Origin of the sequence: Methylomonas koyamae (assembly GCF_001644025.1) — a bacterium.
Classification (GTDB): Bacteria; Pseudomonadota; Gammaproteobacteria; order Methylococcales; family Methylomonadaceae; genus Methylomonas; species Methylomonas koyamae_A.
In genome coordinates, this window is record NZ_LUUK01000202.1 from 1 (window position 1) to 57231 (window position 57231).

Below are 57231 nucleotides of genomic sequence, written 5' to 3' on the forward strand. Positions count from 1 at the left end.
ACCACCATCGCGGTCTACGACTTGGGTGGCGGTACCTTCGATATTTCCATCATCGAAATCGCTGAAATCGAAGGCGAGCACCAGTTCGAAGTATTGGCCACCAACGGCGACACCTTCCTGGGCGGTGAAGACTTCGACTTGCGCATCATTGATTTCCTGGCCGGGGAATTTAAAAAAGACACCGGCATCGATTTGCACAACGATCCATTGGCGCTGCAACGTCTAAAAGAATCTGCGGAGAAAGCGAAAATCGAGTTGTCTTCCGCCGAGCAAACCGACATCAACCTGCCGTATATCACGGCCGACGCGTCCGGTCCGAAGCACTTGAACGTCAAACTGACCCGCGCCAAACTGGAATCGCTGGTTGACGAACTGATCGAGCGCACCAAAGGTCCTTGCTTGCAAGCGATTAAAGATGCCGGCATTTCGACTTCTAAAATCAACGACGTGATTTTGGTGGGCGGTCAAACTCGGATGCCGAAAGTGCAGGCCTTCGTTAAAGAATTGTTCGGCAAAGAGCCGCGCAAAGACGTCAACCCTGACGAAGCGGTAGCGCTGGGTGCGGCGATTCAAGCCGGCGTATTGGGCGGCGACGTCAAGGACGTGTTGCTGCTGGACGTCACGCCATTGTCGTTGGGTATCGAAACCCTGGGCGGGGTGATGACCAAACTGATCGAGAAAAACACCACGATCCCAACCAATGCTTCGCAAGTATTCTCGACCGCCGAAGACAGTCAAACCGCGGTCACCGTGCATGTGTTGCAGGGCGAGCGGGAAATGGCGTCAGGCAACAAATCGCTGGGCCGTTTCGATTTGCAGGACATTCCGCCCGCGCCGCGCGGTATTCCGCAAATCGAAGTGTCGTTCGACATCGACGCCAACGGTATCCTGAACGTGTCGGCCAAGGATAAAGCCACTGGCAAGAAGCAATCCATTGTGATCAAGGCGTCCAGCGGCTTGTCGGATGCCGAAGTCGAGCGCATGATCAAGGACGCCGAAGCGCACGCCGACGAAGACCGCAAGCTGAAAGAACTGGTTTCGGCGCGTAACTCGGCGGAAGGCATGATCCACGCGACCGAAAAGTCGTTGAAGGAATTGGGCGACCAAGTTACCGGCGACGAAAAATCGGCGATCGAAGCGGCCATCAGCGACTTGCAGGGCGTGTTGAAAGGCGACGACAAGGACGCTATCGAAGCCAAAACCGCCGCGCTGACCGAGCTTTCGGGTAAACTGGCCGAACGGGTTTACGCCCAAAAAGGCGGAGCGGACGCCGCTGCCGGCGAAGCCCATGCGGCTAGCGGCCAGCAAGCCGAAGACCACAATGTGGTCGATGCCGAGTTCGAGGAAGTGAAGGACGACAAAAAATAATCCTCACCGGGGAGCCTCTCGCCGTTAACGGAGAGAGTCAGGGTGAAAGGTGTTAATCACCCTCATCGTTCCATTCATTCAACACACTAAATAACCGCTGGTAAACGCCGGCGGTTTTCTACGTTATGGCAAAAGAAGATTTTTACAAACTGTTGGAAGTCGATCGTAACGCCAGCGAAGCCGAGATCAAAAAGAGCTATCGCAAAATGGCGATGAAGTATCATCCCGACCGCAACAAGGACAATCCGGAAGACGCCGAGAAGAAATTCAAGCAAATCAAGGAGGCCTACGAGATATTGTCCGATTCGAAAAAACGGGCGGCCTACGATCAGTTTGGTCATGCCGGCGTCGATCCGTCGATGGGCGGCGGCCGCGGCGGTTTCAGCGGGGCGGAAAGCTTTAGCGATATTTTCGGCGATGTGTTTGGCGACATTTTCGGCGGCGGTGGCGGACGGCAGCGCAGCAGCGTCCAGCGCGGCGCGGATTTGCGTTATAACCTGGAGTTGACGCTGGAAGAAGCTGTCGGCGGTACCGAAGCGACCGTCAAGGTGCCGGTGCTGGTCGCCTGCGGCGAATGTAACGGCAGCGGCGCCAAGAAGGGCAGCAGCCCGGTCACCTGTTCGACTTGCCACGGTCATGGCCAAGTGCGGATGCAACAAGGCTTTTTCTCGGTGCAGCAAACCTGTCCGACCTGTCACGGTACCGGCAAGCAAATCAAGGACCCTTGTCCGAAATGCTACGGGCAAGGCCGTATTCAGGAAACCAAAACGCTGTCGGTCAAGGTGCCGGCCGGCGTCGATACCGGCGACCGGATTCGCTTGGCCGGCGAGGGCGAAGCCGGTATCAACGGCGGTCCGTCCGGCGATTTGTACGTTCAGGTTCAGGTTAAGGAGCATCCGATCTTTACCCGCGACGGTGCGAATCTCTATTGCGAAGTGCCCATCAGCTTTCCGACCGCGTGCTTGGGCGGCGAGTTGGAAGTGCCGACCCTGGACGGCAAGGTGATGCTGAAAATCCCGCCGGAAACCCAGACCGGCAAGATGTTTCGATTGCGCGGCAAGGGCGTCAAGCCGGTGCGCGGCGGCTCGGTCGGCGATTTGCTGTGCCGGGTACAGATCGAAACGCCGGTGCGCTTGACCAAGGATCAGCAGGCTCTGATCGAGCAACTGCAAGTCTCCCTCAGTGGTGGCGGTAAACAACATAGTCCGCAGGAACATAGCTGGATGGACGGCGTGAAAAGCTTTTTCGACAAGTTGACGGGATGATGACGATGCGTATCGGCGTGGTGGGTGCTTCCGGGCGCATGGGTGTGTGTTTGTTGAAAGCGGCGTTAGCCGCGCCGCAAGCCGAATTGACGGTCGCGATATCGCGTCCGGACAGTTTGGCGATAGGCAAGGATGCCGGCGATTTGGCCGGCGTTTCGCCGGCCGGCGTGCCGGTCGGCGACGATTTGGCGGCGGTCGTGGATTGTTTCGACGCGCTGATCGATTTTACCCGGCCGGATGCGACGATGGCCTATCTGGACGTCTGCCGGCAAGCCGGGAAAAAACTCGTCATCGGTACCACCGGGTTCAGCGAGAGCCAAAAAGCGGCAATCGCAGAGGCCGCGCGGGACATCGCAATCGTGATGGCGCCCAATTTCAGTGTCGGCGTCAATCTGTCGTTGAAGTTGCTGGAAACGACCGCGAAAGTGATGGGCGATTACACCGACATCGAAGTCATCGAAGCCCACCACCGGCACAAGATCGATGCTCCGTCCGGCACCGCATTACGGATGGGCGAAGTCGTCGCGGCGGCGCTGGGCCGGGACTTAAAGGACTGCGCCGTTTACGGACGGGAAGGCGAGACCGGTGCCCGCGATCGTAAAACCATTGGATTTTCGACGATACGGGCCGGCGATATCGTCGGCGAGCACACCGTGATGTTTGCCGACGAAGGTGAACGCGTCGAAATCACCCACAAAGCCAGCAGCCGGATGACCTTCGCCAACGGCGCGGTGCGCGCCGCTATTTGGCTGGCCGACAAATCCAGCGGTCTTTACGATATGCAGGACGTACTGGGTTTGAAAAACTGAGTTTTCTCGAACGCGCCCTGCGGGCCACGCACTCGAATCAGCGTCCACTTATATTCTTAGCGGCGCTATTTCTCCGGTCAGTTTATAATGACGGTAGTCGGCTATGACCAATGCGTGATCGAAGGCCAAAACCGGCGGCAAATTGTCAAAGGTAAACAAACCGCAATTCTTGGCGTCGTCGGCCGCTGTTGGCGAGCCGTGAGCTTCCGCGATGTAAACCGCCGTCGCGGTGTGGTTGCGCGGATCGCGCTGCGGATTGGAATAAATGCCCAGCAATGCAGTCAGACGAACGTCAAGACCGGTTTCCTCCGCTGCTTCCCTAACCGCGGCATGTTCAACCGTTTCACCGACATCGACAAAGCCACCCGGCACAGCCCAGCCGTAAGGCGGGTATTTGCGTTCGATCAACACGAAGGGGCGCTGCGGGTGGTCGATCAGTTCGATCAGAATATCGGCTGCAATCAAAGGCGTAATCGGTTTGGGCATCACAGTGTCCTGTTTTCGAGTGAGGGGGAGCTTGTTGGGCGGATTTAACCATGTTTTCCCCATTTTTCGGAAGCCGACGGAGTCGTTGGATCGATACCGATACCGGACGTAAAGTGGAAAGACCAGAGGCTATCGGCGATGGTCGTACGGTCGGCATAACAGACAGACAACTAAATCAATGAACGAATTTATTCCCGGCCAACGCTGGATTAGCAACACCGAATCTGAGCTCGGCTTAGGCATGGTATTGGAAGCCGAATACAATCGCGTCACGGTGCTTTTCCTGGCGACCGGCGATCGGCGGGTTTACGCGCGCGATAACGCTCCGCTGACGCGGGTCAGGTTCGCGGAAGGCGATACCGTCGAATCGGTGGAATACGTCAAGATCAGCGTACAGCAAGTGGACGAGCACGCCGGGCTGTTGACCTATATCGGTGTCGACGAAGACGGCGGATTGCAGCAAATTGACGAGATGGAACTCAACCACCATATTCAATTCAACAAGCCGCAAGATCGATTGTTCACCGGCCAGTTCGACCCGACCTCCTGGTATTTGCTGCGCTACGAAACCTGGCGGCGCCAGCAACGCCATCAACAGTCGGCGGTCAAGGGGCTGCAAGGCGCGCGCGCCGCGCTGATTCCCCATCAATTGTATATCGCGCATCAGGCCGCTAACCGCGCCGCGCCGCGCATTATGCTGGCGGATGAAGTCGGTTTAGGGAAAACCATAGAAGCCGGCTTGATCATTCAACACCGTCTGATTAACGGTTTGAGCGAACGAGTTTTGATTTTGGTACCCGAAAGCCTGATGTACCAATGGTTGGTTGAAATGTTGCGGCGCTTCAATCTGCGTTTCAGCCTGTTCGACGAAACCCGTTGCATGTCGTTCAACGACGACGGCAATCCGTTTCAAAACGAGCAATTGATACTGTGCAGCCAACAGTTTTTCGCTGACTTTCCCGATCGCCAGCCACAAGCGTTGGCGGCCGGCTGGGATATGGTCGTCGTCGACGAGGCCCATCATTTGGAATGGAGCGAGACCGCCCCCAGCGTCGAGTACCGTTTCGTCGAGCAGTTGGCGCAAGCGGTGCCGGGCTTGGTGTTGTTGACCGCCACGCCGGAGCAATTGGGCAAGGAGAGCCATTTCGCCCGCTTGAGATTGCTCGATCCCGATCGCTTCTACAGCTTTGCGCAATATCTGCAAGACGAAAAGCAATTCGAGCCGGTGGCGCAGTTGGCGAATCGGCTGATTTCCGGTGAGCCGTTAAACGAGGCAGAGCAAGTCGAGTTAGGCGAGTTGTTGAAACACGACAATGCCGAAGCATGGCTGAAGCAAGTCAACGACAGTAATGTCGGCGCGCGCGAGGAATTGATCAAGTTGCTGTTGGATCACCACGGCACGGGTCGGATCTTGTTCAGAAACTCCCGGCATACGGTCAAAGGTTTTCCGGACCGGGAACGCCATGGTTATCCGATTCTCGGCGAGGACACCGCCGAACTCGCCGACAGTCCCTATCTGTTTTGGCTGATTGACACCTTGAAGACCCTCGGCGACGAGAAGGCGTTGCTGATTTGCCGGCGAGCCGACACCGTGATCCAGCTGGAGCAAATACTGCGACATCACGTGGGACATACCGCGGCGGTATTTCACGAGGGCATGAGTATCGTTGAGCGGGACCGAGCGGCGGCATTCTTTGCCGATGAAGACAGTCGGGCGCAGGTTCTGTTGTGTTCGGAGATCGGCAGCGAGGGGCGCAACTTTCAATTCGTGCGGCATCTGTTTCTGTTCGATTTGCCGGAAAACCCCGATTTGCTGCAACAGCGTATCGGCCGACTGGATAGGATCGGCCAAAAGCATGTGATACAGATTCACATTCCCTACGTGGTCGGCAGTCCGCGCGAGGTGTTGTTTCGCTGGTACGACGAAGGTCTGGACGCGTTTCGACATAACGTTTCGGCGGCGTCGCAGGTGGCCAAAGCCTTGAGCGGGCCATTGTCGGCGGCGTTGGCCAGTCGCGAGCGAGCGGCGGTTGACGCATTGATAGAAGAAACTCGCCAGCTGAATGCGCGCCTCGAAGCGGAATTGCAGAAGGGCCGCGATTTGTTGCTGGAACTGAACTCCTGCCGTCCGGAGCCTGCTCGGCAATTGGTCGAAGCCATTCACGCCAGCGAATCCGATGGCAGTTTGTGGCCTTATCTGGAGGATATTTTCGATTGCTACGGCGTCGACGTCGAGTACCACTCCAAGGCTTGCCATATCCTGCGGCCCAGCGAAAATCTGCGCATTTCGCATTTTCCGATGTTGCAGGACGACGGCTTGACCGTAACGGTGGCTCGGGATATTGCGTTGGCGCGCGAGGACATGTTGTTTCTGACCGCCGAACATCCGATGGTTTTGGCGGCGATGGATTTGGTGTTGTCCAGCGAGACGGGCAATGCCGCGGTCAGCGTGGTCAGGCATGCGCAATTGAAGGCCGGCCAATTTTTGTTGGAATTGCTGTTCGTACTCGAGTGTAGTGCGCCGGCCGAACTGCAAATTGGCCGGTTTTTGCCGCATACGCCGATTCGGGTGTTGATAGACCAAAACAAGATGGATCTAACGGCATCGGTCAGCCATGACAGTCTGATCGAAACCGGCGATAAGTTCGAGAAGGCCCAAATCAGTCAGTTTTTGAATAGCCAACGCCAGCATATTCAGGAGATGATCAAAGTAGCGGAACAAGCCGCTGGCGGCAAGGCCCAGCAATTGATTGGCGAAGCCACCAATCGAATGGTGGCGGCTTTGACCGGTGAAATCAAGCGGATGGTCAGGCTGAAAAAAGTCAATCCGGCGATCAAGGATGCCGAGATCGAACAACTCAAGGAAATGACGATGTTATCGCACGAGAGCATACAGGACGCGCAATTGCGTCTGGATGCGGTTCGTTTCGTGATTACCGCTTGAGCCGGATCGCGCCGGACGGTGTTTTAATTGGTTTTGATCAACACGGTACTTTCGTCAAGTTCGACGCACTCGAACATCAGATCGTCTATCGACCCCTCGACGTGGTCGATGTAATGCAGGCCGCATTCGGATTCGCTGTGCTGATGCTTGATAACGCCGTGCACGCTGAACGGCGTGCCGGATTCCGGCAATATCATCGTGATCTTGATTTTGCCGACTATGTCGTCCGCCAGCGGCTTGCGAAGCCGGACGCGAATGCCGCTGTAGCTAATATCGAGGATATCGGCCTCGAACGCCAGCTCCTTGGCTGTCGTGGGGTTGAAAACGATACCTGCCTGCAGGCCTCTAGGTCTTATTCTAAGGTGATTGCGCTTCTCGGGTTTCATCGTTTGGCTCCTGCGGAATGATGAAGGGCGTCCTTCCTCGGGTCATAAAATTTCAGAATAAATATAGCCGTATTTTGGACACGGTTGTCATGTCCCGAATTTTTTCCAAATTTTCCCGAATTATATGACGGAAACAACATAAGGTTAATCCATGCTATTTTCAGAACTCGGTCTTTCCGAGCAAATTCTTAGAGCCGTTGCCGAACAAGGTTACGAAACGCCTACTCCGATTCAGGAGCAAGCGATCCCGGTGATATTGCAGGGGCGGGACGTGCTGGCCGGTGCTCAGACCGGCACCGGCAAAACCGCGGGCTTTACACTGCCTTTGTTGCAATTGCTGCAACAAGCGCCTGTGAGGAAAAAGCCCCGACCTATTCGGGTGTTGATCCTAACGCCGACCCGCGAACTGGCGCTGCAGGTCTACGAGAGCGTTTGCTCTTACGGTAAGCATCTGCCGTTTTTTGCGGAAGCGATTTTCGGGGGCGTCAGCAGCAAGCCGCAAATCCAAAAATTGCAGCGCGGAACCGATATCGTGGTTGCGACTCCCGGCCGCTTGTTGGATTTGATCCAGCAAGGCTATGCGGACCTGTCGCAAATCGAGTATTTCGTGCTCGACGAAGCCGACCGGATGCTGGATATGGGGTTTATCCGCGACATCCGCAAAATTATCCAATTATTGCCGGCACGGCGCCAGAATCTGTTGTTTTCGGCAACGTATTCGCCGGAGATCAGCACGCTGGCCGAACAATTGTTGAGCGACCCGGTCGAGATTGCCGTTGCCAAACGCAATTCGGCGGCGGAAACCGTGTCGCAGTTGGTCTACGGTATCAAGCGCGAGTCCAAGCGCGAATTGCTGGCGCATCTGATCGGCGACGGCCGGTGGCAGCAGGTGCTGGTTTTCGTGCGTACTAAGCACGGCGCGGATCGCTTGTGCAAGCAGCTGATCAAGGATGGCATACGCTGCGCGGCCTTGCACGGCGACAAGAGCCAGGGAGCCAGGACCCGCGCGCTGGACGATTTTAAAAGCGGTGCGATCACGGCACTGGTGGCGACCGACATCGCCGCACGCGGGCTTGATATCGACCAGTTGCCGCATGTTGTCAATTACGATCTACCGCAAGTCGCCGAGGACTATGTGCATCGCATCGGACGCACCGGCCGGGCCGGCGCGGAAGGGCAGGCAATCTCGTTGGTCGATGCTGAAGAAGCGCAATTGTTGGCGGCAATCGAAAAACTCCTGAAAAAGTCGATTCCGCGGGTTGCCGATACAGGCTACGAAAAAGTGTCGCTGGAACCGGTTTCCGCCAAGTCTCAGCCCAAGGCCAAGCCTAAGGCAGCGGCTAAACCTCGGTCGCAAGCTCGGCCCGGCGACCGTCCGGGCGAACGTGCTCGGGGCGGCCGGCCGCCTCGAGCCGCTGCCGGTGGCGCGCGCGGGCGATGAGTGGGCCCGTCGCTTAGTGGATAGGCTACAACAGATGTATTGGATTTAGTTGTGCTTAGGCCTGAATGATTCGATCGGTTACTTGCTTGATTTCGACGGCGCTATTTGCGATAGCGTGGTGGAAACCGTGGGCTGTGGGCGCGGTTTCAAGCAAGTGATAGTGATCCGGACCTACGCTAATCACGCGTTGGTATGACTGAGTTTGAAGTTCGCGCAGATAAGCGATCGAATGGGTCTTGATCAAGCAATAAACCGTATCGCCTTCCTGTAGAGCCATATCGCGGGCCGCGCCGTGGGTAATTTCGGCCAGCAACGCGCCGCCGCAATCGATTTGCACAATTAAGCTCTCTCCGCTGGGAATAAGCGCGCAGATGCGGCCCTTGATCTGGTTCTGGATCGAAATGCCGCTTAAGTATCCGCGCGACAGCGCGATGTCGTTGGCGCGGATCGATACCTGGGTCCCGCTGCCCGGAGCCAATTGCGGCCTCAGCGGCAGCGCCAACGGCAAGCCGAAACTGTCTGCCTGGGTGTGGCCGGCGGAATGGTCGTGATGACGTATGGTGACCGGCAGCAAGTTGTCTATCTGACGCATGCCCAGATAGCGAAGCATGCCTTGTCCCTTGGCGATTTCCGGTAATGAGCCGCTACGCGTCACCTTCCCCTGATCCAGCACGATCAATTGGTCGGTCAAGTCGAGGATTTCCCCTAAGGATTGACTGGCGTAGAGTGCGGGTAGGTTGAGTTCGATTTGAGCGCGCTTGAGCAGCGCCAATAGCAGCGGCCGGTAGTCGTGGCCTATCGTCGCAAAGGTGTCGTCCAGCAGGAGCAAGCGCGGCGACTTCACCAGCGACCGGGCCAAGGCCACCCGTTGCCTTTCCCCGGCTGAAAGCAGCGGTAAGGGTTGGTCGAGCAGACTGCCCAATTCGAGTAACTCGATCAAGAACGGTAGCTTGAAGTTTCTCCGATGCCTCAGCGTGCGCTCGCGGGTGGCGTTCAAGTTTTCGCGGACGGTTTCGGACGGATCGGCGCAATCCAGTTGTAGTACGGCGCCTACCGGACGTTGTTCGCGCGGCATGACGATACCCTTGCGACTGTCGAACAAGATCTTGCCGTCGACCAGAATGTAGCCGCTATGCGGCTGAATGGCGCCTGCGATCAAGCCCAGCAAGGTGCTTTTGCCGGCGCCGGATTTCCCGAGCAGGCCCATGCTGTTGTCATTGATCGCCAGCGATGTGGTCAGGTCGAAATGGCCTCTGCGCAATTTGACGTTCATTTCTAACAACATGATGGCCTCGCTAGTTTGGTGGGTGATCGTTGCTCTCGAAGAGCCAGGGTTAACCGGCGAACGCTATCGTCAACGCCCCGACTTAAAGATCGCGCTTGTCGGCAGGTTTTCTTTGACAGCTTGGCCGGAACAGGTGTTTCAGTAACAAACGAAGCGGATATTCGGTATATCATATTATATATATCGAAAGACGTGATTGTTCGTGAAACGGTTCGGGACTAACGCTGATCGAGTGCGATAGTGGCGATTTGACTGAAAGTTGTCGCACTTTGCTTGATGGGCATAATCCACGTATTTACAAGCAGTTTTTGGGCCATGGCTCTGGCCGTGGACGAGCGCGGTAGGGCATTAGCGAATTGGGGTAGTGTGTTTGGCGAGGTAGTTCGTTAATTATATTTGAGTATATCGATTCGGTAGGGGCGCTGCAAAATAGTGTTAAAGCCTACAACGGCGAACCGAAAAATCGCGTGGAATTTGTAGTGTTTGCGACATTGTTGGCGGTCGCTGTCGGCAAATCGGGGTTTTCCGATAAGCCGGAATGACCCCAATTCGTGAATAGCCCCAGTTGCGATAAGGGTATGCTTGGCTGGCAAGGCTCTTGCTTAATTAAATTGAACCGAATTTTTTATCTATTAGGAGATGTTTCCGATGTTACTCGACAGTTACAACAGCCAAGGCCTATTGACCATTTCTACGGTATTGGGCAAAACCAGCACTGCGGGTCTGACTGCTTGGCGCGGCGACTTAGTGCTGATCGAAGGTGCCATGCGCGAAGGCGCGACCAATCCCAACGACCGTAACCCGCCCAAATTATTGATCCAGCAAGCGGCGATGCTGGCCGATAGCGACAAGATCTTGTTTTTAAACGGTATGGTCTATCAGTTGGAGTCCCTTGCACTATTCGTCGAGAAATATAAAGCCGGTTTGACCGCCGATACCTTGGCTTTGATTTACGTCGAAAACATCGCCGCTCCAATGGTTGTCGAATTGGAAGGTTATACATTCAAATTGTTGCCGTACAGTGAGGGCATGGTCTGGAACGAAACGATGGAATTTCTGTACATCGAGAAAGCGGACCTGAAAGGCCAGTCCGCCGAAGACAAAGTCATCACCGTGTACGAAGCGGCAAAAGGCTTTAAATTTAAAGGCGAGACGTTGAGCTACGAAGCGGCGTTGACTAAAACCATCGAAGTTAAACGCGAAGCGAGCTACGGTCCGGTGTAACGGGTCGGCGAAGCGAAACGGGGGTGAGGACTTATGAAAAACTTTAAGACGCTTACGGTGGCCGAATCCGAAGCCTTGATCGCCGAACAGCAGCCGATGATCTTGGATTGCCGGGACCTTAAGGACTATAAGGCAGGACATATCGACAATGCGATGCACGTACACGAACAGTTGCGCGACACCTTGATCAGAAAAGCCGATAAGTCCAAGCCCATGCTGATTTATTGCTATTACGGCCATGCCAGCGAGCATATGGCGGAAATGTTCGGAGATTTCGGTTTTCAGCAGGTATACAGCATGGCCGGCGGTTACGCCGACTGGAAAGAACAGCACAAACTTTAGGGGTAACGCTATGGAATTATCAAGAGATATCGCGCTCCGCATTGCGTTGGCGTCAAGAGTGTTGCCCGGCGTGGATGTGGCGTCGCTGATTGGAATTCTGCACGAAAAAGTCGGTTCGCCGTTGACCGACGAACGCCTGAAAACCATTACCGTCACCAATTTGAAAACCGGGATTGGCAGCCACGATGGCGAGGAAGATGGTGAGGATATCGACATTGGATTGGCCAACATCAAATTGGCAGTGCGTTATCTATGGGGCGAGGAAGACGGTGACGAGGGCTTGCCGGAAATCCTCCCCTACAAGGAAGGCGACATGCCGGAATCGATCCGGGTCGCGATCGCATCCAACAGCGGGCAGTCGCTGAACGGGCATTTCGGCTCGTGCATCCGGTTTTTGGTGTATCAATTGTCCAAGGACGCCATGCGATTGGTGGATATCCGCTCTACGGTGGAAGCCGATACCGCCGACGATAAAAACCTGTTCCGGGCCGAGTTGATCAAGGACTGCCATGTGTTATTCGTGCAGTCTATCGGTGGACCGGCCGCCGCGAAAGTGATTCGAGCCGATATTTATCCGATCAAGATCCCGGACGTGATCGAAGCTGAAGCACAGTTGCGCGAGTTTCAGAAAGTGTTTGACGCGCCGCCGCCGTGGATGGCCAAGGCATTGGGTAAGAGTGCCGAGGAGCGCAAGCGCTTCGCTCACCAAGATTGAATGAGGGCCGGAGTACACAATTTCGGTGTGCTCCGGTTGTTCGGTCTAACCGGACTTAGTCCGGAGTCTTCAAGACTTTTCCATGGTCGCGATAAAGCTATCCGCTTCGTTGATCGATTTTTCCATTTCAAGGACTAGCGCGGAAACATCCGATTTCACGCTATCGAGCTGGCCTTTTAGCGAAGCGATGGCCTGAGCATTTAAATTGTGCTTTAGAAACAAGACTTGGTCCTTGAAGACTTTCAGTACCGGCTCCAGTTTGGACTCCGCTTTGCGCATTGCTGCCAGCAATTGCCGGTATTGGGTTTTTGTTACCGCCAGCTTTTTGCTACTGGTTTGTCTGAGCGAGGCGTTGGTGTATTCCCTAAGTTCGGCTTCCCATTCAGTAAATAAGGCTTCCGAAACGTCTTCGATATCGGCGATGCGTTTGTGAATTTCATCCGCCTTCCGCACGCTGGCATCATACTCGTCGTTTAGTTTCCCGTAGGTTGATTCCAGGTCGCCACCCTGAAAATTGGTCAATACGGTGAACTGTTCCAGTGCCGATTTGAATTGTTGCTTGGTTTCCTCCTGGGTCTCGCGGGCTTTTTCGACCCGATGTACCATGACTTCCCGCTTAGGAATGCCCAGTTTTTCCAGGCTACCGTAATAGGCTTTCGAGCAAGCGGTAGCGGTCAGTGCAATCAGTACAAGGGCGCAATGTAAGCGACTTTTCATTGGGTCACCAGGAGAGGTTAAGGGGAAAATTGCCGCAGTGTAAAGCCAGTTTCCGGCTAAGGCTAGCCCGGAAATCGGCTTCGACAATACTGGCGGATTGCCAACCAGTCGCGAATTTTTCGACAAAGAGTGCGATATTCCTCCAATAGTCGGTCACTGAGGTTGGCATTTGATCAAGAACTGGCTTTTACTTAGTCCCGACGCCGCCAAGTCGAATAGCGATGACTTTGGTGGGTGGATTTATTAAAGCTGTTTCTTATCAAATGTCGCGGAGGTTGTCATGAACGAATTTAAAAAAGATTTAATGATAGGGGTTATTTCATTTACCGGTATTGTCGGATTTATTTCCGGCGAGTTTATTCTTTCGACTTTAATGTTCGGTGTAGCGGCTTTAATGAGTAATATCGCGGCCGAACCCACTTATCCGGTTAAGCAGTCTGTCTGATTCTCCATTGGCGGAGATTCGCAAACGAAGCATCCATCGTTCGTTTGTTTCCACGGCCTCGCAATCCCCAGGGTTGCGAGGCTTTTTTTTACGCCTTCGAAATTTGATCTCATCAGGTTTTTTTGGCCGGTAAGCCGCGCAGAAAGTTTAGCTTTTCTTTAATTTTACTCTCCAATCCGCGTTCGACCGGAAAGTAATAACGGCGGTTTTGTAAGGCGTCGGGGAAATAATTTTCGCCAGCGGCGAATGCTTGATCTTCGTCGTGTGCGTAGCGATATTCGGCGCCATAGCCTAAATCCCGCATCAGACCGGTCGGTGCGTTTCGTAGATGCATTGGAACTTCCAGCGAGCCGCTTTTTTTGGCATCGATCATTGCCGCCTTGTAGGCCGTGTAGACGGCGTTGCTTTTCGGTGCGCACGCAAGATAGGTTACCGCTTGCGCCAAAGCTAGCTCGCCTTCAGGGCTGCCTAGTCTTTCGTAGGCCTCGGTGGCGTTTAGCGCGAGTTGTAAGCCGCGCGGATCTGCGTTGCCGATGTCTTCGGCGGCCATTCGAATCACGCGCCGGGCAATGTAAAGCGGGTCGCAACCACCGTCCAGCATCCGGGCAAACCAATACAATGCCGCATCAGGATCGGTGCCGCGCACTGATTTGTGCAAAGCGGAGATTTGATCGTAAAAAATATCGCCGCGCTTGTCGAAGCGGTTTGCGTGGCCTTGCAGGACTTCGTCGATCATTCCAGGTTTAACGACTTCTCGTCCATCCACGGTCTCGGCTAGGTCGGCGGCAATTTGCAGAATATTCAAACTTCGTCGGGCGTCACCATCGGCGGCCTTGGCGATCATCGTCAGAGTTTCGCGGTCTATCTCGATCGGCCGCAGGCCCAAGCCGCGCTGTTTATCTCTTAGCGCACACTCCAGCAGTTCGATCAGCGCGTCGGTATCGAGGCTGCGCATTACGTAGACTCGCAAGCGCGACAGCAGCGCGTTGTTCAGCTCGAACGACGGATTCTCGGTGGTGGCGCCGAACAGCACGATTGCGCCACTTTCGATGGGCGCCAGCAACGAGTCCTGCTGACTCTTCGAAAAACGGTGAATTTCGTCGATGAATACGATGGTATTCAAGCCCTGTCGAGCCTTGATTTCTTCAGCCTCGCCCACGGCGGCGCGAATCTCCTTGACACCGGCCATCACCGCCGACAACTCGATGATGTGGCTATGGGTCATGCCACCGATGATCTTGGCCAGCGTGGTTTTGCCGACTCCCGGCGGTCCCCAAAATACCAGCGAATGCAACGCGCCGTTGTCGATAGCTGCCCTTAGCGATTTGCCTTTTGCCAGCAGGTGTTGTTGGCCGATAAATTCTTCAAGGCTGCTTGGTCGCATTTTGGCGGCTAGCGGCATATAGGCGTCGCGAGGACCGGAGTATTTGCTATTCATGAATGACATAAGCGTGACGGTGACCATAGGGGAGCGGTCGCACGCTAAGCGAAACCGCGGCCGAAATAGATAGGCAATATCGGCTTTTTTTAATAGAATTGCCGGCCATTTTAGAGATTCCGCTCCCGAAAGCCATGGATTTAAAATTTCTTGATTTTGAACAGCCGATTGCCGAACTGCAAGCCAAGATTGAAGAGCTGCGCAAAGTCGAGCTAGACAACAACTTCGATATTTCCGAGACGCTGAAGCAGTTGGAGCAGAAATGCGAGAGCCTGACCGAGAGTATTTTCAGCGACTTGTCCGACTGGCAGATTTCCCAATTGTCGCGCCATCCGGGACGGCCTTACACGCTGGATTATATCTCGTTAATTTTCACCGAATTCCATGAGTTGCATGGCGATCGCGCATTCGCGGACGACCCGGCCATCGTTTGCGGCTTAGCGCGCTTGGAGGGTCGGCCGGTCGTCGTGATCGGTCATCAAAAAGGTCGAGACACTAAGGAAAAAATTTACAGAAACTTCGGAATGCCGCGGCCGGAAGGTTATCGGAAGGCCTTGCGCGTCATGAAAATGGCCGAGCGCTTTCAGTTGCCGGTCATTTGTCTGATCGATACTCCCGGCGCCTATCCTGGCATTGGCGCGGAAGAGCGCGGTCAGAGCGAAGCGATTGCTCGTAACTTGTTCGAAATGTCCAAATTGCGGACACCGATTATCTGTACCGTGATCGGTGAAGGGGGCTCCGGTGGCGCGTTGGCTATTGGGGTGGGCGACCGTTTGCTAATGTTGGAATACAGTACTTACGCGGTAATTTCGCCGGAAGGTTGTGCGTCTATTTTATGGAAAAGCGCCGACAAGGCCCAGTTGGCTGCCGAGGCCATGGGAATAACCTCCGACCGCGTGCGCGAACAAGGTTTTTTGGACGAAGTCATCCGCGAGCCGGTCGGTGGCGGTCACCGCAATTTCGCCAAGATCGCCGCCAATTTGCAGGAAGCCTTGCTCAGGCATTTGGGTGAATTGCAGGCGGAAGCTGGCGACATGGACAAACTGTTGGAGAAACGTTATCAACGTATCATGCGTTTCGGCTCGTTCATTGAAGAGCCGGCCAAATAATTCCTTTGTCCGGAACATCAGCGTAGAAAAGGCCGATTTCTCTCGGCCTTTTTTTTGGAGCGTTGCCTTATGCTGAGCTTTCAGGCAGTGAGTTCCGCGCTGCCGGAGCGGGTTGGGCGTTTGTATGTCGCATACAGTGGTGGCGTGGACTCGCACGTACTATTGCACCTGTGCGCACGGCAACCGGATTGGCAAGCCAAACTGTGCGGGGTCTACGTCGACCACCGCTTGCAAGCGGAGTCGACGGCCTGGGGCACCCATTGTCGTCGGCAATGCGAAGCGTTGGGTGTCGAGTTCTTGCTGCTGACTGTCGACGCCTCGGCTGCGCCGGGTGAAAGTCCGGAGGCGGCTGCTCGTCGCGCTCGATACGCCGCGCTAGCCGATTTGCTGGACCGCGACGACGTGGTGCTGGCGGCTCAGCACCGCGAGGATCAACTGGAAACGGTGTTGCTGCAACTATTTCGCGGAGCTGGCGTGGCTGGATTGGCGGCGATGCCTCGGATATCGCCGCTGGGCCGAGGGTCGTTGGTCAGGCCGCTGTTGAAAGTGGGCAAGGCCGAGGTATTGGTCTACGCGCGCCAGCAAGGCTTGGTTTGGATAGAGGATCCGAGCAATGCCACGAATGATTTCGACCGGAATTTTCTGCGAAACCAAGTTCTACCGCTACTGAAACAACGCTGGCCTGGGCTGGATAAAACGGTGGCGCGGTCGGCCGAGCTGTGTGGAGAGGCTGCGGAATGCCTGGACGAGTGGGCCGAAGCACAATTGGCCGCCGTATCCGGTTTGGACAGGGGCGAGCTGGCGATCGACCAACTGCCGGTTGCGGCAAGTCGCCGTCGCTTGCTGATTCGACAATGGTTAGCTCGCAACGGCCTCCGGCCGCCGAGTCGAGCCATAACCGAAGCGATTCTGGCGCAGGTCGTCGATGCGCGTGGCGATGCGAACCCGCAATTATGTTATCAGGGCGCGCTGATTCGAAGATACCGCAAGCGCTTAGTTTGCGTGCCGGCCTATCCGGCTGTTCGCACGCACGGCGAAGTGGTTTGGCCTGATAATGCCCAGCAGATCGAATTGGGCGGCGGTTGCCGCTTGAGCAAGGAGGTTTCCGTTGACGGCATCGCTCAAGCGCTTTGGGATCGGGCTAGTGTCACGGTGAGGTTCCGGCGCGGCGGCGAAAAGTTGAAGTTGCCAGGGAGGGGTGGCCGGCACAGTTTGAAAAAGCTCTATCAAGCAGCCGGTACCCCGCCGTGGGAACGGGAGTGGAGGCCGTTGATATATCTGGATGGCAGCTTGGCGGCGGTGGCTGGCCTTTGGGTGGCCGAGTGGGTCAGCGGTTCGAAAAACGAACCTTGCTACCGAGTGTCTTGGCAGTTTCGACAAAGCGTGTGATGATGAATGGATAAACCCTAGTCGGAGAAATGAGATGTTTGCCGAAGTTTTGCAGTCGGCGATCGTCGGCATGATGATCGCCATTCCCACTATCGTAATCTATAAAAAAGTGGGGTTGAATCCGCTTTGGGCTGGACTGGTTTTTATTCCGGTGTTCGGTTTATTAATCGTATTCATCCAGTTGGCCTTCGCGGAATGGCCAAACGCGCGGCGAGGAGGTTGAGATGGCGTTGTTTTTCGTTTTGTTGCCCGTCTATATCTTGTTTTGTTTGTGGTTGGGATTCCGAATACTGCGGAAAGCCGGCTTTGATGGACGTTGGGTCATCGCATTATTGGTGCCGGTCTTGAATATCATCATGATTTGGGTGTTCGCATTCAGTCGATGGCCTGGTTTGCGGGAGGATGTCGATCAGGGGTTTTAGGCGGTATTTTGCTCTGATTTTTCTTTTTATTCCCGAGATATTGGGTTCTCTAAAATTAGGTTGTGAAATGTTATGAATCTGAGGCATATTTGGTGGAGAATTGCTGCAATTAAAACGCCCGGCCAAGCTTTCGATGCGGTAGCTTCAGAGCTGACGCCATATTTTTATAGGCATTTTCAACGGTTAAATCGAGGCGTTTTTGCAATTGAGATCGTGAATTCCAATTTAGGGTTTTTCGCGGTTCTGAATTGGGCGCTGTTTGTTTTGCATTTCTGTAAGAAGCAGGGTTTAGTACCCTATTTAGAATTTACTACGAAGAATTATTCGGATCCGGTTTTGGGGCGCGATTGGTTTAAGTATTATTTTTCTAATCGAGCAATGTCAGCGGCCGGTTTCGCAGCCGAGTATAGGCCTTGGTTGGTTACCAAGGTTCGACGTATCAGAGATTTACGGATGCCGGGTTGGTGTTTTCACGATTTGAGCTTGGAACAAGCCGGCGAGATTTTCCGTGAATATATTGAGTTCAATCCGGTGATTTCCGCCGAGGTGGAAGCGTTCGTTGCCGAGCATTTTGCAGGTAAGTATGTTTTGGGGGTTCATTTTCGAGGTACCGATAAAGTAGTCGAGGCGCCACAAGTCGCTTGGGCGTATTGTGAACAAACGATTCGAAATTTTTTAGCGGATCACCCCAGCGTCGATGTTCTATTTGTCGCTAGTGATGAAAGTCGTTTTATTCAATATATGCTGGAAAAATTTCCAGATATTGCTGTGGTGAGCCATCAGGACCATTTTCGCAGCGATGGCATTAAGGCAATTCATAGTCTCGATGGGGGCGGCGATAATTATTCGAAAGGATTCGATGCGTTAGTTAATTCTTTGTTGTTGTCGAAATGCGACGCACTAATCCGGTCGTCGTCATTTTTATCAGCTTGGGCGTCGATTTTTAATCCAAAAGTGCCGGTGGTTTTGTTGAACAAGCCTTTGGAAGATGCGCTATGGTTTCCTGAGGTAGAGATAATGAAGCGTTCCTTGGATCATTACTTGCCTGATTTCACTGAATAGGAAGCTTGTATGAGAGTCCTGCTAAGCCTATTGAAGAGGCTGGGAAAAAAAGTCAGTCTGGATGTTGCGTATAATTTCGTTCAGTTAAATTATCCAATTTGGGTTTTTTACTTTAAGAAACTGACGTTGCCGAATTTTGGCGGTCGCCACGAGATTAAAATTTCTGGTAAGCCCGCTATCTACGATGTATTCGTTTCCGGCGATAAAAATTACGTGGTAGCTATTGGTAGATATGACCGCGTTGCCGACTGGAGTAGATTAATATGCGTATTCGACTCAGGTTGCGAAGTTATTGGGCAGGTCGTTGAGGATTTTGCCGATGAAAAGGAGGCTTATCAGGTTTTAATCATTAAATATTTGATTCCCTCTGGTTTTCGGAGTAAGCCCGTGGTTTTGATTACGTTAAAGTTGGACGGTAGTCAAATCGTTAACTCTCTCCAGCTTTCGAATCATTCGGTCGAATTGCCGCGGCATAAGCTAAGTGTGACGACGTTGATGAAGGATGAAGATAGGTTCATCCCTGAGTGGATCGCATATTATCGTATGATAGGCGTAAGTCATTTCTATATATACGATAATCGTAGTTTAAAAAGAAGGCGGATACGTAACTTGTTGGCGCCTCTAATTGCCCAGGGAATTGTGACGTTGATAGATTGGGATTATCCTTACGTGTCCGGTGCTCCCGATAATAGCTGGCGTTTTTGTCAGCGAGGACAGATGCACCATTGTTTATACAAATACGGTAGTTTTTCCGATTGGATGTTGTTTATCGATGTTGATGAGTTTATCTATCCTGTTAATGCCGAGCAAGATTTTTTGAAGTTTTTAGAGAGTCGAGAGCATCCAAATATAGCCGCGTTGCAGTTCAAGATGATCTGGTTTGGAAATTCAGGATTTGAACAGGTTCCTAAGGGTTTAATTATTAATAATTATATTCGACGTTCTCCGGAGGTTTTGTCCTTAGGTCGAGAGAAATGTGCTGTCCGGCCTCAGTTAACGAAGCTAATGTTTATTCATGGGGTTAAGGCGTCTGAGGAAAATTCATGGATGGATGTGGTGTCTCCCGAACTGTTTCGGATTAATCATTATTATGCGACTAGTTCCAAGCGTCAATTTAAGGGGTATTCGGACCATAACGACGTGGAAGATACAGGAATGAGAAAATACGTTGACTCCGTGGAAGAGTATATTGGGAAAATATAGTTGTGCTAAAAATTGATATTTATCTTGTATAAGTACAGTTGGAAATGGTTTTGTTAGAGCCCTTTCGAAGATGTTATGCGTCTAGTAGTAAGTTATGTGCCCTCCAGCTGACAGAGGGATTCCATGTCATAACGTTGGGCGAAACGACGCAACGCTGACGAATAGAAAAATCTTTAGCGACTTTCCGGCGCCGCTTCCGATAGCTTTGGACTTCACGCCTTGTTGCTCGGCAATGGCCGCGATTGTTTGATCGTGGGTAACATTAATAATGGTGTGAGCGATCTTGTTTTTGCCAGTCGTTGCCCGTCTTTTTCTCGAGATCAGGCGCTTCGTGCGACATTTCGTCGCATTCTTGGCGTTTTAACGCTTGTTAACTTGATGTACGGCAGTTGTTGTCGTGCGCTTACTGTGAGGAATGTGCCTGAGCTTTTAGTGGTTGCTGTGGGGGCGCAAGGGCTAGATTTGCCCGGCAGGCATGGGACAAAGCTGTTAGAATTCCGGTTTAGTGTTGACCCCATTGCCAGACGCTAGACAGGGCGCAAATTTTTCATGACAAAATTCATCTTTATCACCGGCGGTGTGGTCTCCTCGCTGGGGAAAGGCATCGCTGCTTCTTCCTTGGCCGCAATTTTGGAAGACCGCGGCCTCAAGGTCACCATCACCAAACTCGATCCCTACATCAACGTCGATCCGGGCACCATGAGTCCGTTCCAGCATGGCGAAGTGTTCGTCACCGAGGACGGCGCGGAAACCGACCTGGACTTAGGCCATTACGAGCGGTTTTTGAAAACCACGATGGCCAAAAAAAACAACTTCACGACGGGGCAGGTATACGAACAAGTGCTTCGCAACGAGCGTAAGGGCGAATATCTCGGCGCGACGGTGCAAGTGATTCCGCATATCACCGATGAAATCAAGCGCCGGGTTTACGCCAGCGCGGAAGGCAAGGACGTGGCGCTGATCGAGGTCGGCGGTACGGTCGGCGACATAGAGTCGCTGCCGTTTCTGGAAACCATCCGCCAAATGGGCGTCGAATTGGGCCGCGACCGCGCGGTGTTCATCCATTTGACCCTAGTGCCCTATATCAAGTCAGCCGGCGAACTGAAAACCAAGCCGACCCAGCACTCGGTTAAGGAACTGCGCACCATCGGTATTCAACCCGATATTCTGATCTGCCGTTCCGAACAAACCATCCCGGCCAGCGAACGCCGCAAAATCGCGCTGTTCACCAACGTCAGCGAGAAGGCGGTCATCACCGCGATCGATGCCGATACCATCTACCGCATTCCGCTGCTGTTGCGCGAGCAGGGGCTGGACGACATCGTCGTCAACCAATTGCGTCTGGACGTGCCGCCCGCCGATTTGAGCGCGTGGGAAAAAGTCGTCGACGGCCTGACCCACCCAACCGACGAGGTGCAAATCGCCATCGTCGGCAAATACGTCGACCATACCGATGCCTACAAATCCTTGAACGAAGCCTTGTTGCACGCCGGCATTCATACCCGCCACAAGGTCGAGATCAAATACATCGATTCCGAAACCATCGAGCAGGAAGGCACCGCTCGGTTGAAGGATGTCGACGCTATTCTGGTGCCGGGCGGTTTCGGCGAGCGCGGCGTCGAAGGCAAGATTTCGACGGTGCGCTTCGCCCGCGAGAACAGAATCCCTTTTCTGGGCATTTGCCTGGGCATGCAATCGGCTGTGATCGAATTCGCCCGCAATGTGGTCGGCTTGGAAGGCGCCCACAGTACCGAATTTCTGCCGAAGAGCCCCCATCCCGTGATCGGCTTGATTACCGAATGGATGGACGAGGCTGGTGAACTGGTCACCCGCGACGAAGACTCCGACATCGGTGGCACCATGCGCCTCGGCGCGCAAAAATGTCGCTTGAAGGACGAATCGCTGGCTTTCGAGGTGTATCGAAAAGACGTGATCACCGAGCGTCACCGCCACCGTTACGAGTTCAACAACCAGTATCTGAAACAACTGGAAGCCGCCGGCATGCGTTTTTCCGGCAAATCCTTGGACGGCCGGCTGGTCGAAATCGTTGAGCTGCCGGAGCATCCCTGGTTCCTGGCTTGCCAGTTCCACCCCGAATTTACATCGACGCCGCGCAATGGCCATCCCTTGTTTTCGGGTTTCGTCGAAGCCGCCGCCAAACACAAAAAAGCACTTTAACGAGCATAAACAACAAGGTTAAGCATGCAACTCTGCCATTTCGAAGCTGGTCTGGATCAACCGTTTTTCTTGATCGCCGGCACCTGCGTGATCGAAAGCGAACAAATGACGTTGGATACCGCCGGTAAACTTAAGGAAATCACCAGCGAACTCGGCATCCCGTTCATTTACAAATCCTCTTTCGACAAGGCCAACCGCTCGTCGATGTCTAGTTTTCGCGGCTTGGGACTGGAAACCGGCCTGCAAATTCTGGAAAAGGTCAAGCAGCAATTGGACGTACCGGTTTTGACCGATGTCCACGAAGACACGCCGCTGGCGGAAGTCGCTTCCGTGGTGGACGTCATGCAGACACCGGCTTTTCTGTGTCGTCAGACCAATTTCATCCAAAGCGTCGCCGCTCAAGGCAAGCCGGTCAACATCAAGAAAGGCCAATTCATGGCGCCTTGGGACATGGGCAATGTGGTCGCCAAGGCCAAGGCCACCGGCAACCAGCAAATCATGGTCTGCGAGCGCGGCGTATCCTTCGGCTACAACAACCTGGTATCCGACATGCGCTCCTTGGCCGTGATGCGCGACACCCAATGTCCTGTGGTGTTCGACGCTACCCATTCGGTGCAATTGCCGGGCGGGCAGGGCAGTTGCTCGGGCGGCCAGCGCGAACACGTGCCGGTATTGGCGCGGGCGGCTATTGCGGTCGGTATTGCCGGATTATTCATGGAAACTCATCCTAAGCCAGAAGACGCTTTGAGTGACGGACCTAATTCCTGGCCGCTGCATCGAATGCAGGAACTGCTGGAAACTTTGATGACCCTCGATCGCGCGGTAAAAGCGGCGGCCTTGATCGAAAACACCTTGAACCAACAAAACAACTAAACCTATCCATCACTCCCACGGAGCAATTGAAGATCATGAGAATCGTTGATGTAAAAGCTAGAGAAATTCTGGACTCTCGCGGCAACCCCAGCGTCGAGGCCGAAGTTTATTTGGATTCAGGTGTCGTCGGCAGCGCCATGGTGCCTTCCGGGGCCTCCACCGGCGAACGCGAAGCTATCGAATTGCGCGACGGCGATAAATCTCGTTACTTGGGCAAGGGCGTGTTGACTGCGGTTAACAACGTTAACACCGTGCTGAAAGATGCCGTGGTTGGTATGCAAGCCGATAACCAAGCCGCGCTGGATCAAAAAATGATCGATCTCGACGGTACTAATGCAAAAAGCAAACTGGGCGCCAACGCCATTTTGGGCGTATCGATGGCCGCTGCCCGTGCCGCCGCGCAAGAAGCCGGTAAACCGCTGTATCAGTTCATGAACAAATCCGGCGAATTCATTCTGCCGGTACCGATGATGAATATCATCAACGGCGGTTCGCACGCCGACAATAGCGTCGATTTGCAAGAATTCATGATCCTGCCGGTTGGCGCACCAACCTTCCGCGAAGCGATCCGTTACGGTGCCGAAGTATTCCACAACCTGGCAAAAGTCTTGAAAGGCAAAGGCTTGGCGACCACCGTCGGCGACGAAGGCGGCTTCGCACCTAATCTGCGTTCCAACGAAGAAGCCATCGAAGTGATCTTGGAAGCGATCGAAAAAGCCGGTTACAAAGCCGGTCAAGACATCTACCTGGGCATGGACGCGGCGGCTTCCGAGTATTTCGACGACGGCAAGTACGTGTTGTCCGCCGAAAACCGCAGCTTCAACTCAGTGGAAATGGTCGACTTCCTGACGGCTTGGGTCGATAAATATCCGATTATCTCGATCGAAGACGGTCTGGACGAAAACGATTGGGACGGCTGGAAATACCAAACCGAAAAGTTGGGTAACCGCATCCAATTGGTCGGCGACGACTTGTTCGTTACCAACCCCGCAATTCTGAAAGAAGGTATCGAGAAAGGCATCGCGAACTCCATCCTGATCAAGGTCAACCAAATCGGCACTTTGACCGAGACCCTGGAAGCGATCACTATGGCTGGAGCGGCAGGTTACAGCGCGGTGGTTTCTCACCGCTCCGGCGAGACCGAAGATACCACTATTGCCGACTTGGTGGTTGCTACGGGCACAGGCCAAATCAAAACCGGGTCATTGAGCCGCTCCGACCGCGTCGCCAAATACAACCGTCTGATGAAAATCGAAGACGAGTTGGGCGCGAAAGCTCGCTATGCCGGCCGTGGCGCGTTCAAAATGCTGAAATAAAAAGCGTTGGTTGGGTTGATCCTTTGCGAAAGCGGAGGATTGCCGCAACTTTAAGAGTCGTCGTGTTGGGTTACGCTCCGCGTTGCTTCGCTAACCCAACCTACTCTTTTCTAAAGAGACACCGCCATCAAAACCCTGATCCTTGTCATCATCGCGTTGACGCTGCACTTCCAATACCGGTTGTGGTTCGGCGACGCCAGTTTGTCGCAGATTCGCGAGTACCGCGCGCGGCTGGAGGAATTGACCAAGGATGCCCAAGAGAAAAAAGAGCGTAACGACTCGCTGTACGCCGAAGTGCTGGACCTGCGCAAAGGTCTGGAAACCATCGAAGAACGCGCCCGCTACGAGCTGGGCATGATCAAGGAAAACGAAACCTTCTTTCAAGTGCTTGAGTAGCGCATGAATCAAATTCTCAAATGCTGGGCAGTAGTCCCGGCAGCTGGCGTCGGCAAACGCATGCAAGCCGACCGCCCCAAACAATATCTGCCGCTGGCCGGCAAGACCGTCATCGAACACACGCTTTCTAGGCTTTTGGGCTCGGGAGCTTTCGTAAAAGTCGCCGTGGCGATTTCTGTCGAAGACCCGTACTGGCCGGAGCTGGACATTTCCAAACACCCCGACGTGATTACCGCGCCCGGCGGCAAGGAACGCGCCGACTCGGTGCTGTCGGCGCTGAAATCCCTACAAGGCTTGGCCGGCGAAGACGACTGGGTGCTGGTCCACGACGCCGCGCGGCCATGTCTGACCGCCGCCGACATTCATTTGCAAATCGACAGTATGAAGGATGACGCCGTCGGCGGCATTCTAGCCTTGAGTTCGCATGACACTCTGAAGCATGTCGACGGCGACACCATCACCGCGACCATAGACCGCAAACACGTCTGGCGGGCGCTGACCCCGCAGATGTTCAAATACGGCATGCTGCGCGACGCCTTGCAGCAAACCGAAGGCAATCCAGCGGTGACAGACGAAGCCAGCGCGCTGGAAATCCTTGGCTTCAAGCCCAGAATCGTCGAAGGCCGCCCCGATAACATCAAAATCACCCGGCCCGACGATCTGGCGCTGGCGCAATTTTATATGGAGCAACAAACATGATTCGAGTCGGTCAAGGTTACGACGTCCACCGTTTCAACGACGGCGACCACATCATTTTGGGCGGTGTCACCATCCCCTACGAAAAAGGCCTGGAGGCCCATTCCGACGGCGACGTGGTGCTGCACGCCTTGGCCGACGCCATCTTGGGCGCGGCGGCGCTTGGCGACATCGGCAAGCACTTCCCGGATACCGATCCCAATTTCAAAGGCGCCGACAGCCGGGTATTGCTGCGCCACGTGTACAGCATCGTCCAGGAGAAAGGCTACAAACTGGTTAACGCCGACGTCACCATCATCGCCCAGGCGCCGAAAATGCTGCCGCACGTGTCGGCGATGCGCGCCAACATCGCGGCCGACTTGGCGGTCGATGTCGATTTCATCAACGTCAAAGCCACCACCACCGAAAAACTCGGCTTCGAAGGCCGTAAGGAAGGCATTGCGGTGCAGGCTGTGGTGCTGATCGAAAAGTGAGCGAATTTCCGTTACCGGACTGGCCTCGCGCTTTCGGCGGCCCATCCGGCACTGGTGACATTAAAACCATCCCCGGCGATTTCTTTGTCGAAGAAATCCTCGGCTTCCAACCGGAAGGCAGTGGCGAGCACGTGTTTCTATTCGTCGAAAAAATCGGCGAAAACACCGAATATGTCGCCCGGCTGCTGGCCCGCCACGCCGGTGTTAGGCAGCGCGACATCGGTTACGCCGGCCTGAAAGACCGACACGGACGCACCCGGCAATGCTTCAGCGTTTGGTTGCCCGGCAAGGTGGAGCCTGATTGGAGAATGTTGCAGGGAGACCATCTGAAAATACTGGAAGCAGTTCGCCACCCACGCAAGTTAAAGCGAGGTGTGCTACAGGGCAATCGATTCGAGATTTTGATCCGTAACTGGCAAGGCGACCGCGAACGTTTGGATGCCCAGCTCGAGCAAGTCAAGCGCTTGGGATTTCCCAATTATTTCGGCGAACAACGTTTTGGTTTCCAAGGCCGCAATGTCGGGCGCGCGGCGGCCATGTTCGGCGGTGTTAGGGTGAAAGCTGAGCAGCGCTCGATTTACCTGTCGGCGGCGCGGTCTTATTTATTTAATCTGATTCTGGCCGAACGGGTGGCGATCGGTAGCTGGAGTACCGGCCTGACTGGCGAGGCTTTTATGCTGGCCGGCAGTCACAGCTATTTTGCCGCGGATGAAATCGATTCGGCGCTGGCGGCGCGACTGGCGGCCGGCGACATTCAGTGCAGCGGTGCGTTGTGGGGCAAGGGCGTTAGTGGGGCTCGCGCCGATGCGCTGGAACTAGAGCAACGAATTGTCGCGGCGCAGCCGATACTGGCGCAAGGTTTGATTTCGGCTGGCCTGACGCAGGATAGGCGAGCGCTCGTGGTTAGGCCGACCGATTTGGTGTGGGGCTTCGAGAGTGAAGCGGTTTTGCGCTTAGGTTTCGGTTTGCCGGCCGGCGCTTACGCTACGGCGCTGCTGCGGGAAATTGTCGCGCTTGACGAGTCGTTAGGCGTGGTCGCGACCTAGATTTTCTTCAGGATTAACTCCAACACCAGTTTGCTGCCGAAATACGCCAGCAGGAGCGACGTAAAGCCGATCAATGTCCATTGCACGGCGCTTTGTCCGCGCCAGCCGTAGCGCAAGCGGCCGAATAGCAGTGCGGAAAATATCAGCCAGGCGAGAATCGACAACACGGTTTTGTGCGCCAGATGCTGTGCAAACAAGTCGTCGATAAACAGAAAGCCGGTCAACAACGAAATGGTTAAAAACCCCAGGCCGGTAGCGATCATTTGGAACAAAAGCGCTTCCATGGCCTGCAACGGCGGTAGCGCTAACATAAATTGCTTGGGGTGATGATGGCGCAGTTGCTGTTCTTGAATCGCCAGTAGAATGGCTTGTACCGCGGCGATATTCAGCAATCCAAAGGCTAAAATCGACGTCAAAATGTGGGCGGTTAATTGCCAGTCGTGATGGGCGAGAGGATGAGGTTTACTCGGATAGGCTAAATTAGCCGCCAGAAGTAATGCCGCCACTGGGAATACCAATACGCCGAGTTTTGCCACCGGCTTATCGAGGGCGGCAAACAGTAGTAACCAGACAACGACCAACGCGGTTAGCGACGCGGTGTTGAAAAAACCGAACGAAAAGCCGTTCTGCTCGTGGATGTTTAGGAAGGTATAAGCGCTGTGCAGGCCGGCCGCGGCCCAAGCCAATTTGAGTGGAAGCGAGGACTGTCTTTGCGCGGCAAGGATTTCTCTAGCGATTCCCGCCCCCGCGAGCGCGTAGGTCAGAATCGATAAAATGCCGATGGCTGTGCTGAGGTACATGGCCGGAAGAATCGAAAGGCGTTGCGAAGCGCTTATGTTAAACTAAGCGGCCTGATTGTCGTAATTCGATTGTTACGGCGGATCATCACCAGGACTTCAGAACTATAAAGACGTAGCTATGTTTGACAATTTATCCGATCGCCTGAGCGGTGCGCTCAAAAAAATCAAGGGTCAGGGCCGCTTGACCGAGGCCAATATCCAGGACACCATGCGGGAAGTGCGAATGGCGTTGCTGGAGGCCGATGTCGCTCTGCCGGTCGTCAACGATTTTATCGAGCAGGTGACGGAACGCGCGCTGGGTCAAGAAGTTCAGACCAGTTTGACGCCGGGGCAAGCTCTGATCAAAGTGGTGCAGGGCGAATTGGTGCGAGTGATGGGCTCGGCCAACGAAGAGCTGAATCTGCGGACCAATCCCCCAGCGCTGATTTTGATGGCGGGCTTGCAAGGTGCGGGCAAGACGACGACGGTCGCCAAGCTTGGCCGGCATTTAAAGGAAAAGAAAAAGAAGCGGGTCGGGGTGGTCAGCGTGGACGTCTATCGTCCGGCGGCAATCAAGCAGTTGCAAACCCTGGCCGACGATCTTGGTCTGAAGTTCTTCGACAGCGAATCCACCGAGCAGCCTGTCGATATTGTTAATCGGGCTATCGATGCCGCCAAGCGCCAGTTTTTGGATGTGTTGATCGTCGACACTGCGGGCCGTCTTCACGTCGACGACGAGATGATGGCTGAAATCAAGGCTCTGCATGCCGCGATCAAGCCGATAGAGACACTGTTCGTCGTCGATAGCATGACCGGTCAGGATGCGGCCAATACCGCCAAGGCTTTTCATGATGCGTTACCGTTGACCGGCGTGATTTTGACCAAGGCCGACGGCGATGCCAGAGGCGGGGCGGCGCTGTCGATTCGGCATATTACCGGTAAGCCGATCAAGTTTATTGGTGTCGGCGAAAAATCCGATGCGTTGGAGCCGTTCTATCCGGATCGATTGGCCTCGCGTATCTTGGGTATGGGTGACGTGTTGTCGCTGATCGAGGACATCGAGCAGAACGTCGACAAGAAAAAAGCCGAGCAGCTCGCCAAGAAGTTGCAGAAGGGCAAAAGTTTTGATCTGGAAGATTTACGCGAGCAGTTGACGCAAATGCAAAACATGGGCGGTATCGGCGCCATGATGGATAAGTTGCCCGGCATGGGCGCGGTGCCGAAAGAAGTTAAGGAAAAGGTCAACGACAAGGATTTGGTGCATCAAATCGCCGTGATCAATTCGATGACCAAGCAAGAGCGGCGCTTTCCCGATCTGATCAAGGGCAGTCGCAAGCAGCGCATCGCCGACGGTTGCGGTCTGGATTTGAATGCTGTCAATCGTGTGTTGAAGCAGCACAAGATGATGGAGAAAATGATGAAAAAGTTTAGCAAAGGCAACATTGTCAACATGATGCGGGGTCTGAAAAGCAATATGCGCGGCATGAAGATGTGATTTTTCAATTTTTTCTTTTCTTGCGCGGCAAATCGCGTAGAATAGGTAGATTAAATTTTTGACTCATTGTTATCTAGGGTGTGCAGATGGTAAGTATTCGTTTGTCCAGAGGCGGCGCTAAAAACCGTCCTTTCTATCATGTCGTCGTAACCGACAGCAGAAGTAGCCGCGACGGGCGCTACATCGAAAGGGTAGGTTTTTTTAATCCTCTGGCGAGAGGCGGCGAGCAGCGCTTGGTTTTGGATACCGAACGCGTTCAATATTGGACCGCTAACGGCGCTCAGCCTTCGGATCGAGTCGCCAAACTGATCAAGGACGCTAGCAAGGCTGTTGCCTAATCCCGCTTGTCTGCCGAAGAGTATTTGAGCGTCGGTCAAATTTCTGGCGTGTTTGGCATCAAAGGATGGGTAAAAGTTTTTTCTTATACCGATCCGCGAGAAAATATCTTGGCTTACTCGCCTTGGTGTCTTAGGAAGAACGATCAAATTCGCGAGTTTAAGGTCCTAGCCGGAAGACGCCAAGGCGCTGCCGTTGTGGCCGAACTTGAAGATTTGGATGATCGCGACGCGGCGATGGCGTTGATGGGGTCGGAGATCCTGATACGTAGACAACAGTTGCCCGAGCCGGCGGATGGCGAGTATTACTGGACCGACTTAATCGGTCTGAGGGTCGTTAATCAGGCCGCGATGGAGTTGGGGGTGGTCGATCATTTGTTGGAGACCGGCGCTAATGACGTTGTGGTGGTTTCGGATGGGCAACAAGAACGCTTGATCCCGTTTTTGATGGGGCAAACAATCCTCAAGGTCGATACCGAAAAAGGCTGCATTTTGGTCGATTGGGACGCCGATTTTTGACGGCTGTTGCGGTATGCGCTTCGATGTGATCAGCATTTTTCCGCGGATGGTCGCCGACGCTGCCGCATTTGGGGTTACCGGTCGGGCGATAGAGCGCGGATTGGTTGATCTTGCTGTTTGGAATCCTCGAGATTTTACTCAAGACCGACATAAAACGGTCGACGACAGGCCTTACGGTGGCGGTCCGGGCATGGTAATGAAATACCAGCCTCTACGTGACGCGGTTGCCTCGGCAAAGCTAGCCGGTTGCGCCGGAGATGGCACTAAAGTCGTGTATTTGAGCCCGCAGGGGCGAGTGATTTCGCAAAATTTGTTGCATGAGGCCAGTCGATTCGAACAGTTGATATTGGTGGCCGGACGCTATGAAGGTGTCGATGAGCGATTTGTCGTTCAAGAATGCGACGAGGAGTGGTCTATCGGCGACTATGTTATCAGTGGCGGAGAGCTTGCCGCGCTGATTGTTATTGATGCGGTGACCCGCTTGCTTCCCGGCGTATTGGGGGATGACGAGTCGGCAAAGCAAGATTCTCATGTGGATGGCTTGTTGGATTGCCCCCACTATACGAGGCCGGAGCATGGCGAGTTCGGTGATGTGCCGGATGTGTTGCTTGGCGGAAATCATGCGGCGATCAAGCGCTGGCGTTTGAAACAAGCGCTGGGCCGCACGTGGATGCGGCGTCCGGAGCTACTCCGGAGTTTGAACTTGACGGCAGAGCAGGAGGCTTTGTTGAGTGAATTTAGAAATGAAATTGTTTAATAGGGTGTGGTTATGAGTAAAATTATTGAAGAGTTGGAAGCGGCTCAGCTTAAACAAAACGTGCCAGAATTTGGCCCAGGCGACACTGTCGTGGTTCAGGTTCGGGTTGTGGACGGCGAGCGGGAAAGATTGCAGGCTTTCGAAGGTATAGTTATCGCCAAACGAAATCGCGGCATGAATTCAGCGTTCACCGTTAGAAAAATTTCCCACGGTGTCGGCGTCGAGCGAGTGTTCCAAACTCATAGCCCCGCCGTCAGCAGTATCGAAGTCAAACGCCGTGGCGATGTGCGTCGAGCCAAGCTGTATTATCTGCGCGACCTGACCGGTAAAGCCGCTCGGATTAAAGAACGACTGTCTTAATGGTGAGGCGGCGACTCGGCGTTAAGCAGAGTCATCAAAAAAGGCAGCCAATTCGCTGCCTTTTTTTTTGCCGGACATTGGGAGTCAACGATGACGTTACACATTCGTTGGGAGGCTGTCGCGGAGGGCGAAACCTGTGTCATCGCCGTGCCATTTTGCGAAGCTAATTTAATCGTCACGATGACTGGCGATGTCGTCGTCGATGCGTCTTGGCGGACTGAGTCGGTACGCGAGGCGGTTTCTTCGTTGGCAAAGCCTTTCGTAGCGTTTCTAACGGAGCCGGAGTTTGTCGAATTGAATGTGACCATGCTGGCGCGCGGTAGCGCACACCGTAACCGGGTTTGGCGAGCCTTGTTGGATATTCCGCCAGGTAAGACCAAAACGTACGCCGAACTTGCCGCGGAATTGGGTTCCGGGCCGAGAGCGGTTGCCGGCGCCTGCCGAGACAATCCGTATGCCGGTTTGATCCCCTGCCATCGTGTCGTTGCCAAATCCGGTTTGGGTGGATTCATGGGAGAGACTTCCGGTGATTATCTGGCGTTGAAAAGCCGCTTGCTAAACTACGAAGCATCCAGGATGCAGAAGTAACCGAGGCCATGAATTCCGCTCAAGTGGTCGAGGCGTTTTTGAACGCCCTGTGGTTGGAATTAGGTCTTAGCGACAATACGTTGGCGGCTTACGCTAGCGATCTAAAACAGTTTTCAAGGTGGCTCAAGGATAAACATTTGCTTGAGGTCGATCAGACCGACATTAAGGGGTTTTTGGCGGCGCGCCATGCACAAGGTACCGGCAATCGTTCGGCGGCCCGGTTTTTATCGTGTTTGCGGCGTTTTTATGGTTATTGGCTGCGCGAGCAACGGATCGAGCGCGATCCTACCCAACTGATCGATGCGCCGAAACTGGGGCGGCCATTGCCTGATACGCTGAGCGAGCGGGATGTCGAACGATTGATCGAGGCGCCGGAGATAGGCGAATTGTTGGGGTTTCGCGATCGGGCAATGTTGGAAGTTCTTTACGCGACCGGATTGCGCGTATCCGAGCTGGTCGAATTGACGTTCGCCCAGCTCAATTTGAGGCAGGGATGGGTGCGAGTGATGGGCAAGGGCGGCAAGGAACGACTAGTGCCGGTCGGTGAAGACGCGCTGGACTGGCTAGAGCGCTATTTCGCTGGTCCGCGATTGGCCTTGTTGGCGGGTAGGCAAAGTGATTTTCTGTTCGTCACCAAGCGCGGCGAGGGCATGACTCGTCAGGCATTTTGGTATTTGATCAAGCGTTACGCTGCGGTAGCCGGCATCGATAAACCCCTGTCTCCGCATACGTTACGCCATGCGTTTGCTACCCATCTTCTTAATCACGGCGCGGATTTGCGGGCGGTACAAATGCTGCTTGGACACTCCGACTTATCGACTACTCAGATATACACTCACGTCGCTCAGCAAAGGCTGAAAGAATTACACACTCAACACCATCCGCGAGGCTAACCATGACCGCTCTGATTCATCCCACGGCTTTTGTTTCACCCGATGCCAGCTTATCCAAGGACGTTCGGGTTGGGCCGTTCGCGGTGATCGAAGCGGGGGCGGAGATCGGTGCCGGTTGCGAAGTCGGTGCGCACGCCGTGGTGCATGGTTGGGTCAAAATGGGTGCCAGGAATATCGTGCATCCTCAAGCGGTGCTGGGTGGTTTGCCTCAGGATCTCGGGTTTGATCCGGCGACGGCATCGTGGCTGGAAATCGGCGACGACAATGCGTTTCGCGAGGGATTTACCGCGCACAGAGCCACCAAACCGGGCGGAAGCACCAAGATCGGCTCCGGCTGTTATTTCATGAACAACAGTCATGTCGCGCACGATTGTTCGGTAGGCGACAAAACCATTTTCGCCAATAACGTGGCGATCGGCGGGCATGTCGATATCGGCAAGAATGTATTCATGGGTGGCGCCGTCGTGGTGCATCAGTTCTGCCGGGTCGGTGCTTACGCGATTGTTCAAGGTACAACGGGCATTAATATGGACGTGCTGCCTTTTATGCTAATCGGTGGCCGGCCGGCCAAACACTATCGCTTGAATTTGGTAGGCTTGCGCCGGGCGGGCATCGTCGGCGATCGGCTGAAATTATTGTCCGCGGCTTTCCGCTTGCTTCGGCATAAAAAATGCCTTGATGAATTGCAATCCAGCGAAGAGCTGCAATACTTAAAAGACTGGCTGGCTGCGGACTCCAAGCGCGGATTGCATGGATTTGTCGAGTTGGCTGACTGAGTTTTTTCCGTGACGGACACGCAATTTCGTATGGTGGGGGGCCGGCTAGCGGTAATCGAGCGGGCGTGTTCGCAATTTTAAGCATCCTTAGGTTATGAAAATCCACGTAGTCGATAATACCGGACAGATCCCGCCATTGTTGCTGATGTCCGAGGAAGACGTTTCGTTTTATAACGACGAAATACAGGCTTTGAATGCCGCCGAGGCCCAGCAGCCCAGCTTGATTTTACTGAGCTTCTCGTTGCGGGGCGATGAAACTCCGGACTATATCGGCTTGTTGTTGAATGCGAGTCCTGCCAGCAAGATCGTGGTGATCGGCGACGAGATCGGCGAGGACCGCATCTTGAATTGTCTGCTTGCCGGCAGTCGAGGCTACCAAAACAGCGGTCCGTTGAGTGGCTATCTGGCGAAAATGATTCAGGTTGTTGCCGACGGCGAGGCCTGGGTGAGCCGAAGAATGGTCGGTCGTTTGCTGGACGTCATCAGTCAGAATAATCTGGTGCTTAGCGTTTAATTGGTCGAATATTGGCTAGTGGCTGCAATCGGCGTGGCGGCTAGCGGTTTAAAAATGCAGAGCGGCTTCGAAGTAGAAGGTTTGAGCCGAAATCGGTAAGTTGTAGGGATAACTAGCGATGGCCGGTTCCTTGCCCTGACTGTCGAACAGGTTGCGTACCGACGCGGTCAAATCGAGCGATCCCATCAGTTTTTTGGCGTTTAACGTCAAGTCCACGGTTTGGTAGTCTTTTAACACCCGGTTATCTCCGATATCGCTAAGCCGATGCCCGACCCAATTGACTTGGGTCTGAATTTGCCATTTGGGATGAAAGTTCCAGGACAATGCGGTGTAAACATGGTGTTCTGGGACGTTGCTGACTCGCCGTTGGGTGGCTCGGTCGACCGCGTATTGCCAAGCGTAATTGCCACGCAAATTCCAGTCGTCGTAGAATTTCCAATCCCATTCGAATTCGCTGCCCAACCCATCTTGACCGGGATTGTTGACCTCGGACAGCGTGGCGCCCTGATTGGTTAATTTGCCGCCGATTAAGTCGTTGATTTCGTAGTAATAGACATTCAATGTGGTTCGCAGGCTCTTCCAGGGGCGGTAATCGAAAGCCAACTCGGTGGTTTCTATCGTCTCCGGACTCAACGAGGCATTGCCGACGAACAGCGGATTATTTTTCTGATACTGCTCGACGAAGCTAGGTGCGCGGTAGGCCTGACCGTACAACAATTTGCCGGTTAGATCGTCGTTAATATCCCAAACCAAGGCTGCTCTTGGGTTCAAAGTACCGCCGAAATCCGAATATTCGTCGTAACGCAAGCCAGCCGTCAATTGCCAATTCTTGGAGATCTGCCATTCGTCCTGCAACGCGACCGACCAGATCGATCGATGGGTGTCGTTCATGAAGGCGTAGGGCGTGCCGGTGACGTCGGTCAGGTCGCCGTTGACGACTAATTGCTGGCCGTCGATGACGCCGATGCCGTAATTGCGCAGTTCGCTGACATTCAATTCCTCGTAACGGAAGCCGGTGATCAATCGGATCAGGTGGTTTTCGAACCCTTTGTAAATACTGGTCAGTTCGGTGCTCGGGACGGTATTTTTGATACCGGGGACGAAACGCATGCCATTCGGAAACGACACAAAGTTGACTAAGGTGGCGGGGTTGAGATTGCCGTTGGCATCCACGGCTAGGTTACCGTTCCCATCGATAGGTAAAACCGTGCCTACTGGAAAGTTACGGCTATTTCCGTTCAAATCGGTGTGCAGAAAACTGGTGTGAAATTGCAGTTCCCAATTTTCCAGGTCGTTCTCGGTCGAGTAACGGACGTCACCTAAATAATGGGCGCCGTCCAGCGTGCCGCTATTATCCAACGCGCCGCTGGCGCCGGCCGGGAAGCCAACGGACTGGTTGTAAGCCCAAAAGTTCAAATCCCAGTGTTGGCGCTGTAAATTCAGATGAGCGTTCCAGCGCTCGCCGGCAGTCTGCATAGCGCCGGGTGCCTGAGACGCGTGCGTGTTCAGCGCGTTATCCAATGCGGTTTGAGCATCGGCCGCCACGATACGATCCGGATTGATCCCGCTATGGCTATATTGCAGGCTACCGGCAACATCCCATTCGCCGTAATGGCCGCCGTGCTGCGCCCAGGTGCTGGTGCGGTCGGCGCTACCGCCGCGCGCGCCTAGCGTGGTACCGTTGAGGTCGCCGGCTTTTTTCGTGACGATATTGATGACGCCGGCGAAGGCGTCGGCGCCGTACAAGGCCGAGCCCGGCCCGCGAATGACTTCGACACGCTGAATGTTTTCGACCGGTACGATCATCCCCGCCATGTGCGAGCCCTGATAAGGAATCGAAAACCGGGTGCCGTTCAACATCAGCAAGACTTCCGAGTTGGTTTGATTACGCATGCCGCGCATCGTATAGGTGTAATCGTTGGTGACCGGTTGAATACTGACGTGCATGCCGGGCACGGTTTCCAGCACTTCGTGTAGCTCGGTGGCGCCCATCGCGCTGATTTGGTCGGCGGTAATCACAGTCGTGACCGCGGCGGATTGCGATACCGATTTGGCGGTCCCCGAGGCAATGCTGACCGAAATATTGGCCAGCTCGGCCGGTGACAGTTCGAGCAAGTCGGTCATGCTCTGGTCTTGACCCTGGGCTGGTTGACCGAGGCCGCATAGCAACACGGCCGGCACTACGCACCGTTTGCCGAAGACGTTGGGTTTGGGCTGACTCATAGTTCTTCCAAGGGTACCGGTTTAGCAATGCCGTAACCCTGGGCGTAATTGACGCCTAAGGTTTTCAACAACTCGAAAATATCGCGGTTTTCGACGAATTCGGCGATGGTTTTCTTGCTCATCACATGAGCGACTTCATTGATCGATTTGACCATGGTCAAATCGACCCGGTCTTCCAAAATATCCTTGACGAATAGGCCGTCGATTTTCAAAAAGTCCACAGGAAGGTTTTTTAGATATGCAAATGAAGACAGGCCGCTGCCGAAGTCGTCCAGCGAAAACAGGCAACCCTTGGTACGCAAGGAATTAATGAACTGGCGGGCGTAGGACAAATTGCTGATGGCGGCGGTTTCAGTAATTTCAAAGCATATCTTATGCGTCGGAATATGCCATTTTTGAAACTGCTCGTCGATAAAGGTCAGCATCGTTTCGTCGGACATCGACAGGCCGGACAGGTTGACCGAGCACATTTCCAGGCGTTCCAGCAGGTTCGGCGTGGTTGCCAAATGCTCGAACAAACGGGAAATCACCCATCGGTCCAGCGGTGGAGCAATGTTGTAGCGCTCGGCGGCCGGCAGGAACGCGCCGGGGGGAATGACTTTGCCCTGTTCGTCGATATAGCGGATCAGCGTTTCGAAATGCAGCCCTTCGTCGTTCGAGGCAATCGGCACGATTAACTGACCGTAAAGCTGGAAACGGTTTTGTTCTATCCCCATCCGGATTTTTTCGACCCATTGCATTTCGCCTTGTCGCAACGTCAATTCTTCGTCGTCGGGGCTGAAGACGTGGACGCGGTTCCGTCCTTTTTCCTTGGCGGCGTAGCAGGCGGCGTCGGCTTCCTTGAGTATGTCGACCGCATTGCCGCTGGTCAGATTGATCGGAGCGATACCGACGCTGACGCCGATATTAAAGCTACGATTTTCCCAGGCAAACTGAAAGTCGCAAATGATGTTGCGCAGTTTCTCGCAGGTCGAGAAGGCTTGCTCGACCGAACAATGCGACATCAAAATGCCGAACTCGTCGCCGCCCAGTCGCGCCAAAATGTCGGTCTTACGGACCTGGTGGCGCAGGACTTCGCCCAATTGACGCAGTAGTTCGTCGCCCGCCAAATGACCGCAGGTATCGTTGACGATCTTGAATTGGTCCAAATCCAAATAACACAGCACGTGTTCGCTTTCGTCGATTTCGGCTTGAGACACCAAACTCTGGATGTGAATATCGAATTGGCGCCGGTTGACCAGACCGGTCAGTTCGTCGTGGCTGGCCTGATAGGCGATTTTTTCCGACAGCCGGCGGGTTTCGGTGATGTCCTCGCAGACCAGTAACAAGCGCTGGAAGTTGGACTCGTCGGTGACCAGACGCGCGGTTTCCCTGACCCAAATCACGTTGCCGTTGCGGCAAATTTTGCGGCTTTCCTGGCGATGAATCAGTTCCGGGTGGTGGCGGCAAGTCTCGAAAAACTGTTCGAAACCGGCGGCATCGTCCGGATGCGAGAAGTTGCTGATCGCGCAGCCTTGCAATTCTTCGACGCCCAAACCCAATTGCTTCGCGCCGAAGCGATTGACCGATACGATGCGGCCTTGCATGTCCAGATTGAAGACCATGGTCGGATTGTTGTCGTAGAGCGCCTGGTAGTTGTTTTTGACCGCGATTAAGGCTTTGTTTTGGGTTTCTACGGTGTCGAGCATGTCGTTGAAGGCATCGACCAGAATGCCCATTTCGTCGCTGCTGTGCTTTTCGGCTCGTAGCGAATAATCGTGATCTTGGCTGACTCTCTGCGCGGTTTTGGCGAGCTGGGCGACCGGCAATGCGACTCGGTTCAACAGTGGGACGGTTAGCAAAAAGGTGATGAACAACGCGACGAAGAGAACCGCAATAATCAAGCTGACGAATTTCAGTTCTCGCCAAATCGCCGCACTCAAGTCCGAGGCCAGATACACTGCCCCGATTTCTTCGCTGTCAACCACCATCGCCTGGTATACATACAGCATCAAATTGTCGTAATGGGTATGCAGACCGTAGGCAACGTCCGGGCAGGGTAGGGCCTGATTGTCCAGTGAGGTAAACAGATGACCTTTCTTGACGTAAACGCAAGCGCTACGCAAGTCCGGAAAACTGTTCAACGAAATCAGGTTTTCCTTGGCGACGCCGGCGTCGTCGAACATCACCGCGGCCACGCTGCGGTTGGCGATCAGACTGGCGACGGCCTGCAGATCGTCTTGAGCCTTGCGCTTGACGTCGGCGGCATTGATCGTGACGAGAATGACCAGGGCCAGCAACATCGAAAATAGGGCGGAGGTCACCGCGATTGTCAGCAGCTTCGTTTTAATGGAGAGGGCGGTAAACCATTTATTCACGGCCGCCTCCTTCCACCAATGTGGCGACTTCGATCAGTTTAGCGCTGATCGATAGTCCGCTTTGCTTCAAAGCCTTTAAGTTGATATGCAGGCGCACTTTTTCATCGTCGAGCACGAAACCTATCATGCCGCCGGATTCGGCGAAGAAGGGCTGGCTACTGACTGTCAGCGTTTTACCGAGGTTGCCGACCAGCAAGACGCCGGTCAGATTGATGTCGATGCGTTGTTCGGTCTTTTCGGCGTACAGAATCTGGCAATCCTGCGCCTGTTTTAGGGAATCGAGGTGGCGCAAACGGATAGGTTTGTCGGCGACCGTTTTGGTCTCCAGCGTGTCGAGCAGATTGCCGAACGGGTTGTCGCCAATCAAGCAAATGTTGAACGACGGCCCAGGGTTGTTTGGCCAAGTGATGAATTTGGTGAAATTATAAAGGTAAGCGGCCTTGATTTTGTATTCCAGATTCGGTTCGTCGGCATGCGCTGTACTTAACACCCAGCCACAGACGAGCGCTGATTTGGCGTAAAACGCTGCACGCTGCAATGCAACATTGCAGTGGGACGAAAAGATCGGAAACAAAATTATTCTCTACCGGGCAAGAGTACACGGCAAGAATAGTAGAAATACTAAGGGTTGCTGAAAAAAACCTCCAGTGCGCCGACCATGTAAGCGTGGTCGGCGACGCCGGCGCTTTCCCTGGCGCTGTGCATCGCCCACATCGGCGAGCCGACATCGACGCTACGTATACCCAGCTTCGCGGAGGTGATCGGACCTATCGTGCTGCCGCAGGGCAGATCGCCGCGATGCGCGTACTTTTGATAGGGCACGCCGGCCTGTTGGCAGAACTGGGCGAAAACCGCTTCGGATACGCATTCGCTGGCGTAGCGGTGATTGACGTTGATCTTAATCACCGGTCCGTGATTGACCAGGATTTTATGGCCAGGCTCGTAAGCGGTTGGGAAATTCGGTTGGTAGGCGTGCGCCATGTCGGCGCTGACCAGAAAACTTTGCGCCAGCGCGCGCGGATAATTGTCTGGCCGATCGCCGCATGCCCCGGCAATTCGAGACAGAACGTCGGCCAGGAAGCTGCCGGCCGCGCCCTTGTTGCTTTCGCTGCCGACTTCTTCGTGGTCGAAAAAGGCGCATACCCGGGTAGCCGCCACGAGTTGTTCCCGGCAATTCAGCAAGGCGGTCAGGCCGGCGTGGCAGGACGCCAAATTGTCGAGTTGGCTGTCGGCGATGAATTGTCGATCCGCGCCCCAGAACGCACCTTTTTGGCTGTCGTGGACGTTGAGCTCCCAGCTTAAAATTTGGTCCGCCGTCAAGCCGGAAGCCGATTCCAGTAGGCCGTAAAACACGTCGTTTGCCGGGCTATCGCCCGGCAGATTGGCTAGCAGCAGCGGCAGCTCCGTTTGTTTATTCAGTTTGAGGCCATCCTCGTTGACGGCGCGGTTCATATGGATGGCCAAGTTCGGCAGGCGCAGCAGCGGCTCGGCAAATCGGACCAGCGTCGTGGCCACGCTACCATCGCCGTCGCGGTAAGCGATGCGCCCGGCCAGACTTAAATCGCGGTCGGCGAAAGTGGCTAAGATCGGTCCGCCGTAAACTTCGACGGCAATGCGTACGAATCGATCGCTGTCGACGACCGGTCGTGGCTTTACCCGCAAACCCGGAGAATCGGTATGGGCGCCAAGGATCTTGAATCCGGCTTCGGCCGGCGCGGCGGCGCCGACGATGAACGCAACGATGGACGAAGCGTCTCGAATCACATAATATCGGCCGCCAAGGCTTAACGGCCAGACTGCGCTTTCCTCCAGTTTTTGGAAACCGTGCGACAGCAGGCGCTGTTCCATGGTGGCAGCCGCGTGCCAGGGGCTGGGGCTGGCGTCGATGAAATCCAGTAAATCTTGAGCGAGTTGCGGAGAGGTCATGACTTTTCTAGATCCAACGCAACCGAGTTGATGCAATAACGCTGACCGGTCGGTTGCGGACCGTCCGGGAAAACATGGCCGAGGTGGGCACCGCAGGAGCGACAGGTGACTTCGATGCGACGCATGCCGTGACTGGTATCGAGCGACTGCTCCAGACTTTCGCCGGCGATGGGGGCCCAGAAGCTGGGCCAGCCGCAGCCGGAGTGGAATTTTTGATCGGACGAAAACAAGGGTTCGCCGCAACACACGCAACGATAGACGCCAGCTTCCTCGCAATCGGTATACTTGCCGGTGAACGGCGGTTCGGTACCTTTTTCTCGGCAGACGTGGTATTGCTCGGGGCTGAGTTTTTCGCGCCAGATTTGTTCGCTATCGTCTTGGTCGGCCATGTCGTTATTCCGGAAATTTGCTGGGATGTCGCATTGTACCCAGACTTGATCCAAGGCCAAAGTATGTCGCGCCCACGAATACCCACCGCGAGTGCGCGAATGTAACAATCTTCTATAGTTACGGACAATTCGGAAGAGGTCCGGATTCGAGGAAGGGTAGATTTTGGTTGCGTATGTTAGAAAATTCTAATATTCTAGGTTTCGCACGGTCGGTGGCTTTTATAACACGATAAAGAATAACGATAGACTCGGCCGCGTATTCGTTTAGACATCAGCGAGAGGAGCATGTCATGGCAAGAATCGTAGTATTAGGCGCGGGCATCGGTGGCGTGCCGATGGCGTATGAAATGAAGGAAATCGTCGGCAAGGCTCACGAAGTGGTCGTGATATCCGACACCCCGACGTTCCACTTCGTCCCTTCGAACCCGTGGATACCGCCGAAATGGCGCAAGCCGGAAGATTTGAAAATCGAATTGGCGCCGGTGATGGCCAAGAAAGGCATCAACTTCGTACAGAAGTCCGCCAGCAAAGTCGATCCGGCAAATAATAAAGTCGATCTGGCGGACGGCACGTCGGTGGAATACGACTTTTTGGTGATCGCCACCGGACCTCGCTTGGCCTTCGACGAAGTGCCCGGTTTGGGGCCGCACGGCGGGCATACCTCGTCGGTTTGCCACGTCGATCACGCCGCATTGGCCTCCGATGATTGGGACCGCTTCATGGACGATCCCGGCCCGATCGTCATCGGCGCGGTGCAAGGGGCGTCGTGTTTCGGCCCGGCTTACGAATATCTGATGATCATCGAAACCGAATTGCGCAAACGCAAGATTCGCGACAAAGTACCGATGACCTTCGTGACTTCCGAACCCTACATCGGCCATTTGGGCTTGGGTGGCGTCGGCGATACCAAAGGGTTATTGGAAAGCGCTTTGCGCGATAAGACCATCAAATGGATCACCAACGCCAAGGTCGACAAAATCGAACAGGGCATGATGTATGTCACCGAAGTTGACGACGACGGCAACGAAAAGAAAAAGCACGAGGTGCCGTTCAAGCATTCGATGATGCTGCCGGCTTTCACCGGTGTCGACGCGGTACGCCACTGCGGCGCCGAAGGCCTGACCAACCCGCGCGGCTTTGTCATCGTCGATGAGTATCAACGTAACCCGACCTATAAAAATGTTTACTCGGTCGGCGTTTGCGTGGCCCTGCCGCCGGTTGAAAAAACCCCGGTGCCGACCGGGACCCCGAAAACCGGTTACATGATCGAATCGATGGTTACCGCGACCGCGCACAATATCCGTGACGAATTGGCCGGCAAACAGCCGACCGACAAACCGAGTTTGAGCGCGTTGTGTCTGGCGGACCTAGGCGATAGCGGCGTTGCCTTCTTGGCCGTACCGCAGATTCCACCGCGTAACACCACTTGGTCGGCTCATGGCAAGTGGGTGCATCTGGCGAAGATTGCGTTCGAAAAATACTTTATGCGCAAGGTTAGAAAAGGCATTAGCGAACCCTTCTACGAACGAATGATGTTGAAATTCATGGGTGTGGTGCGTTTGAAATAGGAGGTCCTTATGTCCATCGATCGCTGGGTGATGGCGTTTGCCGGTTCGTTCATCTTGTCGAGCCTGGCCTTGGCGCATTGGCATTCGCCGAATTGGTTATGGTTTACCGCCTTTGTCGGTGCGAACCTGCTGCAAGCCGCATTCACTGGTTTTTGTCCTCTGGCGATTATTTTGAGAAAGCTCGGCGTCAAGCCTGGCCGCGCATTTTAGTCGTTCCCTCTCGGTCGGGCCGCGCAGTCAAGGCGGCCTGGCCTTTTTTTTTCGCTTGGCTGATAGTCAATCGCCTATTTTAGGACTTGAAATTTTGCAAAGCGCTCCTAAATCCAAGTCGGACGAACCGTTAGCCGGTTCGGTAACCGTGATCTTGAAATTTAGGAGGATGGAATGATGCGAGTCGAATACACCCCAATATATCGTCCTAACCTGGCTTCCGGCCAATGGGCCGCCATGCTGGACGGGATTTTGCAAACCGATCGGGCCAACTACGATTACCCACCTTACGACATTGAACTCGTCGAGGATAAACAGTACGCGATCAGTTTAGCGGTAGCTGGTTTCTCCCCGGAACAACTCACTATCGAAACCGAAAACAAGGTGTTGACCGTTAAGGGCGAAAAACCTCGGGCGGGCGATAAACGGCATTTTTTGCACGAAGGCATTGTCAGTCGCAATTTTGAGCGACGCTTCAATTTGGCCGAACACATCGAAGTGGCGGGCGCCCATTACCGCGACGGCATCCTGACCGTGCGCTTGACTAAGCGAGTGCCGGAAGCGATGAAGCCGCGCCGCATCGAAATCGATAGCGCCGGTCAAGTTTTAAGCCACGACGCGGCTGAAGTTAGCGTGGTTTGAGTTCCGCGGATCGAAGCGGTTTTTCCTGAATGAAGGTCGCCGGGTCTTACCGGCGGCCTTTGCACGGATAAAACGGCGAGCGGGTTGCACTAGCCGTCGTCTTGGCAGCCGAAATGGTATTGGTAGTCGGCCATCGACCGTTTAATCACTTCGTGCGCTTCCTGTCTACCGTAGACGTGAGTAATTTCGCAAACGCTTTTCTCGCTGGGTAGGTGTTTGTAAGTCAAAAAGTAGTGTTTCAGACGGTTGATGTAGGATTCCGGACAATCGGAAACGTCGCGCCATTGCCGGTAAAACTCGTCGCCCTTCATCACCGCGATGATCTTGTCGTCGGCCTCGCCACCGTCCAACAGTCGGAAACCTCCGATCGGTATCGCTTGCAGCAAGATGTCGCCGTGCGTCACGCTACGTTCGCTGAGTACGCAAATATCCAACGGGTCGCCGTCGCCCTTGCTGACCGGCCGGCCGGATTGCGCGGCTGCATATTCGGCGATTTTTTCAGCGCAATAGGTGCGCGGGATAAAGCCGTACAGGGTCGGAATCATATTGGAAAATTTCTGAGGTCGGTCGATTTTCAGATAGCCGCTGTGTTTGTCGATCTCATATTTGACGGTATCGGACGGCACGATTTCGATAAATGCGGTGACGATGTCCGGAGCGCTATCGCCGGGAGCGATGCCGTGCCAGGGATGAGCTTTGTGTAGGATATTCATGGAATCGGAGGAGTTGGATTCAAAGGGGTTATTTTAGCCGGGTTATTGGCGGCGGCGCTTGTCGGGTTGCCGCGAATGCCGACTGCGTCAGGTTCGAGATTTTCTACGGAGACGGAGACTGTCAATTCGTGATTCTGGCCGCCGAAAATCACGCCCTTCAGCGGTGCGACGTCGCCGTAGTCGCGGCCCCAGGCCACGGTAATATGGCGGTCGCCGGGCAGTTGATTGTTGGTGGGGTCGAAATCCAGCCAGCCCAGTTCCGGCAGAAACACCGAAAACCACGCGTGCGAGGCGTCGGCGCCGATCAATTTTTCGACGCCCGGCGGCGGTAGGGTTTCGATATAGCCGCTGACATACCGGGCCGCCAAGCCTTGCGAGCGGATGCAACCAATCGCCAGGTGGGCGAAATCTTGACAGACTCCGCGCCGATGCTCCAGCACTTCGCTCAGTGGGGTCGCCAGATTGCTGAAATGCGGATCGAAAGTAAAGTCGCGGAAGATACGCTGCATCAAATCGTGAACCGCTTCGATCAATGGTCGGCCGGGCGTGAAAGACGCGCCGGCATACTCGGCCAGGTCCGCCGAGGGCGGGATATAGGGCGACGTCAGCGAGAATTGGCGGGCCTCCTGCATCGCTTCGCCGGTATCGGCGGACAGTGCCGCCTTGACGCTTTCCCAATCGGCCGATTCGCACCAGTCCAACTGGGCTGGCACCGGGGCGACGACAATATCGCTAATGGCGGTGACCGCGAATTCCCGATGGGGTTCTCGGATTGAAAACCAGGTGACCCTGTTGCCGAAAAAATCGCTGCGCAGTCGGTAATCGCTGGGCTTGGGGCTGATTTCCAGCGTCGAGGCCAGCAGTTGTTGGTGCGGGCACGCGCGAGGCTGCATCCTGACTTCGTTGTAAGACAGGGCTACCATGTCGCGATAACGGTAACGGGTGGTATGGGTAACGCGGTAGCGCATGCGGCCTCCTGCCTCAAGACAGCGATTGCGGCGTGTCGCCGTGACGGAAATAGCCGGCGGTCAGCGTATCCGATAACGCCGCCAGCAACGCATAAATCCGGCTGAGTTGTTGATCCAGGGTCTCCCGCACGCCGGATTTCTCGACGACCAGCCAAGTGTCGATGTCGGTCAGATTCAGTATGCAGTTGGCTTCCAGCATCAAGCGCTGCGCTGGGCCGAGCCGGCCGGTTTCGGTTTCCCTAGGCAACTTGTCGGCATGCTCCTGCAAGCGGGCGATTTGATACGCCAGCGAACGCGGATTGTTGGGGTCCAGCACCAGCAGCTCCAAAAACGACGCCAATTCCGGGTTGCTGCGGTAGTGTTGCCGATAACAGATCAAGTTGTCGCTACACTCCAGCAAGGTCTCGATCAGTCTGGTTTCCGCGCCTTCCGGCAGCGGCTCGGCAAATCCGGTCCGCAACACCGAAATCAATTGCAGACCCCGCTCCAGGCGACGGCCGATGTCCAAAAACAACCAACCGTTGCCTCGCGTCATGCTTTCCATCACCAAACCGCTGAATGCGGACAGCGAGGTGACCAGTTGATCCAGGTGCTCTTGCATCGTCCACAAACCGGTTTTACCGGCGCGTTTGGTGTCGGCGATTTGCTCGCCAATTTCGTCGATAACCCGCCAAGTATCGGACGACCATAAATCCCGCACCGCGTAGCCGGCTTGTTGCAAGCCCCGCACCGAATTGGGCAGGCTGCCGGGTCGGGTATCGTCCTGCATCAAGGCCAGCAGTTCCGGCTCAGGCGCGCGCAGGAGCTTGTCGTCCGCTTTCTTGCCGAAGAAGCCGGGATAACTACCGGTCAGACTCGTGACGCAGTGCAGCAGGCGATGCAGGCTGGGCGGATAGTCGGGATGGTCGCTGTCCGGGTTAATCACCAACCGCTTCAACGTCGCCCGCAACAGACGCACGCAGCCTTCGGCGCGTTCCGCATTGCGGCCCACCCAAAAAATATTGTCGGCGGCTCGGCTCGGCAAGGCATTGCGCAATCCGGGAGGTCCGCCGGCGCTGGCCGGGCCGGCGCTGGCCGGCGGGGATTGCGGTTCGGTGGCTATGACCCAAGTATCCTTGCTGATGCTGCCGAGTTGATTGGTAATGTAAACGTCGCCATAGTTGGGCGCGCTACGGGTCAGGCCTCCGGGCATCAGTGCGTAGCCGCCGGCCCTGGCCACCGCGAAACAACGCAGCAAGGCCTGGCGCGGTTCGAAGCCGTCGCCGACCATCGACGGCACGGTCGAGAAACTTTCGTATTCCTGGGCGACGTAAAAGGCGGGGCGGGCTCGGATACGCTCGCGCCAGACCTCCAGCTGCGACTTGCTGAGCTGGTGGCCGAACACCGCGTGTTCGCCGGGTTGCCGGTAAATCGGTTTGATGACCAGACGTTTCAGATTGGCGAGGACATAGGACAATTCGCCGGCCTGACCGCACCACCAGGTGGCGATCGAATTCAGCTTTAACGGTTGGCCGAGAAAGTGTTGTGCGATACCGGGCAGGAAGGCCAACAGACCGGGGTTTTCCAGAATCCCGCTGCCGAGCGGATTGGCGATCGCGACATTGCCGCGTCTGGCCGCTTCCAAAAGGCCGGGCACGCCCAGGCGCGAATCTTCGCGCAGTTCCAGCGGGTCGCAATAATTGTCGTCTACCCGGCGCAGAATCACGTCGACCCGTTGCAAACCGGTCAGCGATTTTAGCCAGACATAGCCGTCGCGGACGGTCAGGTCGTCACCTTGCACCAGTGGGTAGCCCAGGTAGGACGCCAGGTAGGCGTGTTCGAAAAAAGTTTCGTTGAGCGGGCCGGGGGTCAGTACCACCACCATCGGCGTGTGGGCGGTTTGCGGAGCGATCGCGTTCAGACCGGCCCGTAGCGCCTGAAAGAATCGGGCCAATCGGTGGACCTGGGCATCTCGAAACAGGCTCGGCAATACCCTCGACATCGCCAAACGGTTTTCCAATGCGTAACCGGCGCCCGACGGCGCTTGGGTGCGGTCGCCCAGTACCCACATCTTGTTGTCGGGGCCGCGCGCCAAATCGGCGGCATACAATACCAATTGTTGCTCGCCCGGCAAGCGCACTTGATCGCAAGCGCGCAGGAAGCCGCCGTGGTTGTATATCAGCTCCAGCGGCAGCAGGTTCTTTTTGATCAGCGTGCGCGGGCCGTACAAGTCGGCCAATACCAGATTCAGCAATTCGGCGCGTTGCAACAGGCCGGCTTCGATATCGAACCACTCGTTGCCGGAAACGACGAAGGGTACCGGGTCGAGCTGCCAAGGTCGGTTCAGGCCGTCCGGATCGCCGTAGACGTTATAGGTGACACCGTTCTCACGCAACAACCGTAGCGCTTCGCGATACCGGTGAGCCAGTTCCTCGGGTCCCAACTGTTGCAGAGCCTCCATCAAATGCCGCCAATGCGGCCGGACGCGACCGGATTTGTCGAGCATTTCGTCGTAGACGCTGGGGTTCAGACGATAGCCGGGGGATAACGCTTCTTCTAGCAATAACTGGCTCATGGGCTTAGTTTGCCGGTTTAAGTCGTTTGGCGCAATTTGCGGTGGGAAGCCGAGCGATTTTTGCTGGGTCGGGGTGAGCGCGGAGTCAATGGCGGTCCTGAGTTGACGAACGATAAGCTAAGCGACAGCAAATTTCGCGCCTAAGTGTATATCGGGAGACCCGCGGGCGGGCGGGCAACGATGTGGCAGCGAGGGGCGGCATTTTCGTGTGTTTCCGACCGCCAGTATCCGTACCGGTGGTTCGATTGTCCGATTTTTGGGCAGCTGTTGGCAATATGCACAGCTTTGGTGAATACCGCGCTTTTTCCGGGCTTTTTGGCATCAGGCTTGCATTGACGAAATGAAACCCGCGCAAACGGCGCGGGGTGAATCCGGAATCGGCTTTTGTGCGCCAACTTAGTGCGGTCCGGCACCATAATAGCGATAACCAGGGATGCCCGCATGAAGTCCGAGCAATCGATATGGGCGCAATACCGCGCCAACCAAGCCTACGACGAAATGATGGATGGTGGCGGCCAGCCGCGTCAAACGTGCGCCACTTTGAGTCAGTACTTGCAATCCTTGGGCATGGAAGCCATCAAGGGGCGCCTGTCGGCCGCCGAGGCGGCGATATTGGAGATGGGTATTACCTTCACCGTCTATAGCGACGAAGGCAACATCGACCGGGCTTGGCCGTTCGACATCATTCCGCGCTTAATCGATTTTCAGGAGTGGCAGGGTATCGACGCCGGCTTGCGGCAGCGTTTGCGTGCATTGAACCACTTCATCGACGATGTTTATAACGAGCGGCAGATCATCAAGGACGGCGTGGTGCCGACCGAATTGATTGCGAGTTCCAGCAATTTTCGGCCGGAATGTGTTGGGTTCAAGCCTAAGTTCGGGGTTTGGGCCAATATCTGCGGTAGCGATTTGGTACGCGACGGCGACGGCGTGGTTTACGTACTGGAAGACAATTTGCGGGTGCCGTCCGGCGTGTCTTACATGATAGAGAACCGGGTCATCACCAAGCGAGTGTTTCCAGAGTTACTCGAGAACTTGAACATACTGCCGGTGGACGACTACCCGACCCAGTTGTTCGAAATGCTGACGTCGATTGCGCCGAGACCGGAGGATCAGCCGCAAATCGCGGTATTGACGCCCGGAATTTATAACTCGGCATACTTCGAACATGCATTTTTGGCTCAACAAATGGGCGCCGAGTTGGTCGAAGGCGGCGACCTGGTGGTCAAGGACGATGATTGCGTGTACATGCGCACCGTCAAGGGTTTGGAAAAAGTCGACGTGATCTATCGGCGGATCGACGATATGTTCCTCGACCCGGAGGTGTTTCGGAAGGATTCGGTGCTGGGCGTCAAAGGCTTGCTGAGGGCTTGGAAAGCCGGCAACGTGGCGTTGGCGAACGCGCCCGGCGCCGGCGTCGCCGACGACAAGGTGGTGTATGCCTACGTGCCGGCGATGATCCGCTACTATCTTAACGAAGAGCCGCTGTTGCCCAACGTACCCACCTATCTTTGTAGCGATCCCGAGCAATGCGCCTACGTGCTGGAGCATTTGGCCGAATTGGTCGTCAAGCCGGCCAACGAGTCCGGCGGTTACGGCATGTTGGTCGGGCCGCATGCCACCCAGAAAGACATCAAGCAATTTCATAAACTGGTCCAGGCCAATCCGCGCAACTACATCGCGCAGCCCACGCTGGCGCTTTCGACCTGTCCGACCTTGTGCGGCGATCGGTTGGAGCCTCGCCACATCGATTTGCGGCCGTTCATCCTGCAAGGCGAGCGCGGTTTCGTGACCGCCGGCGGTCTGACCCGCGTCGCGTTAAAAGCCGGTTCGCTGGTCGTTAACTCGTCGCAGGGCGGCGGCAGCAAGGACACTTGGATCATCAACCGGGAGAAATGACATGCTATCTCGCTCCGCCGAACGTCTCTATTGGCTGGCCCGCTATCTGGAACGCACCGAGAACACCGCTCGCTTGATCAGCGCGACGATGCACTTGATCTACGATTTGCCCTACGGCGTTGAAATGGGCTGGCACAATCTGCTGAATATTTGCGGCGTGGAGGCCGGGTTTTACCAGCGCTTCAAAAACCCCAGCGAGCACAATACCACCCGTTTCCTGTTGGCCGATACCGGTAATCCCGGTTCGCTGTTATCGTCGTTGTCGGCGGCGCGGGAAAATATCCGCACCAGTCGCGAACTGATGCCGGACGAAGCTTGGGAATTGGTCAACGAAATGTATCTGTACGCCAACAACCATCTGGACAGTTTGTCGAATCGGCGTGGCCGGGCTCAGTATTTGCAGGAAATCATGGCCGGTTGCCAACGCTTCACCGGCTTTATTTACGGCGCGATGAGCCGAAACGACGCGTACCGTTTTTTATGCATCGGCCGCAATATCGAGCGGGCCGACATGACCAGCCGGATCATGGACTTCGGTAGCGTGCTGTTGGCGGAAAACCGCAGCCACAAGATGCGCGAGTACGAAACCATTCTATGGATCAACGTCTTGAAATCGCTGAGCGCGGTGTTGATGTACCGCAAGCAGGTGCGTCAGCGCATCAAGGGCGAGGATGTGTTGGACTACTTGCTGAAGAATCCGGATTTTCCGCGAGCGGTGCTGCATTGTCTGGACGAGATCGCCCATTGCATCAAGCGTTTGCCCAATGCCACGGCCTTATTCCCGCATTTGGAAGCGCTGGAGAATCGCATCCTGGCTGTCGATCTGCGTCAAACGCCGCCCGGCGAACTGCACGCATTGCTGGACGATCTGCAAACCCGTTTCGACGACTTGCACCGGCGCATCGCGGCCGCCTGGTTTTTCGACGCCGACAACGGCGAAGCGAGCATGGAGTTGGAAAAGGCGGCTTAGCTGCCGTTTTAGCGAAGGCATTGGCGGGCGCTACAAATCCTTAGCGCCCCGCGGATTTGGCGCAGGCCGAAGGGTCGGCGCTTGGGTACGGTTTTTGCGCCGAAATACTGTCGATACGGCGCCGTTCAGCGTTAGGCCGCCGCGTGGGCGGCTCGGTTTAGAAGCAGCCCGGCAGCGGTTTGGCGTCATCCTTGCTGAATTGCGGCAAGGTCGCGAAGGCCTCCTTTAGCTTTTCGTGCCACATCCGCCGCAATTGAATCAGGTATTCGTTATCTTCCTGAAAGCAGTAATACTCGTCCAGCTTCATCGCATCCTTCGTGTAAATCAACAGCTCCACCGGCGCGCCGACGCTGGCGTTGCTGCGCATCGTCGAATCCATCGAAATCAGGCAACAGCGGCCGGCTTCGTGCAGGTCGGTATCGATTTTCAAAAATCGATCCAGCACCGGTTTGCCGTATTTGTTCTCGCCGATTTGCAAATAAGGCGTTTGCCGCGAGGTGGTGATGCAATTGCCCTCCGGGTAAACCAGATAGGCGCCGTGCGGCTCCTGGGCAATCTGGCCGGCCAGAATGAAGGTTGCCGACGGATTGAAGCTGCTTTGACCATCGTCGGTGTGGCGGCGCTGTTTTTCCACGCTGATCCTTCCCAAATACTCGGCGGCTTCGGACAAGTAATGCACGGTGTTCAAATTGATTTCCGCATGTTCCTTGATGTCGCGCTTGATTTGGTCGATGACCGACTGCGTGGTGGCCAGATTGCCGGCGCTGAGCATGACGATCTTGCGGTCGGGGTTGGTGTTGAACGCGTGCATCTTGCCGTAAATGCTGACATTGTCGATGCCGGCATTGGTTCTGGAATCCGAAGTTAACACCAGTCCGTCCTTCAACGAGACTGCAATACAGTAAGTCATGCGCGCTGCCTGAAATGAAGTAATCGGTTCAGTGTACTAAAGTCGGCGAGTCAGGCCAAGCCGACCGGCGCAATTGCCGACACGTCGGCGGCGGATAGGGAATTTATCAACAATATTAACCAGATAGCTTGCATGGAATCTGGCGGAGTTGGTGCGGCAGACCGCACCGTGCTGGTGCGACAGCTACCGTCGCCGCGCCGGTAGGCCGGCGCCGGCCGGCGAAATTCGTGGTTTCGGTCGCTTGGTACGGTTTTTGTTTCCCGTTTGGCGGCCGCACGGAGATCGGCGGCGTGTAGTGCGGGAAGCGTCGATCCGCGTCGGCGCTTCCCGCAATGCATCGACGATGTCATGCAATCCTTACCGGAAGTCGGCGATTTCGCCGGTGCCGGTCGAGAACGCTGTTTCAACCTACCGCAAACAAGGAGTTTTATGCAGGCACTTTTGGAAAACAGTTCGGATAAATTGTTGTCGGCGATGCCCGACGTCAAGACGTTCGAACGGCAGCTGGCGTCGTTAAACGATTGGTGGGGCAAAATCGCGCTGATCGGCAAAATCAATAGCCACAATGTCGCCGCGACGATATTGGACGACATGAATCAAATCCAGGGCAAATTCGGCGAGCTGCAAAAAAAGCTCACCTACAATCTGCTGCTGGAGAACGTCCAGAAGCTGGTATTGGATAACGCGTCCAAGGCCCAGGTGGCGATCGATTTACTGGTGCGGAATTTGTTCGAACGGACCGCCGACGTCGGATTTCTGGCGACCGACGACGATATTCGCGCCTTTCTAAGTCTGGCCGCGCCAACCGCCGAACAAACCGCGTTCATTGAAGACCGGCTGCGCGAATACGTTAAAAAATACAGCGTTTACGACGAAATTCTGGTGTTGGATACCCAGGGTCGGGTCAAGGCGCATCTCGATAAGCACAATCCGGTGACGGTGTCGTCGGATCCGCTGATTTCGGAAACCTTGACCGGCGGCGCCGCCTATGTCGAAACCTTCCGATATTCGGATTTACAGCCGGATCGCCGCCACTCGTTGATCTATTCCTGTCAAATTACCGAAACCAACCAGCGCGATTCCAAACTGCTGGGGGTGTTGTGCCTGTGCTTTAAGTTCGACGACGAAATGCGCGGGATTTTCGCCGACCTGCTCGGCGCCGGCGACGACGGTATTCTAGCGGTGCTGGGCGACGACGGCCGCGTGATCGCCAGCAGCGACGAATTGTTGTTGCCGGTCAATACCTGGTCCAGCGTCGAACGCTCGGTACGCATCGCCCGTTATCACGGCGCCGAGTACATCATCAACACCCGTGCCAGCAACGGTTATCAGGGCTTTCGCGGTTTGGGCTGGTGCGGACAAATGATGACCGCGCTGAATCAGGCGTTTAGCCGCGATCCAATGGCGGCGGCCAATCAGCCGGACATCATGGAGCAGGCCAGCAGTTTTCCGCCGGAACTGCGCGACATCCGCAAGGCGTCGGCCGCCATCAACGACGATCTCGGTTTACTGGTATTGAACGGCCAGATCGCCTCGGCCCGCAAAAACGCCGCCGAATTCATGCCGGTGTTGGAAGCGATCAAACAAATCGGCACCGATATCGCCAGCATTTTTACCGCCTCGGTCAACAGCTTGCAGCAAGCCACCGTGATGTCGTCGCATCTAAACAACGCGGGCTTTTTGGCTTCGTTGGCGGTCGACATCATGGACCGCAATCTGTACGAGCGCGCCAACGATTGCCGTTGGTGGGCATTGACCTCGGCATTTCGTCGTCACCTGGCCGCCGGCAGCCCCGATGCCGGCCAGCGGCGCGAAATCGCCGATATTCTGCAATACATCAACGCCTTGTACACGGTTTACACCAATCTCTATGTTTACGACGCCAACGGTGACATTGTCGCGGTGTCCGATCCTAACCAACAGGCCTTGGTCGGCGGCCGGGTTGGCGACGATAGCGGAGCGGTCACGGCCCTGAAATGCCAGGACAGCCAAAGCTATCGGGTCTCGCCTTTTGCTCGTTCGGCGTTGTACGCCCAGAGACCTACCTATATCTACAACGCAGCGATCACCGATTTGGCCGATACGACCCGGGTCGTGGGCGGAATTGGCATTGTTTTCGATAGCGAGCCGCAATTCGCGGCGATGTTGAGCGACGTATTGCCTCGCGACGAGCAGGGTAGTCCGGTGGCGGGTTGTTTCGCGCTGTTCGCAGATCGGCAAAAGCGGGTCATCGCGACGGCTGGCGACTCGGATTTGGGCGCCGGCGAGTTGTTGGATTTGGACGGTGCCTGCTTTCGCTTGCCGGCCGGTCAGCGCGAATCCCGAGTGGTGCAATACCGCGAACGAAATTACCTGCTGGGTAGTGCTGTGTCCAAGGGCTACCGGGAATACAAAGTCGCCGACGGCTACGTCAACGACGTGATCGCCTTCATCTTTATTCCGTTCTGAATCTACCCGAGGCGGCCGATCGCCCATTCGCCGTTTAACTTTGGGTGTTCGGCTGACTAGGGCATGGAAACGCAGTCTTGAATTCTCGGGGGGATAAGGCTTTGTCTTCCGAGTAGCTCGCATTGCCAATTCCGGCCCTTGCTCCACCCAACATCGTGCCGGGCCACCGCCGAATTCACGCTGGGCAGCGAGACGGCCTCGACGTCCACCGCGCCACCGCCACCCTGGTTGGCACCAGCCTCTACGCTGGCTTCACCGCCTCCGCGCTGAAAACCGGCAACGCCGGCCAAACCAGCATCAGCGGCGTCGTGCTCGACAACCAAGAACACCCACTGCCGAACGTCACCGTCCGAGTCGACGGCACCACCCGCGAAGCACAAACCGACACCCAAGGCCAATTCAAAATCACCGAAGTCCCGGTCGGCGCAGTGCGCTTGATCGCTGACGGCAGCACCACCAGCGCCGAAGGCGAATGGCCCACGCTCGCCTTCAACCTCGTCACGATAGCCGGTGCCGACAACCCGCTGTCCGCGCCGATCTACCTGGTCAAACTCGACACCGTCAACGCCAAAACCGTCGGCGACCAAGACGTCACGCTGACCCTGCCCGACGTGCCCGGCTTCGCGTTGGAAGTCAAACGCGGCTCGGTCACCTTCCCGGACGGCAAGAAGACCGGCAAGCTCTCGGTCACGCCGGTCAACGCCAGCAAAATCCCGATGGCGCCGCCGAACGGCATGCAACCGCAGTTTATCGTCACCATCCAACCGGTCGGCGCCAAATTCGACCCGCCGGCCCGGCTGACCCTGCCCAACGTCGACGGCCACAAACCCGGCGCGTAAGTGGAAATGTACTCCTACGACCACGACCTGGAAGAATTCGTGGTGATCGGTTTGGGGACGGTCGCAAAGGACGGCAGGGTCATCAAGAGCAACGAAGGCGTGGGGGTGATTAAGGTGGGTTGGCATTGTGGGAGTCAGCCGGGGGGGAGTGGGTGTGCCAACGGCTGTCCGGTTTGCAAGGATTGCGATGGGAATTGTAATTGTGTGGCTAACGATGGGGATCCTAAACTAGCATCTTTGAATACGCCTAAAAACTGTAAAAAGCCTGAATGTCAAAGTGGTTCTCCAAAAGATGTACCCGACAATACTGACGTGCCAGATGATGATACCAAGGGGGGCTGTAAGAAACCAATCTGTGAAAATGGCTCACCTAAAAAATGCCTGATGACACAGATAAGCCAACTGAAAAATGCAAATTTTGTAAGCCTGCGACCGGAAATCCGATTGATGTTTCAGCAGCAAGTGATCCAGGTGGTATAGCATCTTTGAATTATTTGGCTGTTTTATTTGATCAAACCCCCGCAGGTTGGGGGGTAACGGTTGAAGACGATCCCACCTTTGATGTTACAGCTTACTGCGCCAGAAAAGCTTGGAAAGTTAGAATAACAAAAGCAGCTTCCCAAGCTCCTCAAGGGGTGCGTTTATTATATGGAGTTGCAGAGGTAACTCCTGTTCTTATTGCTTCAACTAACAGTTGCGCAGTATTAAGCGCTATGATAAGGAGTTTAAATGATGTTGCGAATCAAAATGCTGACAGCGGATACTATATGCTTTATGCGGTTCAAGCGCATGAGGATTTGCATATCACACAATACAGAAATGATTTAAATCCAGCTTACACAAAATTGAAAAATGCTATAGAAGCCTTATCTATACCTTTAGGGGATGCTGATAATGCTGCAGATGCAAAAGCGAAAATTATGGCATTGCCTAGTTATTCCGGTGCGATGACTATTTTTCATAATGATGATGTTGCGGCTAATAACAAAACTACAAAACATAACCCAATTCCACCATTTATCGATATTGAACATGGTGTGGTTGATGCGAGAGTTACTACAATTGGTGCTAGAAAGACAGCATTAAAAAGTATTCTGAATTAACTTTATTTTTGTCAGATTAAATTATGAGAATCACTAGGGGGTTTATTTTATTTAGATTTGTAATTACTGTTTTCTTGGGGATTCTTATAGTGAAAGATGGATTTGCAGAGAGTTTGAATCAAACAAAAGAAGTTATGAGTCCAATATGTGCTGTCGATGCTAAAACTTCTTTGCGAGCATCAATGGCCATTGAAAAAAATGCAAAAGGTAGTGGTAAAAGCATTAAATTAATGTTAAAGAACAACTTAACCGCCAGTGTTAATTTACAGTTTTGGGAAGACTTTTCTGATTCATTTATGGTTACATATTTATATGAAGGAAAGGAGGTTTCGATCTCACATAACAAGTTATCAACTGACAACAGAGTATCAAAGCCTTTGAAAACAATTTCACTTTCTCCAGGTGAAGCTAAGATATGGAATTTTCATATCTCTGATTTTTTGGATTCAAAAAAGCTGCAAAAAGATAAAATAATGGTGTCAGTTATAGCGGGTTTTTACTTTTCTTATATGGTTCAAAATGAGACATGTAAAGCTGACTTTACAAATACATCTCTTGATTTTACTTTTTATGATGTTCCGTTGGATTGACCTTGAACTAATCCGTAAGGCGTATACCCGATAGGGTGATCCGCCGAATGTTGGCTTCAACTGCGGAGGTAAGTGATGGGTACGTTGATGGCTTCGATAAGCGAATAACAACAAGTATGAATGTATAGATGGCTCTCAGTCCAGCATCCACCCAGGGATGCGACACCAAAAATACACTCTAACTTTTTGTAAGGCGCATATGGCGGAACGTCTGACGACTTCCGCCAGAAATATGAAAATATATTGGGTGTGGTTGGATTAAGATAAAGCCGTACCCCGTAGATGGGTAGAGACTATAGCTGAAATCCATCAGATAAGGCCGAAATCATTTGTTTAACTTAAATACGTGTTTTGGTCAGATGTCGATTTTGACATTGGGTTTCGGTGGGTTTGATGTTCTCGTGATGGGTTTCGCTCCGCTCTACCCATCCTACACGACTGGTTGTATAGGTGGTAAACCTTCGCCAAAATTGCGTCTGAAATTTGAAAATAGGCCCGGAGAAGGGCTTGTTTTCGACAAATAACGGCTGTTTTGATGGAAAAAACGGACGATTATTGAATTTTTTATCTGCTTTCGAAATGACTGCTACTCAAAACGGCAGTTTTTCAGAGGTTCCCAAAAGATAATGATGATAAAGACTTACTGAGTTGCAAATGAAAGTATTAGCCATGAAAATATTTTTCCGATTTCTAGTTTTTATTATTTTTCCTCAGTTAGTAAATGCTGAAATTTTAACGGTTTCAAATATAAAAGAGCTTTCCGATTCGAGGAATGATTATATTGTTCGTAATGTTTTTTTTGCTCCAGATAAACAGAAATTATGGATTATGTTAGATGAAAGTGAAAGAAGCAGTTCGAAATTGGTAGGTAAAAAAAT

Annotated in this window: 56 protein-coding genes (1 of these 56 only partly in view); 41 read left to right on the forward strand and 15 right to left on the reverse strand. The window is 54.5% G+C overall.

Features of this window, described 5'->3' with window-relative positions:
- The 3 genes from dnaK to dapB all read left to right on the forward strand — a co-directional run.
- Positions 1 to 1368: molecular chaperone DnaK (dnaK, locus tag A1355_RS19865; protein WP_064031024.1), on the forward strand; the 1368-nt coding region annotated here is incomplete at its 5' end.
- A 125-nt stretch (positions 1369 to 1493) separates the two neighbouring features.
- Positions 1494 to 2633, forward strand: coding sequence for a molecular chaperone DnaJ (dnaJ, locus tag A1355_RS19870; RefSeq protein ID WP_064031025.1), 1140 nt, complete (start codon positions 1494 to 1496; stop codon positions 2631 to 2633).
- Positions 2633 to 3442, forward strand: coding sequence for a 4-hydroxy-tetrahydrodipicolinate reductase (gene dapB, locus A1355_RS19875; RefSeq protein ID WP_064031076.1), 810 nt, complete (start codon positions 2633 to 2635; stop codon positions 3440 to 3442). The genes dnaJ and dapB overlap by 1 nt, the downstream gene beginning before the upstream one ends.
- Before the next feature lie 48 nt (positions 3443 to 3490).
- Here the strand turns inward: dapB and A1355_RS19880 are convergent, their stop codons facing one another.
- Positions 3491 to 3928 (reverse strand): NUDIX domain-containing protein, encoded by a 438-nt coding sequence (locus A1355_RS19880; protein ID WP_064031026.1) that lies wholly within the window; start codon positions 3926 to 3928, stop codon positions 3491 to 3493.
- A 178-nt stretch (positions 3929 to 4106) separates the two neighbouring features.
- Between A1355_RS19880 and rapA the strand changes: the two genes are divergently transcribed.
- Positions 4107 to 6872 carry an RNA polymerase-associated protein RapA gene (rapA, locus tag A1355_RS19885; RefSeq protein WP_064031027.1) on the forward strand — a complete coding sequence of 922 codons (2766 nt, stop codon included), beginning with the start codon at positions 4107 to 4109 and terminating at the stop codon, positions 6870 to 6872.
- Positions 6873 to 6895: 23 nt separating this feature from the next.
- On the opposite strand, the gene A1355_RS19890 is transcribed toward rapA, so the two are convergent.
- Positions 6896 to 7258, reverse strand: coding sequence for a PilZ domain-containing protein (locus A1355_RS19890; RefSeq protein ID WP_064031028.1), 363 nt, complete (start codon positions 7256 to 7258; stop codon positions 6896 to 6898).
- A gap of 151 nt (positions 7259 to 7409) precedes the next feature.
- On the opposite strand from A1355_RS19890, the gene A1355_RS19895 reads away from it, so the two are divergent.
- Positions 7410 to 8699 carry a DEAD/DEAH box helicase gene (locus tag A1355_RS19895; RefSeq protein ID WP_064031029.1) on the forward strand — a complete coding sequence of 430 codons (1290 nt, stop codon included), beginning with the start codon at positions 7410 to 7412 and terminating at the stop codon, positions 8697 to 8699.
- A gap of 55 nt (positions 8700 to 8754) precedes the next feature.
- Here A1355_RS19895 and A1355_RS19900 read toward each other — a convergent pair whose 3' ends face one another.
- A complete protein-coding gene (locus A1355_RS19900; protein ID WP_082885667.1) occupies positions 8755 to 9984 on the reverse strand; it encodes a molybdenum ABC transporter ATP-binding protein in 1230 nt (409 codons plus the stop codon).
- A 648-nt stretch (positions 9985 to 10632) separates the two neighbouring features.
- Here A1355_RS19900 and A1355_RS19910 point away from each other — a divergent pair.
- Genes A1355_RS19910 through A1355_RS19920 form a run of 3 tightly spaced genes read left to right on the forward strand, consistent with a single transcriptional unit; the run spans position 10633 to position 12265 of the window.
- Positions 10633 to 11208, forward strand: coding sequence for a hypothetical protein (locus A1355_RS19910; protein ID WP_064031077.1), 576 nt, complete (start codon positions 10633 to 10635; stop codon positions 11206 to 11208).
- A gap of 33 nt (positions 11209 to 11241) precedes the next feature.
- Positions 11242 to 11550 (forward strand): rhodanese-like domain-containing protein, encoded by a 309-nt coding sequence (locus tag A1355_RS19915; protein WP_064031031.1) that lies wholly within the window; start codon positions 11242 to 11244, stop codon positions 11548 to 11550.
- A 10-nt stretch (positions 11551 to 11560) separates the two neighbouring features.
- The gene (locus A1355_RS19920) at positions 11561 to 12265 is read left to right on the forward strand and encodes a dinitrogenase iron-molybdenum cofactor biosynthesis protein (RefSeq protein ID WP_064031032.1); all 705 of its coding nucleotides are present in this window, start codon (positions 11561 to 11563) and stop codon (positions 12263 to 12265) included.
- A gap of 69 nt (positions 12266 to 12334) precedes the next feature.
- Here A1355_RS19920 and A1355_RS19925 read toward each other — a convergent pair whose 3' ends face one another.
- Positions 12335 to 12982 carry a DUF2959 domain-containing protein gene (locus A1355_RS19925; RefSeq protein WP_064031033.1) on the reverse strand — a complete coding sequence of 216 codons (648 nt, stop codon included), beginning with the start codon at positions 12980 to 12982 and terminating at the stop codon, positions 12335 to 12337.
- Between the two features lie 280 nt (positions 12983 to 13262).
- Here A1355_RS19925 and A1355_RS25820 point away from each other — a divergent pair, with 280 nt between their 5' ends.
- Entirely contained in the window at positions 13263 to 13427 is a 165-nt protein-coding gene (locus A1355_RS25820; RefSeq protein WP_168031883.1) for a hypothetical protein, read from the forward strand.
- 112 nt (positions 13428 to 13539) lie between these two features.
- On the opposite strand, the gene A1355_RS19930 is transcribed toward A1355_RS25820, so the two are convergent.
- Positions 13540 to 14865 carry a replication-associated recombination protein A gene (locus A1355_RS19930; RefSeq protein ID WP_064031078.1) on the reverse strand — a complete coding sequence of 442 codons (1326 nt, stop codon included), beginning with the start codon at positions 14863 to 14865 and terminating at the stop codon, positions 13540 to 13542.
- A 134-nt stretch (positions 14866 to 14999) separates the two neighbouring features.
- Here A1355_RS19930 and accA point away from each other — a divergent pair, with 134 nt between their 5' ends.
- The 13 genes from accA (at position 15000) to truD (ending at position 27028) form a co-directional block, all read left to right on the forward strand.
- Positions 15000 to 15974: an acetyl-CoA carboxylase carboxyl transferase subunit alpha gene (gene accA, locus A1355_RS19935; protein ID WP_064031034.1), complete on the forward strand. Its 975-nt coding sequence runs from the start codon at positions 15000 to 15002 to the stop codon at positions 15972 to 15974.
- A gap of 69 nt (positions 15975 to 16043) precedes the next feature.
- Positions 16044 to 17363, forward strand: a complete 1320-nt coding sequence (gene tilS, locus A1355_RS19940; RefSeq protein ID WP_064031035.1) for a tRNA lysidine(34) synthetase TilS — start codon at positions 16044 to 16046, stop codon at positions 17361 to 17363.
- Between the two features lie 34 nt (positions 17364 to 17397).
- Complete coding sequence (locus A1355_RS19945) at positions 17398 to 17586, forward strand: hypothetical protein (RefSeq protein WP_064031036.1); 189 nt, start codon at positions 17398 to 17400, stop codon at positions 17584 to 17586.
- A gap of 1 nt (position 17587) precedes the next feature.
- Positions 17588 to 17785 (forward strand): hypothetical protein, encoded by a 198-nt coding sequence (locus tag A1355_RS19950; RefSeq protein ID WP_064031037.1) that lies wholly within the window; start codon positions 17588 to 17590, stop codon positions 17783 to 17785.
- A 72-nt stretch (positions 17786 to 17857) separates the two neighbouring features.
- Positions 17858 to 18847: a nodulation protein NodZ gene (locus A1355_RS19955; protein ID WP_082885668.1), complete on the forward strand. Its 990-nt coding sequence runs from the start codon at positions 17858 to 17860 to the stop codon at positions 18845 to 18847.
- Between the two features lie 9 nt (positions 18848 to 18856).
- Positions 18857 to 20050, forward strand: a complete 1194-nt coding sequence (locus A1355_RS19960) for a glycosyltransferase family 92 protein (RefSeq protein WP_064031039.1) — start codon at positions 18857 to 18859, stop codon at positions 20048 to 20050.
- 549 nt (positions 20051 to 20599) lie between these two features.
- Positions 20600 to 22228 (forward strand): CTP synthase, encoded by a 1629-nt coding sequence (locus tag A1355_RS19965; protein ID WP_064031040.1) that lies wholly within the window; start codon positions 20600 to 20602, stop codon positions 22226 to 22228.
- Positions 22229 to 22252: 24 nt separating this feature from the next.
- Positions 22253 to 23101, forward strand: coding sequence for a 3-deoxy-8-phosphooctulonate synthase (kdsA, locus tag A1355_RS19970; protein ID WP_064031041.1), 849 nt, complete (start codon positions 22253 to 22255; stop codon positions 23099 to 23101).
- A 32-nt stretch (positions 23102 to 23133) separates the two neighbouring features.
- Complete coding sequence (eno, locus tag A1355_RS19975; protein ID WP_139306071.1) at positions 23134 to 24417, forward strand: phosphopyruvate hydratase; 1284 nt, start codon at positions 23134 to 23136, stop codon at positions 24415 to 24417.
- Between the two features lie 126 nt (positions 24418 to 24543).
- A complete protein-coding gene (locus tag A1355_RS19980) occupies positions 24544 to 24813 on the forward strand; it encodes a septum formation initiator family protein (protein WP_064031043.1) in 270 nt (89 codons plus the stop codon).
- Positions 24814 to 24816: 3 nt separating this feature from the next.
- Positions 24817 to 25512 (forward strand): 2-C-methyl-D-erythritol 4-phosphate cytidylyltransferase, encoded by a 696-nt coding sequence (gene ispD / locus A1355_RS19985; RefSeq protein WP_064031044.1) that lies wholly within the window; start codon positions 24817 to 24819, stop codon positions 25510 to 25512.
- On the forward strand, positions 25509 to 25982 hold the full coding sequence (ispF, locus tag A1355_RS19990) for a 2-C-methyl-D-erythritol 2,4-cyclodiphosphate synthase (RefSeq protein ID WP_064031045.1): 474 nt from the start codon (positions 25509 to 25511) through the stop codon (positions 25980 to 25982). The genes ispD and ispF overlap by 4 nt, the downstream gene beginning before the upstream one ends.
- Entirely contained in the window at positions 25979 to 27028 is a 1050-nt protein-coding gene (gene truD, locus A1355_RS19995; RefSeq protein WP_064031046.1) for a tRNA pseudouridine(13) synthase TruD, read from the forward strand. The genes ispF and truD overlap by 4 nt, the downstream gene beginning before the upstream one ends.
- Here truD and A1355_RS20000 read toward each other — a convergent pair.
- Positions 27025 to 27828 carry a cytochrome C assembly family protein gene (locus A1355_RS20000; protein ID WP_064031047.1) on the reverse strand — a complete coding sequence of 268 codons (804 nt, stop codon included), beginning with the start codon at positions 27826 to 27828 and terminating at the stop codon, positions 27025 to 27027. The two genes, truD and A1355_RS20000, sit on opposite strands and share 4 nt — an antisense overlap.
- Before the next feature lie 118 nt (positions 27829 to 27946).
- Between A1355_RS20000 and ffh the strand changes: the two genes are divergently transcribed.
- From ffh to A1355_RS20045, 9 genes are all read left to right on the forward strand, one after another.
- Positions 27947 to 29302, forward strand: a complete 1356-nt coding sequence (gene ffh, locus A1355_RS20005) for a signal recognition particle protein (RefSeq protein ID WP_064031048.1) — start codon at positions 27947 to 27949, stop codon at positions 29300 to 29302.
- An 86-nt stretch (positions 29303 to 29388) separates the two neighbouring features.
- Entirely contained in the window at positions 29389 to 29640 is a 252-nt protein-coding gene (gene rpsP, locus A1355_RS20010; protein ID WP_064031049.1) for a 30S ribosomal protein S16, read from the forward strand.
- A 6-nt stretch (positions 29641 to 29646) separates the two neighbouring features.
- On the forward strand, positions 29647 to 30156 hold the full coding sequence (gene rimM, locus A1355_RS20015; protein ID WP_064031050.1) for a ribosome maturation factor RimM: 510 nt from the start codon (positions 29647 to 29649) through the stop codon (positions 30154 to 30156).
- A 13-nt stretch (positions 30157 to 30169) separates the two neighbouring features.
- Entirely contained in the window at positions 30170 to 30913 is a 744-nt protein-coding gene (gene trmD, locus A1355_RS20020) for a tRNA (guanosine(37)-N1)-methyltransferase TrmD (protein ID WP_064031051.1), read from the forward strand.
- Positions 30914 to 30925: 12 nt separating this feature from the next.
- Positions 30926 to 31273 (forward strand): 50S ribosomal protein L19, encoded by a 348-nt coding sequence (rplS, locus tag A1355_RS20025; RefSeq protein ID WP_064031052.1) that lies wholly within the window; start codon positions 30926 to 30928, stop codon positions 31271 to 31273.
- 90 nt (positions 31274 to 31363) lie between these two features.
- Positions 31364 to 31861, forward strand: a complete 498-nt coding sequence (locus A1355_RS20030) for a methylated-DNA--[protein]-cysteine S-methyltransferase (RefSeq protein WP_064031053.1) — start codon at positions 31364 to 31366, stop codon at positions 31859 to 31861.
- 8 nt (positions 31862 to 31869) lie between these two features.
- The gene (xerD, locus tag A1355_RS20035) at positions 31870 to 32754 is read left to right on the forward strand and encodes a site-specific tyrosine recombinase XerD (protein ID WP_064031054.1); all 885 of its coding nucleotides are present in this window, start codon (positions 31870 to 31872) and stop codon (positions 32752 to 32754) included.
- A gap of 2 nt (positions 32755 to 32756) precedes the next feature.
- Complete coding sequence (lpxA, locus tag A1355_RS20040; RefSeq protein ID WP_064031055.1) at positions 32757 to 33530, forward strand: acyl-ACP--UDP-N-acetylglucosamine O-acyltransferase; 774 nt, start codon at positions 32757 to 32759, stop codon at positions 33528 to 33530.
- Between the two features lie 94 nt (positions 33531 to 33624).
- Positions 33625 to 34044 carry a response regulator transcription factor gene (locus A1355_RS20045; RefSeq protein ID WP_064031056.1) on the forward strand — a complete coding sequence of 140 codons (420 nt, stop codon included), beginning with the start codon at positions 33625 to 33627 and terminating at the stop codon, positions 34042 to 34044.
- Between the two features lie 48 nt (positions 34045 to 34092).
- Here the strand turns inward: A1355_RS20045 and A1355_RS20050 are convergent, their stop codons facing one another.
- From A1355_RS20050 to msrB, 5 genes are all read right to left on the reverse strand, one after another.
- Positions 34093 to 36267 (reverse strand): TonB-dependent receptor plug domain-containing protein, encoded by a 2175-nt coding sequence (locus A1355_RS20050; RefSeq protein WP_064031057.1) that lies wholly within the window; start codon positions 36265 to 36267, stop codon positions 34093 to 34095.
- Positions 36264 to 38624 carry an EAL domain-containing protein gene (locus A1355_RS20055; RefSeq protein ID WP_064031058.1) on the reverse strand — a complete coding sequence of 787 codons (2361 nt, stop codon included), beginning with the start codon at positions 38622 to 38624 and terminating at the stop codon, positions 36264 to 36266. Before A1355_RS20055 ends, A1355_RS20050 begins: the two co-directional genes overlap by 4 nt.
- Complete coding sequence (locus A1355_RS20060; protein WP_231883738.1) at positions 38617 to 39114, reverse strand: YfiR family protein; 498 nt, start codon at positions 39112 to 39114, stop codon at positions 38617 to 38619. Before A1355_RS20060 ends, A1355_RS20055 begins: the two co-directional genes overlap by 8 nt.
- 131 nt (positions 39115 to 39245) lie before the next feature.
- A complete protein-coding gene (locus tag A1355_RS20065; RefSeq protein WP_064031060.1) occupies positions 39246 to 40550 on the reverse strand; it encodes a M18 family aminopeptidase in 1305 nt (434 codons plus the stop codon).
- Positions 40547 to 40939 carry a peptide-methionine (R)-S-oxide reductase MsrB gene (gene msrB / locus A1355_RS20070; RefSeq protein ID WP_064031061.1) on the reverse strand — a complete coding sequence of 131 codons (393 nt, stop codon included), beginning with the start codon at positions 40937 to 40939 and terminating at the stop codon, positions 40547 to 40549. Before msrB ends, A1355_RS20065 begins: the two co-directional genes overlap by 4 nt.
- 290 nt (positions 40940 to 41229) lie before the next feature.
- On the opposite strand from msrB, the gene A1355_RS20075 reads away from it, so the two are divergent.
- From A1355_RS20075 to A1355_RS20085, 3 genes are all read left to right on the forward strand, one after another.
- Complete coding sequence (locus A1355_RS20075) at positions 41230 to 42507, forward strand: NAD(P)/FAD-dependent oxidoreductase (RefSeq protein ID WP_064031062.1); 1278 nt, start codon at positions 41230 to 41232, stop codon at positions 42505 to 42507.
- Between the two features lie 9 nt (positions 42508 to 42516).
- Complete coding sequence (locus A1355_RS20080) at positions 42517 to 42717, forward strand: YgaP family membrane protein (protein WP_064031063.1); 201 nt, start codon at positions 42517 to 42519, stop codon at positions 42715 to 42717.
- Positions 42718 to 42891: 174 nt separating this feature from the next.
- The gene (locus A1355_RS20085; RefSeq protein ID WP_064031064.1) at positions 42892 to 43359 is read left to right on the forward strand and encodes an Hsp20 family protein; all 468 of its coding nucleotides are present in this window, start codon (positions 42892 to 42894) and stop codon (positions 43357 to 43359) included.
- Positions 43360 to 43448: 89 nt separating this feature from the next.
- On the opposite strand, the gene A1355_RS20090 is transcribed toward A1355_RS20085, so the two are convergent.
- The 3 genes from A1355_RS20090 to A1355_RS20100 are packed head-to-tail and all read right to left on the reverse strand — an operon-like array spanning position 43449 to position 47594.
- On the reverse strand, positions 43449 to 44072 hold the full coding sequence (locus A1355_RS20090) for an inorganic pyrophosphatase (protein WP_064031065.1): 624 nt from the start codon (positions 44070 to 44072) through the stop codon (positions 43449 to 43451).
- Positions 44069 to 45040 carry a transglutaminase family protein gene (locus A1355_RS20095; protein WP_082885669.1) on the reverse strand — a complete coding sequence of 324 codons (972 nt, stop codon included), beginning with the start codon at positions 45038 to 45040 and terminating at the stop codon, positions 44069 to 44071. The genes A1355_RS20090 and A1355_RS20095 overlap by 4 nt, the downstream gene beginning before the upstream one ends.
- 13 nt (positions 45041 to 45053) lie before the next feature.
- Positions 45054 to 47594 carry a circularly permuted type 2 ATP-grasp protein gene (locus A1355_RS20100; protein WP_064031066.1) on the reverse strand — a complete coding sequence of 847 codons (2541 nt, stop codon included), beginning with the start codon at positions 47592 to 47594 and terminating at the stop codon, positions 45054 to 45056.
- Positions 47595 to 48035: 441 nt separating this feature from the next.
- Between A1355_RS20100 and A1355_RS20105 the strand changes: the two genes are divergently transcribed.
- Together A1355_RS20105 and A1355_RS20110 are read left to right on the forward strand one after the other, a co-directional pair.
- Positions 48036 to 49493 (forward strand): circularly permuted type 2 ATP-grasp protein, encoded by a 1458-nt coding sequence (locus A1355_RS20105; RefSeq protein ID WP_064031067.1) that lies wholly within the window; start codon positions 48036 to 48038, stop codon positions 49491 to 49493.
- 1 nt (position 49494) lies between these two features.
- Positions 49495 to 50463, forward strand: coding sequence for an alpha-E domain-containing protein (locus A1355_RS20110; protein WP_064031068.1), 969 nt, complete (start codon positions 49495 to 49497; stop codon positions 50461 to 50463).
- Between the two features lie 157 nt (positions 50464 to 50620).
- Here the strand turns inward: A1355_RS20110 and A1355_RS20115 are convergent, their stop codons facing one another.
- Positions 50621 to 51373 carry a peptidase gene (locus A1355_RS20115; protein ID WP_064031069.1) on the reverse strand — a complete coding sequence of 251 codons (753 nt, stop codon included), beginning with the start codon at positions 51371 to 51373 and terminating at the stop codon, positions 50621 to 50623.
- Positions 51374 to 51802: 429 nt separating this feature from the next.
- Between A1355_RS20115 and A1355_RS20125 the strand changes: the two genes are divergently transcribed.
- From A1355_RS20125 to A1355_RS20145, 5 genes are all read left to right on the forward strand, one after another.
- Positions 51803 to 53821, forward strand: a complete 2019-nt coding sequence (locus A1355_RS20125) for a cache domain-containing protein (RefSeq protein WP_064031079.1) — start codon at positions 51803 to 51805, stop codon at positions 53819 to 53821.
- Between the two features lie 122 nt (positions 53822 to 53943).
- Positions 53944 to 54660, forward strand: coding sequence for a carboxypeptidase-like regulatory domain-containing protein (locus A1355_RS20130; protein ID WP_082885670.1), 717 nt, complete (start codon positions 53944 to 53946; stop codon positions 54658 to 54660).
- A gap of 377 nt (positions 54661 to 55037) precedes the next feature.
- Positions 55038 to 55763 carry a hypothetical protein gene (locus tag A1355_RS25370; protein ID WP_157197964.1) on the forward strand — a complete coding sequence of 242 codons (726 nt, stop codon included), beginning with the start codon at positions 55038 to 55040 and terminating at the stop codon, positions 55761 to 55763.
- A gap of 23 nt (positions 55764 to 55786) precedes the next feature.
- Complete coding sequence (locus A1355_RS20140; RefSeq protein WP_064031073.1) at positions 55787 to 56353, forward strand: hypothetical protein; 567 nt, start codon at positions 55787 to 55789, stop codon at positions 56351 to 56353.
- Between the two features lie 654 nt (positions 56354 to 57007).
- Positions 57008 to 57231: the 5' portion of a hypothetical protein gene (locus tag A1355_RS20145; protein ID WP_064031074.1), read on the forward strand. 928 nt of this gene lie beyond the right edge of the window; 224 of the gene's 1152 nt are visible here — the first part of the coding sequence; its start codon is at positions 57008 to 57010; its stop codon lies beyond the right edge, outside the window.

Bases quoted from the DNA above. Each gene is read 5' to 3' on its own strand.
- A1355_RS20115 (WP_064031069.1), bottom strand. From the start codon at position 51,373: ATGACTTACTGTATTGCAGTCTCGTTGAAGGACGGACTGGTGTTAACT.
- dapB (WP_064031076.1), top strand. From the start codon at position 2,633: ATGACGATGCGTATCGGCGTGGTGGGTGCTTCCGGGCGCATGGGTGTG.
- A1355_RS20065 (WP_064031060.1), bottom strand. From the start codon at position 40,550: ATGACCTCTCCGCAACTCGCTCAAGATTTACTGGATTTCATCGACGCC.
- A1355_RS20050 (WP_064031057.1), bottom strand. From the start codon at position 36,267: ATGAGTCAGCCCAAACCCAACGTCTTCGGCAAACGGTGCGTAGTGCCG.
- A1355_RS19950 (WP_064031037.1), top strand. From the start codon at position 17,588: ATGGCGTTGTTTTTCGTTTTGTTGCCCGTCTATATCTTGTTTTGTTTG.
- trmD (WP_064031051.1), top strand. From the start codon at position 30,170: ATGCGCTTCGATGTGATCAGCATTTTTCCGCGGATGGTCGCCGACGCT.
- msrB (WP_064031061.1), bottom strand. From the start codon at position 40,939: ATGGCCGACCAAGACGATAGCGAACAAATCTGGCGCGAAAAACTCAGC.
- A1355_RS19910 (WP_064031077.1), top strand. From the start codon at position 10,633: ATGTTACTCGACAGTTACAACAGCCAAGGCCTATTGACCATTTCTACG.
- rapA (WP_064031027.1), top strand. From the start codon at position 4,107: ATGAACGAATTTATTCCCGGCCAACGCTGGATTAGCAACACCGAATCT.
- accA (WP_064031034.1), top strand. From the start codon at position 15,000: ATGGATTTAAAATTTCTTGATTTTGAACAGCCGATTGCCGAACTGCAA.
- A1355_RS19965 (WP_064031040.1), top strand. From the start codon at position 20,600: ATGACAAAATTCATCTTTATCACCGGCGGTGTGGTCTCCTCGCTGGGG.
- A1355_RS19880 (WP_064031026.1), bottom strand. From the start codon at position 3,928: ATGCCCAAACCGATTACGCCTTTGATTGCAGCCGATATTCTGATCGAA.
- A1355_RS20090 (WP_064031065.1), bottom strand. From the start codon at position 44,072: ATGAATATCCTACACAAAGCTCATCCCTGGCACGGCATCGCTCCCGGC.
- ispD (WP_064031044.1), top strand. From the start codon at position 24,817: ATGAATCAAATTCTCAAATGCTGGGCAGTAGTCCCGGCAGCTGGCGTC.
- ispF (WP_064031045.1), top strand. From the start codon at position 25,509: ATGATTCGAGTCGGTCAAGGTTACGACGTCCACCGTTTCAACGACGGC.
- A1355_RS20045 (WP_064031056.1), top strand. From the start codon at position 33,625: ATGAAAATCCACGTAGTCGATAATACCGGACAGATCCCGCCATTGTTG.
- A1355_RS19960 (WP_064031039.1), top strand. From the start codon at position 18,857: ATGAGAGTCCTGCTAAGCCTATTGAAGAGGCTGGGAAAAAAAGTCAGT.
- A1355_RS20030 (WP_064031053.1), top strand. From the start codon at position 31,364: ATGACGTTACACATTCGTTGGGAGGCTGTCGCGGAGGGCGAAACCTGT.
- xerD (WP_064031054.1), top strand. From the start codon at position 31,870: ATGAATTCCGCTCAAGTGGTCGAGGCGTTTTTGAACGCCCTGTGGTTG.
- lpxA (WP_064031055.1), top strand. From the start codon at position 32,757: ATGACCGCTCTGATTCATCCCACGGCTTTTGTTTCACCCGATGCCAGC.
- A1355_RS20125 (WP_064031079.1), top strand. From the start codon at position 51,803: ATGCAGGCACTTTTGGAAAACAGTTCGGATAAATTGTTGTCGGCGATG.
- A1355_RS20105 (WP_064031067.1), top strand. From the start codon at position 48,036: ATGAAGTCCGAGCAATCGATATGGGCGCAATACCGCGCCAACCAAGCC.
- kdsA (WP_064031041.1), top strand. From the start codon at position 22,253: ATGCAACTCTGCCATTTCGAAGCTGGTCTGGATCAACCGTTTTTCTTG.
- A1355_RS25820 (WP_168031883.1), top strand. From the start codon at position 13,263: ATGAACGAATTTAAAAAAGATTTAATGATAGGGGTTATTTCATTTACC.
- A1355_RS20075 (WP_064031062.1), top strand. From the start codon at position 41,230: ATGGCAAGAATCGTAGTATTAGGCGCGGGCATCGGTGGCGTGCCGATG.
- tilS (WP_064031035.1), top strand. From the start codon at position 16,044: ATGCTGAGCTTTCAGGCAGTGAGTTCCGCGCTGCCGGAGCGGGTTGGG.
- A1355_RS20080 (WP_064031063.1), top strand. From the start codon at position 42,517: ATGTCCATCGATCGCTGGGTGATGGCGTTTGCCGGTTCGTTCATCTTG.
- A1355_RS20100 (WP_064031066.1), bottom strand. From the start codon at position 47,594: ATGAGCCAGTTATTGCTAGAAGAAGCGTTATCCCCCGGCTATCGTCTG.
- A1355_RS20140 (WP_064031073.1), top strand. From the start codon at position 55,787: ATGAGAATCACTAGGGGGTTTATTTTATTTAGATTTGTAATTACTGTT.
- A1355_RS20085 (WP_064031064.1), top strand. From the start codon at position 42,892: ATGATGCGAGTCGAATACACCCCAATATATCGTCCTAACCTGGCTTCC.
- A1355_RS19900 (WP_082885667.1), bottom strand. From the start codon at position 9,984: ATGTTGTTAGAAATGAACGTCAAATTGCGCAGAGGCCATTTCGACCTG.
- dnaJ (WP_064031025.1), top strand. From the start codon at position 1,494: ATGGCAAAAGAAGATTTTTACAAACTGTTGGAAGTCGATCGTAACGCC.
- A1355_RS20110 (WP_064031068.1), top strand. From the start codon at position 49,495: ATGCTATCTCGCTCCGCCGAACGTCTCTATTGGCTGGCCCGCTATCTG.
- A1355_RS19895 (WP_064031029.1), top strand. From the start codon at position 7,410: ATGCTATTTTCAGAACTCGGTCTTTCCGAGCAAATTCTTAGAGCCGTT.
- A1355_RS19930 (WP_064031078.1), bottom strand. From the start codon at position 14,865: ATGAATAGCAAATACTCCGGTCCTCGCGACGCCTATATGCCGCTAGCC.
- A1355_RS20000 (WP_064031047.1), bottom strand. From the start codon at position 27,828: ATGTACCTCAGCACAGCCATCGGCATTTTATCGATTCTGACCTACGCG.
- A1355_RS19945 (WP_064031036.1), top strand. From the start codon at position 17,398: ATGTTTGCCGAAGTTTTGCAGTCGGCGATCGTCGGCATGATGATCGCC.
- A1355_RS19915 (WP_064031031.1), top strand. From the start codon at position 11,242: ATGAAAAACTTTAAGACGCTTACGGTGGCCGAATCCGAAGCCTTGATC.
- rplS (WP_064031052.1), top strand. From the start codon at position 30,926: ATGAGTAAAATTATTGAAGAGTTGGAAGCGGCTCAGCTTAAACAAAAC.
- A1355_RS19890 (WP_064031028.1), bottom strand. From the start codon at position 7,258: ATGAAACCCGAGAAGCGCAATCACCTTAGAATAAGACCTAGAGGCCTG.
- rpsP (WP_064031049.1), top strand. From the start codon at position 29,389: ATGGTAAGTATTCGTTTGTCCAGAGGCGGCGCTAAAAACCGTCCTTTC.
- A1355_RS25370 (WP_157197964.1), top strand. From the start codon at position 55,038: ATGCCTGATGACACAGATAAGCCAACTGAAAAATGCAAATTTTGTAAG.
- A1355_RS19955 (WP_082885668.1), top strand. From the start codon at position 17,858: ATGAATCTGAGGCATATTTGGTGGAGAATTGCTGCAATTAAAACGCCC.
- A1355_RS19920 (WP_064031032.1), top strand. From the start codon at position 11,561: ATGGAATTATCAAGAGATATCGCGCTCCGCATTGCGTTGGCGTCAAGA.
- A1355_RS19925 (WP_064031033.1), bottom strand. From the start codon at position 12,982: ATGAAAAGTCGCTTACATTGCGCCCTTGTACTGATTGCACTGACCGCT.
- ffh (WP_064031048.1), top strand. From the start codon at position 27,947: ATGTTTGACAATTTATCCGATCGCCTGAGCGGTGCGCTCAAAAAAATC.
- A1355_RS20095 (WP_082885669.1), bottom strand. From the start codon at position 45,040: ATGCGCTACCGCGTTACCCATACCACCCGTTACCGTTATCGCGACATG.